The sequence below is a fragment of the Sulfitobacter sp. 1A13679 genome, from assembly GCF_043557115.1.
GTDB classification, from domain to species: Bacteria; Pseudomonadota; Alphaproteobacteria; order Rhodobacterales; family Rhodobacteraceae; genus Sulfitobacter; species Sulfitobacter faviae.
Window position 1 is genome coordinate 1 of sequence record NZ_JBIFFO010000030.1, and the last position, 42,654, is coordinate 42,654.

At 62.8% G+C, this 42,654-nt stretch carries 43 protein-coding genes; 21 read left to right on the forward strand and 22 right to left on the reverse strand.

The window, feature by feature from the left end; genetic code table 11:
* Positions 1-228: hypothetical protein (locus tag ACGYLA_RS18030; RefSeq protein ID WP_394434300.1), on the forward strand; the 228-nt coding region annotated here is incomplete at its 5' end.
* Between the two features lie 34 nt (positions 229-262).
* Here the strand turns inward: ACGYLA_RS18030 and ACGYLA_RS18035 are convergent.
* From ACGYLA_RS18035 to ACGYLA_RS18060, 6 genes are all read right to left on the reverse strand, one after another.
* Complete coding sequence (locus tag ACGYLA_RS18035) at positions 263-1,759, reverse strand: carboxypeptidase M32 (RefSeq protein ID WP_394434302.1); 1,497 nt, start codon at positions 1,757-1,759, stop codon at positions 263-265.
* A complete protein-coding gene (locus ACGYLA_RS18040) occupies positions 1,756-2,781 on the reverse strand; it encodes an ABC transporter ATP-binding protein (RefSeq protein WP_394434304.1) in 1,026 nt (341 codons plus the stop codon). Before ACGYLA_RS18040 ends, ACGYLA_RS18035 begins: the two co-directional genes overlap by 4 nt.
* Positions 2,778-3,743 (reverse strand): ABC transporter ATP-binding protein, encoded by a 966-nt coding sequence (locus ACGYLA_RS18045; protein ID WP_394434306.1) that lies wholly within the window; start codon positions 3,741-3,743, stop codon positions 2,778-2,780. The genes ACGYLA_RS18040 and ACGYLA_RS18045 overlap by 4 nt, the downstream gene beginning before the upstream one ends.
* Positions 3,740-4,672: an ABC transporter permease gene (locus ACGYLA_RS18050; protein ID WP_394434308.1), complete on the reverse strand. Its 933-nt coding sequence runs from the start codon at positions 4,670-4,672 to the stop codon at positions 3,740-3,742. The genes ACGYLA_RS18045 and ACGYLA_RS18050 overlap by 4 nt, the downstream gene beginning before the upstream one ends.
* Positions 4,672-5,646 (reverse strand): ABC transporter permease, encoded by a 975-nt coding sequence (locus ACGYLA_RS18055; protein ID WP_209219238.1) that lies wholly within the window; start codon positions 5,644-5,646, stop codon positions 4,672-4,674. Before ACGYLA_RS18055 ends, ACGYLA_RS18050 begins: the two co-directional genes overlap by 1 nt.
* A gap of 75 nt (positions 5,647-5,721) precedes the next feature.
* Complete coding sequence (locus tag ACGYLA_RS18060) at positions 5,722-7,293, reverse strand: ABC transporter substrate-binding protein (RefSeq protein WP_394434310.1); 1,572 nt, start codon at positions 7,291-7,293, stop codon at positions 5,722-5,724.
* 187 nt (positions 7,294-7,480) lie between these two features.
* Between ACGYLA_RS18060 and ACGYLA_RS18065 the strand changes: the two genes are divergently transcribed.
* The 8 genes from ACGYLA_RS18065 to ACGYLA_RS18100 all read left to right on the forward strand — a co-directional run bounded on the left by ACGYLA_RS18065 (position 7,481) and on the right by ACGYLA_RS18100 (position 14,830).
* A complete protein-coding gene (locus ACGYLA_RS18065; protein ID WP_394434312.1) occupies positions 7,481-8,449 on the forward strand; it encodes a GntR family transcriptional regulator in 969 nt (322 codons plus the stop codon).
* Positions 8,446-9,147, forward strand: a complete 702-nt coding sequence (locus ACGYLA_RS18070; RefSeq protein WP_394434314.1) for a creatininase family protein — start codon at positions 8,446-8,448, stop codon at positions 9,145-9,147. The genes ACGYLA_RS18065 and ACGYLA_RS18070 overlap by 4 nt, the downstream gene beginning before the upstream one ends.
* Positions 9,144-10,157, forward strand: coding sequence for a ketopantoate reductase family protein (locus ACGYLA_RS18075; protein ID WP_394434316.1), 1,014 nt, complete (start codon positions 9,144-9,146; stop codon positions 10,155-10,157). The genes ACGYLA_RS18070 and ACGYLA_RS18075 overlap by 4 nt, the downstream gene beginning before the upstream one ends.
* On the forward strand, positions 10,154-10,906 hold the full coding sequence (locus tag ACGYLA_RS18080) for an SDR family NAD(P)-dependent oxidoreductase (RefSeq protein ID WP_394434318.1): 753 nt from the start codon (positions 10,154-10,156) through the stop codon (positions 10,904-10,906). The genes ACGYLA_RS18075 and ACGYLA_RS18080 overlap by 4 nt, the downstream gene beginning before the upstream one ends.
* Positions 10,903-11,802, forward strand: a complete 900-nt coding sequence (locus ACGYLA_RS18085; protein WP_394434320.1) for a polysaccharide deacetylase — start codon at positions 10,903-10,905, stop codon at positions 11,800-11,802. The genes ACGYLA_RS18080 and ACGYLA_RS18085 overlap by 4 nt, the downstream gene beginning before the upstream one ends.
* Positions 11,799-12,719, forward strand: coding sequence for an isoaspartyl peptidase/L-asparaginase family protein (locus tag ACGYLA_RS18090; RefSeq protein WP_394434322.1), 921 nt, complete (start codon positions 11,799-11,801; stop codon positions 12,717-12,719). The genes ACGYLA_RS18085 and ACGYLA_RS18090 overlap by 4 nt, the downstream gene beginning before the upstream one ends.
* A gap of 141 nt (positions 12,720-12,860) precedes the next feature.
* Positions 12,861-13,439, forward strand: a complete 579-nt coding sequence (locus tag ACGYLA_RS18095; protein WP_067263666.1) for a TRAP transporter small permease subunit — start codon at positions 12,861-12,863, stop codon at positions 13,437-13,439.
* A complete protein-coding gene (locus ACGYLA_RS18100) occupies positions 13,439-14,830 on the forward strand; it encodes a TRAP transporter large permease subunit (RefSeq protein WP_394434324.1) in 1,392 nt (463 codons plus the stop codon). Before ACGYLA_RS18095 ends, ACGYLA_RS18100 begins: the two co-directional genes overlap by 1 nt.
* A gap of 285 nt (positions 14,831-15,115) precedes the next feature.
* On the opposite strand, the gene ACGYLA_RS18105 is transcribed toward ACGYLA_RS18100, so the two are convergent.
* Positions 15,116-16,210, reverse strand: coding sequence for a TRAP transporter substrate-binding protein (locus tag ACGYLA_RS18105; protein WP_271690295.1), 1,095 nt, complete (start codon positions 16,208-16,210; stop codon positions 15,116-15,118).
* Between the two features lie 242 nt (positions 16,211-16,452).
* On the opposite strand from ACGYLA_RS18105, the gene ACGYLA_RS18110 reads away from it, so the two are divergent.
* The 3 genes from ACGYLA_RS18110 to dctP are packed head-to-tail and all read left to right on the forward strand — an operon-like array spanning position 16,453 to position 19,373.
* Positions 16,453-16,953 carry a TRAP transporter small permease subunit gene (locus ACGYLA_RS18110; protein ID WP_394434361.1) on the forward strand — a complete coding sequence of 167 codons (501 nt, stop codon included), beginning with the start codon at positions 16,453-16,455 and terminating at the stop codon, positions 16,951-16,953.
* 16 nt (positions 16,954-16,969) lie between these two features.
* On the forward strand, positions 16,970-18,265 hold the full coding sequence (locus tag ACGYLA_RS18115) for a TRAP transporter large permease subunit (protein WP_067266597.1): 1,296 nt from the start codon (positions 16,970-16,972) through the stop codon (positions 18,263-18,265).
* A gap of 19 nt (positions 18,266-18,284) precedes the next feature.
* Positions 18,285-19,373 (forward strand): TRAP transporter substrate-binding protein DctP, encoded by a 1,089-nt coding sequence (gene dctP / locus ACGYLA_RS18120; protein WP_067266589.1) that lies wholly within the window; start codon positions 18,285-18,287, stop codon positions 19,371-19,373.
* A 251-nt stretch (positions 19,374-19,624) separates the two neighbouring features.
* Here dctP and ACGYLA_RS18125 read toward each other — a convergent pair whose 3' ends face one another.
* The 12 genes from ACGYLA_RS18125 to ACGYLA_RS18180 all read right to left on the reverse strand — a co-directional run bounded on the left by ACGYLA_RS18125 (position 19,625) and on the right by ACGYLA_RS18180 (position 30,584).
* Entirely contained in the window at positions 19,625-20,359 is a 735-nt protein-coding gene (locus ACGYLA_RS18125; RefSeq protein ID WP_394419364.1) for an amino acid ABC transporter ATP-binding protein, read from the reverse strand.
* Complete coding sequence (locus ACGYLA_RS18130) at positions 20,356-21,030, reverse strand: amino acid ABC transporter permease (protein WP_322329781.1); 675 nt, start codon at positions 21,028-21,030, stop codon at positions 20,356-20,358. The genes ACGYLA_RS18125 and ACGYLA_RS18130 overlap by 4 nt, the downstream gene beginning before the upstream one ends.
* A gap of 3 nt (positions 21,031-21,033) precedes the next feature.
* Positions 21,034-21,792 (reverse strand): amino acid ABC transporter substrate-binding protein, encoded by a 759-nt coding sequence (locus ACGYLA_RS18135; RefSeq protein WP_394434327.1) that lies wholly within the window; start codon positions 21,790-21,792, stop codon positions 21,034-21,036.
* A gap of 244 nt (positions 21,793-22,036) precedes the next feature.
* The gene (locus ACGYLA_RS18140; RefSeq protein ID WP_067266584.1) at positions 22,037-23,392 is read right to left on the reverse strand and encodes a sigma-54 dependent transcriptional regulator; all 1,356 of its coding nucleotides are present in this window, start codon (positions 23,390-23,392) and stop codon (positions 22,037-22,039) included.
* 17 nt (positions 23,393-23,409) lie between these two features.
* Positions 23,410-23,535 carry a hypothetical protein gene (locus ACGYLA_RS18145; protein ID WP_259950196.1) on the reverse strand — a complete coding sequence of 42 codons (126 nt, stop codon included), beginning with the start codon at positions 23,533-23,535 and terminating at the stop codon, positions 23,410-23,412.
* A 34-nt stretch (positions 23,536-23,569) separates the two neighbouring features.
* Complete coding sequence (locus ACGYLA_RS18150; protein WP_394434329.1) at positions 23,570-24,769, reverse strand: formate dehydrogenase subunit gamma; 1,200 nt, start codon at positions 24,767-24,769, stop codon at positions 23,570-23,572.
* Positions 24,770-24,837: 68 nt separating this feature from the next.
* A complete protein-coding gene (gene fdh3B, locus ACGYLA_RS18155) occupies positions 24,838-25,431 on the reverse strand; it encodes a formate dehydrogenase FDH3 subunit beta (RefSeq protein ID WP_067266580.1) in 594 nt (197 codons plus the stop codon).
* A gap of 12 nt (positions 25,432-25,443) precedes the next feature.
* Complete coding sequence (locus ACGYLA_RS18160; protein ID WP_394434331.1) at positions 25,444-28,431, reverse strand: formate dehydrogenase subunit alpha; 2,988 nt, start codon at positions 28,429-28,431, stop codon at positions 25,444-25,446.
* A gap of 101 nt (positions 28,432-28,532) precedes the next feature.
* Positions 28,533-28,745, reverse strand: coding sequence for a twin-arginine translocation signal domain-containing protein (locus ACGYLA_RS18165; RefSeq protein WP_394434333.1), 213 nt, complete (start codon positions 28,743-28,745; stop codon positions 28,533-28,535).
* 65 nt (positions 28,746-28,810) lie between these two features.
* On the reverse strand, positions 28,811-29,419 hold the full coding sequence (locus ACGYLA_RS18170) for a molecular chaperone (RefSeq protein ID WP_067266571.1): 609 nt from the start codon (positions 29,417-29,419) through the stop codon (positions 28,811-28,813).
* The gene (locus ACGYLA_RS18175) at positions 29,416-30,048 is read right to left on the reverse strand and encodes a DUF3306 domain-containing protein (protein WP_209219220.1); all 633 of its coding nucleotides are present in this window, start codon (positions 30,046-30,048) and stop codon (positions 29,416-29,418) included. Before ACGYLA_RS18175 ends, ACGYLA_RS18170 begins: the two co-directional genes overlap by 4 nt.
* Positions 30,045-30,584 (reverse strand): DUF3305 domain-containing protein, encoded by a 540-nt coding sequence (locus ACGYLA_RS18180; RefSeq protein ID WP_067266595.1) that lies wholly within the window; start codon positions 30,582-30,584, stop codon positions 30,045-30,047. Before ACGYLA_RS18180 ends, ACGYLA_RS18175 begins: the two co-directional genes overlap by 4 nt.
* A gap of 381 nt (positions 30,585-30,965) precedes the next feature.
* On the opposite strand from ACGYLA_RS18180, the gene ACGYLA_RS18185 reads away from it, so the two are divergent.
* The 5 genes from ACGYLA_RS18185 to ACGYLA_RS18205 are packed head-to-tail and all read left to right on the forward strand — an operon-like array spanning position 30,966 to position 35,431.
* A complete protein-coding gene (locus ACGYLA_RS18185) occupies positions 30,966-32,930 on the forward strand; it encodes a 4Fe-4S binding protein (RefSeq protein WP_394434336.1) in 1,965 nt (654 codons plus the stop codon).
* Positions 32,931-32,956: 26 nt separating this feature from the next.
* A complete protein-coding gene (locus ACGYLA_RS18190; RefSeq protein WP_394434338.1) occupies positions 32,957-33,160 on the forward strand; it encodes a DUF6494 family protein in 204 nt (67 codons plus the stop codon).
* A 5-nt stretch (positions 33,161-33,165) separates the two neighbouring features.
* Complete coding sequence (apbC, locus tag ACGYLA_RS18195) at positions 33,166-34,236, forward strand: iron-sulfur cluster carrier protein ApbC (RefSeq protein ID WP_394434340.1); 1,071 nt, start codon at positions 33,166-33,168, stop codon at positions 34,234-34,236.
* Positions 34,233-34,949 (forward strand): DUF4444 domain-containing protein, encoded by a 717-nt coding sequence (locus ACGYLA_RS18200; protein ID WP_394434342.1) that lies wholly within the window; start codon positions 34,233-34,235, stop codon positions 34,947-34,949. The genes apbC and ACGYLA_RS18200 overlap by 4 nt, the downstream gene beginning before the upstream one ends.
* Entirely contained in the window at positions 34,946-35,431 is a 486-nt protein-coding gene (locus ACGYLA_RS18205; RefSeq protein ID WP_394434344.1) for a DUF6505 family protein, read from the forward strand. The genes ACGYLA_RS18200 and ACGYLA_RS18205 overlap by 4 nt, the downstream gene beginning before the upstream one ends.
* 42 nt (positions 35,432-35,473) lie before the next feature.
* Here the strand turns inward: ACGYLA_RS18205 and ACGYLA_RS18210 are convergent, their stop codons facing one another.
* The 3 genes from ACGYLA_RS18210 to ACGYLA_RS18220 are packed head-to-tail and all read right to left on the reverse strand — an operon-like array spanning position 35,474 to position 37,697.
* On the reverse strand, positions 35,474-36,286 hold the full coding sequence (locus ACGYLA_RS18210) for a substrate-binding domain-containing protein (protein WP_394434347.1): 813 nt from the start codon (positions 36,284-36,286) through the stop codon (positions 35,474-35,476).
* Positions 36,283-36,996: an energy-coupling factor ABC transporter ATP-binding protein gene (locus ACGYLA_RS18215; RefSeq protein ID WP_394434349.1), complete on the reverse strand. Its 714-nt coding sequence runs from the start codon at positions 36,994-36,996 to the stop codon at positions 36,283-36,285. The genes ACGYLA_RS18210 and ACGYLA_RS18215 overlap by 4 nt, the downstream gene beginning before the upstream one ends.
* Positions 36,993-37,697 (reverse strand): ABC transporter permease, encoded by a 705-nt coding sequence (locus ACGYLA_RS18220; RefSeq protein ID WP_394434351.1) that lies wholly within the window; start codon positions 37,695-37,697, stop codon positions 36,993-36,995. Before ACGYLA_RS18220 ends, ACGYLA_RS18215 begins: the two co-directional genes overlap by 4 nt.
* A gap of 451 nt (positions 37,698-38,148) precedes the next feature.
* Here ACGYLA_RS18220 and repA point away from each other — a divergent pair, with 451 nt between their 5' ends.
* The 4 genes from repA to ACGYLA_RS18240 all read left to right on the forward strand — a co-directional run.
* Positions 38,149-39,324: a plasmid partitioning protein RepA gene (repA, locus tag ACGYLA_RS18225; protein ID WP_394434353.1), complete on the forward strand. Its 1,176-nt coding sequence runs from the start codon at positions 38,149-38,151 to the stop codon at positions 39,322-39,324.
* Positions 39,324-40,319, forward strand: coding sequence for a plasmid partitioning protein RepB (gene repB, locus ACGYLA_RS18230; RefSeq protein WP_394434355.1), 996 nt, complete (start codon positions 39,324-39,326; stop codon positions 40,317-40,319). Before repA ends, repB begins: the two co-directional genes overlap by 1 nt.
* Before the next feature lie 178 nt (positions 40,320-40,497).
* Positions 40,498-41,658 (forward strand): plasmid replication protein RepC, encoded by a 1,161-nt coding sequence (repC, locus tag ACGYLA_RS18235; RefSeq protein ID WP_394434357.1) that lies wholly within the window; start codon positions 40,498-40,500, stop codon positions 41,656-41,658.
* Between the two features lie 133 nt (positions 41,659-41,791).
* Positions 41,792-42,654, forward strand: an 863-nt coding sequence (locus ACGYLA_RS18240; RefSeq protein WP_394434359.1) for a cache domain-containing protein, incomplete at its 3' end; no start/stop codon positions are given.

A 42,654-nucleotide genomic window follows, 5' to 3' on the forward strand; every position in this document is an offset into this window, starting at 1 on the left:
CCGCGCGACTGCAAGCTGGTGACGGTGATCGACGGCCATCCGGCGACGCTGTCCTGGCTGGGCGCGGTCGTGGGCCATCAGACGGTGCCGCTCGGGGTCGAGCATTTTGGCCAGACCGGCACCATCGCCGACCTCTACCGGCATTTCGGCATCGACGCGCGCTCGATCGTGGAAAAGGTGCAGGGCCTGACCCCGGGCCGCCAGATGTTGCACCGGGTAGCGGGCTAAGGTTCGAAGGGGGGGGGGCAAACTGCCCCCCTCATCACCTGCCGAACTTGGCTTCCAGATAGGCCAGATAGGCCGTCGGGTCGTAGGCCCCGGCCCCGATCCCCGCGAGGATCTCGGCCCGGCTGCGCGACCGACCATGCTGCCAGACCAGATCGCCCAATGCCGCGTGAAGCGGCGCGTAGTCGCCCGCCGTCACGCCCGCGCGCACCTCGGGCTGCGTGGCATCCAGATGCGCCATGATCTGCGCGGCGGTCGAATTGCCCACGGTATAAGTCGGGAAGGAGCCGATGTAGCCGTGCGACCAATGCACGTCCTGCAGACAGCCCGCGCCGTTGTCCGGCACCTCAAGTCCCAGATCATCCCGCATCGCCGCGTTCCACGCCTCGGGGACGTCGGCGACCTTCAGCGAGCCGTCCATCAGCGCCATCTCGATCTTCACCCGCAGCATGACATGCAGATCGTAAGTGAGCTCGTCCGCCTCGACCCGGGTGAGGCCGGGCGAGACGCGGTTGATCGCGGCGACGAATTCCGCTTCGCTCACGTCGCCCAACTGCTCGGGGAAGGTGTCGCGCAGGCGTCCGTAATGCACCGCCCAGAAGGCGGGCGAGCGGCCGATGTGGTTTTCCAGCAGGCGCGACTGGCTTTCGTGCATCCCGAAACTGGTGCCCGCCACGGCGTAGAGCCCGATCATGTCCGTCGCATGCGCCCCACGCGTGAGCGCCGGATCGGCGCCCATCTCGTAGAGCGCATGGCCCGCCTCGTGGATCGTGCCGAAGATCGACATTGGCAGGTAGTTCGGGTTCCAGCGCGAGGTGATCCGCACGTCGTTGCGGGTCATGGAAATCTCGAAGGGATGCACCGCCGTGTCGAGCCGCCCACGGTCCATGTCATAGCCCAAGGCCTCGGCGATATAGGCACAAAAGGCCTGCTGGCCGGCGACGGGATAGTCGCGGAACAGGAACTCGCTGCGCGGCGCGGGCCGGGCGAGCGCCGCGTCGAGGATCGGGCGGATGCCGTGGCGGAGCTGGTCGAAGAACCGGGTGAGCTGCGCCGCTGTCGCGCCGGGCTCGAAAACGTCGGCCATCGGATCGTAGGGGTGGCCGTCGTGGCCGAGCGCCTCGGCCTTCTCGCGGGCCAGATCGACGATGCTTTGCAGATGCGGCTGGAACAGGGCGAAGTCGCCGGTGCGGCGGGCCTCGGTCCGGGCGGCGCCGGCGGTGATGGATTGCTCGGCCTGTCGGCGCAGCAGGGCGGCGGGGATGCGGGCGTGATGGGTGCGCGCCTCCTGCACCGATTGCGCGGCGCGGCGCTCGATCTCGGGCGCGTCGCTGTTGAGCACGGCTTCGGCGGCTTTGCCCATCTCGGGGTCGAGGATCATCTCACGCGCGATGCCCATCAAGGTGGCGATCTGGTGCCCACGCGTCTCGGCCCCGCCCTTGGGCATCATCACCCGGGCGTCCCAGTTCAGCAGGTTTACCGAGACGAGCACGTCGTTCAGCCGCCCCACGCGGTCGGTCAGGGTCAGGCTCATGCGGCGGCTCCTGTTTCGGCGCCGGTGCCCCCGTCATGCAGGTGGCAGGCGACGCTGCGGTTGTCTTTCGGGTTCACGAGGCGCGGCACCTCGGTTTTGCAGCGCGGCCCTGCAAGCGGGCAGCGCGGATGGAAAGCGCAGCCCTTGGGCGGGTTGATCGGCGAGGGGATCTCGCCCTTGATCGGGTGGAAATTGGCGCGCCCGGTGCCGAGGGTCGGCACGGAGGCAAAGAGCGCCTCGGTATAAGGATGCAGCGGCTTGGCGTAGAGTTCATCCGCCGGGGCGGTTTCCACCACGCGCCCGAGGTACATGATCGCCACCCGGTCGCAGACGTGGCGCACGACCGAGAGGTCGTGGCTGATGAACAGCGCCGTGAGGTCGAGCTCGCGCCGCAGCTTCATGAAGAGGTTCAGCACCTGCGCCTGTATGGAGACGTCGAGCGAGGCCACGGCCTCGTCCAGCACCAGAAGCTCGGGCTGCATCGCCAGCGCCCGGGCAATGGCGACGCGCTGGCGCTGCCCGCCGGAGAACTGGTGCGGCAGGCGGTTGGCATAGGCGCCCTCCAGCCCGACCTGCTCCAGCAGGCTACGTACCCGTTCCTGCACCTCGCGGGCGGGGATCAGCCCGTGGATGCGCGGGCCTTCGGCGATGATCTCGCCCACCTTCATGCGCGGATTAAGGCTCGCGAAAGGGTCCTGGTGGATCATCTGCACGCGGGTCGTGAGCTTGTCGACATTGCCGCGATGGTCGCGCGCCACCGGCTGGCCTTCGAGCGTCACCGTGCCCTCACTCGGCGCATAGATGCCCGAGACGACGCGCCCCAAGGTGGACTTGCCGCAGCCGCTCTCACCGACGATGCCCAGCACCTCGCCGCGCGGAACGCTTAAATTGACGTCGTTCACGGCATGGACGGTCTGGGTGGAGTCGCGCCCCGACAGGCGGTCCAGCCCCCGGACCACCAGCCCCGGCTTGCGGGTGAACCGTTTGGAGACGCCCTCGATTTTCAGAATGGGATCGGTCATGTGGCCTCGATCGGATGGTGGCACAGGACGGAATGTGCCTCGGTTCCAGTATTGGGTGGGAGCGTCGCGCAGACCTCGGTCGCGCGCGGGCATCGGGGCCGGAACGGGCAGCCCGAGGGCAGATTCGCCAGCTGCGGGGTCGAGCCCGGGATCTGCGGCAGGTCGCGGCCCGGCTCGTGCAGGCCCGGGACCGAGTCGATCAACCCGCGCGTATAGGGATGACGCGGGTGAGCGATGACCTCCTCCGCCGTGCCGCTTTCGACGATGCGGCCTGCGTACATCACCGCGATGTCGTCGGCGAGCGAGGAGACAACGGCGAGGTCATGAGTGACCCAAACGATGGCGGTGCCGGTGTCATCGGCCAGACGCCGCACCTCGGCAAGGATCTGGCCTTGGATCGAGACGTCGAGCGCGGTGGTCGGCTCATCTGCGAGGATCACGGCGGGGCGGTGCAAAAGCGCTGTGGCAATCGCGACACGCTGGCGCATGCCGCCCGAGAGTTGGTGTGGATAGGCTTGCAACCGCTCGGCGGGCGCCGGGATGCCAACGATCTCGAGCGCTTCGCGGGCACGCTCCCATGCGGCGGCCTTGCTCACCTTGTCATGCACCCGCACCGCCATGGCCATCTGGTCGCCCACCCGCAGCACGGGGTTGAGGGTCATCATCGGGTCTTGAAACACCATCGACACGGCGCGACCGCGCATGCGGCGCTGCTCTTCGGCGCTCAGCCCGCGCATGTCGGTGCCCTGCACCATGACCTGCCCGGCGGTGATCCGACCGGGTTCGTCAATGAGCCCCATGATCGAAAACCCGGTGACGCTCTTGCCCGAGCCGCTTTCCCCCACCAGCCCAAGGATGCGCCCGGGCTGGACCGAAAAGCTCACGTCATTGACGGCGGTGACGGCCCCCTTGCGGGTGCTGAATTGCGTGGTCAGACCCCTGACCTCCAGTGCGGCGCTCATCGGCTGTTCCTCGGGTCGAGCACCTTGCGGACCTGATCGCCCACGAGGTTGATTGCGACAACGGTCACCATCAGCGCCAATCCGGGATAGATCGACAGCCAGTAGCGGTCCGAATGGATGTATTTGAACCCGTTGGAGATCAGCGATCCCAGCGAGGGTTCCGTCAGCGGCAGGCCCACGCCGAGGAAGGACAGCGTCGCCTCCAGCGCGATGGCGCTCGCGACCTGCACCGTGGCCACAACGATCAGCGGCGGCAGCACGTTGGGCAGCAGGTGCCGGAACAGCACCCGGCGCGTCGGCAGCGGCGTGGAGCGCGCGGCCTCGATATAGTCCTTGCCACGCTCGACCTTGGCCGCGCCGTGCGTGGTGCGGGCGAAATAGGCGTATTGCGCGACCACCAGCGCAAGGATGATCTGCACGATACCTTGGCCCAGCATCGCCACCAGCACCAGCGCCAGCAGGATCGCGGGCATCGAGAGTTGCAGGTCGACGACACGCATCAACAACGCTTCGATCCGCCCCCCGAAATAGGCCGCGGTGAGACCAACCGCGATGCCGACCAACAGCGCCAGTGCCCCGGCGGACAGGCCGATCACGAAGCTGGTGCGCAGCCCGTAGAAAATGGCCGAAAGCATGTCGCGGCCCGCGTTGTCGGTGCCCAGCAAATGGACATAGCCGCCCGAGCCTTCGGTGCCGGGACGCAGAAAGGCGTCGAGCCAGTCGAGCATCGCCATGTCGTAGGGGTCCTGCGGCGAGACCAGCGGCGCCCCGAAGGAGAGGAACAGCAGCACGGCAATCACGATGAGCGCGCCCACGGCGACCCAGCTTTCGCGGAAGTCCGACCAGAAGTTGCGCAGCCGCTCGGCGCGCGTCTCCACTGGCGGGGCCGAGGGGACGGCGGCGATGTTTTCAGCGACGATCTCGGGCATCATGCGCCTCCTTTCAGGCGGACCCGCGGGTCCAGTCGGGCGTAGACCAGATCAACCACGAGGTTGATGAGGACAAAGAGGATCACGACCATGATGAGGTAGGAGACCATCACCGGCCGGTCGAGTTGCAGGATCGAGTCGATGATCAGCTTGCCGACACCGGGCCAGTTGAACACGCTCTCGGTCACCACCGCGAAGGCCAGCGTCGAGCCAAGCTCAAGCCCCAGCACCGTGACGATCGGGATCGAGATGTTGCGCAGGATGTGGCGGAAAACGATCTGCCGGTCCGGCAGACCCTGCGCGCGGGCGAACTTGACGTAATCGGTGCCCATGGCCTCGACCATGCCGGCGCGGGTCAGGCGGATCATCAGGCCCATCTTGAACAGCGACAGGTTGATCGCGGGCATGATGACATGGCTCCAGCCATCGGGGGTGAAAAGCGAGGAGGTGATGCCAAGGAAGGTCGCCTCGTCGCCGCGACCGCCCGAGGGCAGCCAGCCAAGCTCGACCGCAAAGCCCATGATCAGCAGCATGCCGATCCAGAAGGTCGGCACCGAGAAGCCCAGCACCGAAAGCGCCATGATCATCTTGGCGCCGAGGCTCTCGGGGCGGTAGCCGGCCCAGAGACCGGCGGGAATGCCCACGCCCACGGCGATCAGCACCGAGGTCAGCACCAGTTCCAGCGTGGCGGGAAAGCGTGAGAAGACGAGGTCGACGACCGGGATGTTATAGACCATCGAGGTGCCCAGATCGCCCTGGGCCACGTTCTTGAGGAAGGTCCAGTACTGCACGACCAGCGGTTGATCGAGCCCGTATTGCTCGATCAGCTTCTGGCGGATCTCGGCGGTGGCGCCCGGATCGATCATCACGTCGATCGGGTTGCCGATGGCAAAGACGCCGACAAAGACGATCACCGACATGGCAAAGACCACGACAACCGCCTGTGCCAACCGGGTTACAAAATAGCTGAGCATTCGACCTCGCCCATCAGACTTGAAAAATAGAGGCACCCGCCGGCAAGCAGCGGGCGCCCGGTGCGTTATGCCGCCTTATTCGACCGGGGTGATCGCATAGGCGCGGGTTTCCTGATCGACGCGGGGCGTCATCTCGATGGTGTCGGCATTGGCCGCCCAGACGGTCTGCAGGATCACCGTCGGGATCAGCGCGCGGTCTTCCATCGCGATGAAGGAGGCCTCTTCATAGAGCTTCTTGCGCGCTTCCGGGTCGAGGGTCTGGGCGCCTTCGCCGAAGACCTTGTCGAACTCGGGGTTGGAATAGCCCGCGCGGTTGAAGTTGCCGAAGCCCTTCTCGGGGTCCTTAGTGTGCACCAGCGCGCCGTAGGTATAGGCGGCCTCACCGGTGAGCGTGCCCCATGCGGACATGGTCATGGTGTATTCCTCACGCGCGGCGGCGGGGAAGAAGACCGTACCGTTCAGCGCCTGCGCGTTCACCTTCAGACCCAGGCGCGACCACATCTGCGCCAGCGCCTCGCAGACCACGGCATCGCCGGGCACGCGGTTGTTGGTGCAGGTGAAATCGATCTCGAAACCCTCGGGGTAGCCGGCCTCGGCCAGCAGTTCCTTGGCTTTCTCGATGTCATATTCGCGCTTGCCCAGTTCCGGGCTGTAGCCGAAGAAGCCTTCGGGCATCAGCTGGTTGGCGGGCGTACCCAGACCTTCGAGCACCACATTGACCAGCACGTCGCGGTTGATCGCCAGGTCCAGCGCCTTGCGCACACGCAGATCCTGCAGCGGGTTGCCCTCGACCTCTTCGCCGTTGACCTTGATCGGCTGCGGCTCTTCGTCCTTCACCGACGGCGCGATGTTGAGGATATAGACCGAGTCAGACACGAATGTTTCGATGTCGCCATCGTTCTTCATCGCGAGGTAGTCGGAGGCAGGCACGTAGTTGATCAGGTCAACCTCCCCCGAACGCAGGGCCGCGACGCGCGAGGTGTCCTCGGGGATCTCGCGGCGGGTGACGGTTTCCCAAGCGGCCTGACCGCCCCAGTAGTCGTCGAAACGCTCGAGCACCAGATCGCCTTTGGGCTGCCAAGAGACGAAGGTATAGGGACCGGTGCCGATCGCCTTCTCGCCGGAGTTGAACTGCTCGTTGCCCGCTTCCATGCCGGTCTCAGAAGGCACGACGAAGAGACGGGTGAAGTCGTTCGGCAGCGAAGGTGCCATGCCTTTCGTCTTCACGCGCAGGGTGTAGTCGTCCACCACTTCGACGCTGTCGACATATTTGGTGTAGAGGGTCATCGGCATTGGGCCGGTCACTTCCGGGATACGCTCGATCGAGAATTTCGCGTCCTCGGCGGTGAAGTCGGTGCCATCATGGAATTTCACGCCTTCGCGCATCTTGAATTCCCATGTGGTGTCGTCGATCGGCTCCCAACTGACGGCAAGGCCGGGCTTCAACTGCAGCTTCTCGTCGACGTCGACCAACGTGTCGAAGACATGGCGCAGGGCTTCGGCCTGCGAGCCCAATGTCGACCAATGCGGGTCAATCGAATCCGGGCCGGCACGCAGGCCGATCACCAGATCGGCGGCCATCGCTGCTGGCGCGGCAGCGATCAGCGCCAATGCGGCGACGGCGGATTTCAGGGTAAGCTTCTTCATTGGTCAAAACCTCCATGTGTTATATCTTGCAGTTACACTAGACAGCTATAATTGTGACGGTCAACACAAATATGTAACATTGCAACCTTCGACCGCCGTATAAGCCCAATATATAAGCTTGTCGCGCTACGGCTTTTGAGGCAGTGTTACAGACATGAGTGACAAACAGGCAAAATTTGAACGGGCAATGAATCGAATCGTACAGGCGATGGATCGCAGCTCGTCCGTATCTCTTTCCGTTCAGCTCCGCGGAGCGCTGGAATTCGGGATTGCGTCGGGCGAATTGCCCTCCGACGCGCGCCTGCCCTCGGTCCGCGCTTTGGCCGCGCGGATGAAGATTTCCCCGGTCACGGTCAGCAATGTCTACGCCGCGCTGCAATCCTCGGGGTTGGTCGAGGGGCGCGTCGGCTCGGGTACATTCGTCAGCGGCGGTGGTAGCCGCGCCCACGACGGGCGCTTTCGACAGCTTGATCAACAGATCGCTGAACTGTTGAGTCTTGCGAAATCCTGTGGTGTCAGCGCGTCGGAACTGGCTGTGCGCATTTCCATGGCCAGCAGCGCCAGCCCGCGCCCGCTGCGCATTCTGATGGTCGGCAATTTCATCGACGCGACCCGCGCTTATGCCGATGAACTGCGCCAGCATCTGCCCGAGGGCGATGAGATCGACGCCGCCGTTCTGGATGAGATCGCACCCAATCCGCCCAAGGACATCGACCTGATTATCGCGCCCAAAACCCTGCTGTCCAAAACGCGAGAAATTTTGCCGAATGTCGAAGTGCTGGGCCTGACACTCATCCCCAACGAGGCGACCCGCGTGGCGCTGGCCTCGATCCCGCCTGACGCCAAGACGCTCGCTTACTCCTATTTTCCCGGCTTCGTTACGATCATGAAAGCGGGCATCCTGCGGTTTGCCCCGCATGTCACGCAGTTGACCATGAAGGTTCGTGACGAGAATGGCCTGTCATCGGCCATGCGCGAGGCAGATGTGGTCATCTATGCCACCGGTGCCGACTACCTTCGTGGCGCGTTGCGCCCCGAGCAGACCGCTTTTGAATACCGTCACACCCCAGACGTGCACGCCATCCGTTCAGAAATCCTGCCCGCCATTGAGACATGCCGGGCCTCTCTCAAATCCACAAAGGCCGCCGAAGAATGAAGATATCCGAAAGCAATTGGTTCGAGATCGAAGAATACCTCAAGACCGACGACCGCTGTGTCCTGCCCCTCGGCAGCACCGAGCAGCACGCCTACCTCAGCCTCTCGGTCGATTCGATCCTGTCGGAAAAGGTCGCCGCCGATGCCGCCGAACCTCTGGGCGTGCCGGTGTTTCCGGCCGTGGCCTATGGTCTGACGCCCTATTTCATGGGCTTCCCCGGCTCGGTCTCGCTGAAGCTTTCGACCTATGCGGCGCTTCTGCGTGACATCCTCGACAGTCTCTATGCCACCGGCTTCCGCCGCGTGCTGATCGTCAACGGCCATGGCGGCAACAGCCCGGTGCAGCCCGTCACGATGGAGTGGATGGAGGCCAACGAAGGCGCCCGCTGCCGCTTCCATGACTGGTGGCGTGCGCCCGAGACCTGGAACTGCGTGCAAGAGATCGACCCCGTCGCCTCTCACGCGTCCTGGATGGAGAACTTCCCCTGGACCCGCCTTCCCGGCCGCGAGCTGCCGGCCGAGCAGAAACCCTTCGTCGATTTCGATCGCCTGCGCGACCGCAACGCCGCCGGCGTGCGCGCGCTCATCGGAGACGGCAACTACGGCGGCGTCTACCAGAAGCCCGACGCCGACACCGACCGCCTGTGGGAGATCGCCGTGCGCGAGACCCGCGCGCAGCTCGAGGGGGACTGGGCATGAGCGAGACGCCGATCCTGATCTGGGGCGCCGGTGCCATCGGCGGCATCCTCGGCGCCTATTTCGCCCGCGCAGGTCATGCCGTGCATATGGTCGATGTCGTGGAAGAGCATGTAGAAGCCATGCGCAGCAGCGGGTTGCGCATTGAAGGCCCCGTCGAAGCATTTACCCAAATCCTCCCGGCCAGCACGCCGGATGAACTCACTGGCCAATACGACCGCATTTTCCTCTGCGTGAAGGCGCACCACACCGCCGCCGCTTTGGAGATGCTTGCCCCCCATCTCGCGCCGGGCGGCTATGTCGTCTCGGCCCAGAACGGGCTCAACGAAAAGGTCATCGCCGCGCGCATCGGGGCCGAGAACACTGTAGGCTGTTTCGTCAACTACGGCGCCGACTGGTTGAAGCCGGGCCGCATCCTCTTCGGCAACCGCGCCGCCGTAGCTGTGGGGGAACTCGACGGGCGCATGAGCGACCGCGTGGCCGAGGTGCATGGCCTTTTGCAACTGGTCGAACCCGAAGCCGTCGCCACCGACAACATCTGGGGCTACCTCTGGGGCAAGATGGGCTACGGCGCGTTGCTGTTCTGCACCGCCCTCACCCCCGACAGCATGTCCGACGCCATGGCCCGCGACGAACACCGCGCCGCCTACCGCGCGCTTGGCCACGAGGTGATGACACTGGCCGCGCATGAGGGCGTCTCCCCTCTCGGCTTCAACGGGTTCGACCCGGAAGCCTTCCGCACCAATGACACCGCCGCCATCGACGCCGCGATGCAGAAAATGATCGTCCACAACCGCAAAACCGCCAAGACCCACTCCGGCATCTGGCGCGACCTCGCGGTGCGCAAGCGTAAGACCGAAGTCGACGCACAGATCGGTGTCATGGTCGAGTTGGGCCGGGAGGCAGGCATCTCGGTGCCGACACTGGCGCGCATGGTCGAACTTATTCACGACATCGAGGACGGCAAGCGCGAACAATCCGCCGACCTCGTCAACCTGTTGGTGGCGGCATGAAGATCGATCTGACCGGCAAGGTCTTTGCCGTGACCGGCGCGGCGCAGGGCATCGGCGCCGCGATACTGTCCGAGCTCCGCGCCGCCGGGGCCACCGTGGCCGCGATGGACATCGACGCCGCGGGCCTCGCCCCGCTGAAGGCCGAGGGCGTGACGCTGCATAGCGGCGATCTGGGCAACCGCGAAACGACCCTCGCGCTCTGCGCCGAGATCCTCGAACGTCACGGACGGATCGACGGGCTGGTGACTTCCGCCGGCGGCGTGCGCGGTCAGGTCGGCCGCCCGCTGGAGGAGATCAGCGAAGCCGACTGGCAGGCGATCTTTCAGGCCAATGTCGATGCCGCCATGTGGTGCGCGCAAGGTTTCGCGCCCGCGATGAAGAGCGCGGGATCGGGCCGGATCGTCACCATCTCCTCCGGCGCGGGGCTGAAGCCCAGCCTCACCGGCATCCAAGCCTATGCGGCGGCGAAACACGCGCTGGTCGGCCTGACCAAGCAGCTCGCGCTGGAGCTTGGGCCGCAGGGCATCACCGTGAATTCCGTGGCCCCCGGCTTTGTCCTGTCGAACCCCTCGACAGAAAAGCAATGGGACGCCTTCGGCCCCGAGCGGCAGAAGCAGATCATCGGCGGCATCCACATGCGCCGCTTGGGCCGCGCGCAGGACATCGCGGATGCGGTCACCTTCCTCTGCTCCGACCGCGCCGGTTGGATCACGGGGCAAATACTTTCCGTCGACGGAGGCCACGCATGAGCGAGCCGCATGAATGGGACGAGCCGCATTGGCGCGGGCTGGTCGAACAGGTCCGCGCAGGGAAGAACCTGTTGCCGAAGTCCTGGCCCGGCGGCGCGCGCTGTGCCGTGGCGCTGAGCTTCGACAGCGATCACGAAACCAACGAGCTACGCGACGGCGGCACAAGCATTGCGCGCCTCGGCTGGGGCGAATACGGCGCACGGCGTGGCATCCCCCGCATCCGCCGCGTCCTTGACCGGCATGGGGTGAAGGCGAGCTTCTTCGTGCCCGCCGTCTCTGCCCTGCTGCATCCCGAGGAGCAGCGCAGCCTTGCCGAGGAGGGCCACGAGATCGGCCTTCACGGCTGGATCCACGAGCGCAATACGCAGGTCCCGCCGGAGGCTGAACGCGATCTGATGCTGCGCGCCTCGGACACGCTGGAGAAGATCACCGGCACCCGCCCCGTCGGCATGCGCACGCCGTCTTGGGACTACAGCGCCCACACGCTCTCGATCGCCCGCGAGATGGGGCTTCTCTACGACAGCTCTCTGTTCTCGGACGACGACCCCTACGAAATCGTGGAGAAGGGCGAAGCGACCGGGATTGTGGAACTGCCGGTGGAGTGGATCCGCGACGACGCCGTCTATTTCATGATGAACCGTTTCGGCGCGCAGCGGCCCTATACGCCGCCTGCGGATGTGCTCGACATTTTCCGGCGCGAGTTCGACGGGGCCTATGACGAGGGCGGGCTCTTCCTCTTGACCATGCACCCGCATGTGACAGGCTACCGCTCGCGCATCTTCATCCTCGACGAGCTTATCGACCACATCAAATCCCGCGGCGATTGTTGGATCGCCACCCATGCCGAGATCGCCGCCTATTGCGCCGAGCAGGCCGGATTGAAAGGACCGAAATGACCTATTCCCTTGCCATCCACGGTGGTGCCGGAACCATCCTCAAGGAAAACATGACGCCCGAGAAGGAGGCCGCCTATCACGACGGTCTCGCCCGTGCGCTGGAGGCGGGCGAAGCGGTACTGCGCGACGGTGGCAGCGCGATGGACGCGGTGGTGGCCGCTGTCTGCGCGCTGGAGGACGAGCCGCTGTTCAACGCAGGGCGCGGTGCGGTCTATACCTCCGAGGGCGTGCAGGAGATGGACGCCGCCGTGATGGATGGCGCCGACCGGCGCGCGGGCTCGGTCGCCGGGGTCTTCGGGCCGAAGAACCCGGTGAAACTGGCGCGCGCCGTCATGGAACGGACCGAGCATGTCACCCTCATCGGCCCCAACGCGCTGGAGATCGCCCGGCAGGCGGGGCTCGAGTTCGCCGACCGTGACTACTTCTTCACCCAGTCCCGCTGGGACGCTTTGCAGGAGACGCTCGAGATGCGCGCCCGCGGCGAGGTCTCCGACGATCCAGCGCGGCGGCATGGCACCGTGGGGGCCGTGGCGCGCGACGCGGCGGGCAACATTGCCGCCGCCACCTCAACGGGGGGCATGACCGCCAAGGCCCCGGGCCGGGTTGGCGACACGCCGATGATCGGCGCGGGCACCTTCGCGGACAACGAGACCTGCGCCGTCTCCGCCACCGGGCATGGCGAGATTTTCATCCGCTGGAACGCCGCCGGGGAGATCGCCGCGCGGATGCGCCACGCGGGCGAGGATCTGGCCACAGCCGCCGAACATGTGGTGATGCAGGATCTGGCGCCCAACGACGGCTCAGGCGGGATCATCGCCGTGGATGCGGCGGGCAATATCGCCATGCCGTTTAACTCGCAGGGCATGTACCGCGGCATGGTGCGTAAAGGCAGCGCGCCCGAGACCAGTATCTATTGAGCGGCGCGGCCCTTCGGTTGCCTTCCTGCCACGGGAAGGCGACAAATGCCGCTGGGAAGAGCCGCCCGCCATCTAAATCTTGACATTTTGTCCCCTCCCTTTGATTGACGGTCAAACGAACTTGACGGGAGAGGGGACAAGGTGCGTTTTTTAGCAGCAATTGCCAGGGTGATCTGCGCGGTGAACTTGGTCATCGGCAATCTCTTCTCATGGCTCGCACTCGGCATCGTGTTGGTCTGTTTCACCGTGGTCGTGCAGCGCTATGTCTTCGCGATCAGCTTCGTTTGGATGCAAGACCTTTATATCTGGCTCAACGGCGCGATGTTCACGGCCGTGGCCGGTTTTGCGCTGCTGCGCGATGACCATGTGCGCGTCGACATCTTCTACCGCCCCGCCACCATGGCCCGCCGCGCGCTGATTGACCTGATCGGTGTCATCGTCTTTCTGCTGCCCTTTTGCTGGATCGTCTACACCTATTCGATCCCCTTCGTGATCCGCGCTTGGGGCTATCAGGAAGGGTCGGCCAATGTGGGCGGCATGCCGGGGCTTTATATTCTCAAAGCCTTCATCATCGGCTTCGCGTTTCTACTCGCAATTCAAGGGATTGCATGGATCATCCGCTCCATCCTCGTGCTCAGCGGCAATGCTGAGCTGGTGCCCAAATCCATGCAATACAGCCGGGACCAAATCCCCGCAGACCATCCGCAGGGAGCCGTTTGATGGATCCGATTTTCATTGGCGAGATGCTCGCCGCGCTCATGTTCTTTGGCGTGATCGGCTTTTTGCTGCTCGGCTTTCCGGTGGCCTTCACCCTTGCCGGCGTGTCGCTGCTGTTTGGCGCCGTGGGCATGGGCTTCGGCGTGTTCGATCCCTCGAACTTCGGCTCGCTGCCGAACCGCTATATCGGCTTCATGACCAACGAAGTCTTGGTCGCCGTGCCGCTCTTTATCTTCATGGGGGTGATGCTGGAACGCAGCCAAATCGCCGAGCAGCTTTTGCTCACCATGGGCAAGCTTTTCGGCAATATGCGCGGCGGTCTGGGGATTTCGGTGGTGCTTGTGGGGGCAATGCTCGCGGCATCCACCGGCGTCGTGGGGGCCACGGTTGTCACCATGGGCCTGATCTCGCTGCCCGCGATGTTGCGGGCGGGCTATGACCCCAAGCTTGCCACCGGGGTGATCTGCGCCAGCGGCACCTTGGGGCAGATCATTCCGCCCTCCACCGTGTTGATCTTCATGGGCGATATGCTTTCGGGCATTAACTCTCAGGTGCAGATGGCCAAGGGCAACTTTGCCCCCACGCCCGTCTCTGTGGGGGATCTCTTCGCCGGGGCGCTGTTACCGGGGGTTTTGCTGGTTTCGCTTTATCTCAGCTACGTTCTCTTCAAAGCCGCGACCGCGCCAGCCTCCTGCCCCGCGACGCCGGTTCCGGCGGATGAGAAAAGCCAACTGGTGCGGGATTTCTTTGTCGCCCTGATGCCGCCGCTCTTGCTGATCCTCGCCGTGCTGGGGTCGATCCTCGGCGGCATCGCGACCCCGACCGAGGCGGCCTCTGTCGGTGCTGTGGGGGCGATGGTGCTTGCGGCCATGCGCTGGCGTCTGTCCTTCCGCATCCTGCGGGAGACGATGATTGCCACGGCCACGATCACCAGCATGGTCTTTGTCATTCTGCTGGGGGCTTCGGTCTTTTCCATCGTGTTCCGCATGATGGGCGGCGACAATCTGGTGCATGAGTTCCTCAGCAATCTACCCGGCGGCCCCTTGGCGGCGGTGGCGGTGGTGATGATCATCATGTTCTTCTTGGGTTTCATCCTCGATACCTTTGAGATCATCTTTATCGTGATCCCGATCACGGCACCGGTGCTGTTGATGCTGGACATCGATCCGATCTGGCTGGGCGTCTTGGTCGGGGTGAACTTGCAGACATCCTTCCTGACGCCGCCCTTCGGCTTTGCGCTGTTCTATCTGCGCGGGGTGGCCCCGGCGGATCTGCCGACGAGCGCGATTTACAAAGGGATCCTGCCCTTCGTGATGTTGCAGGTGGTGGCGATTGCGATCCTCTTTGCCTTCCCGCAGATCGTGACTTGGTTGCCTAAGGTGATCGCGGGGTGAGATAGCCCCCCTCGACGTTCAAAGGCTCGGCAGCAACGCCGGGCCTTTTTTGGTTGAGCGGTAAGGGCATCGCCCTCCCTGGTGGGCGATCGAACCCGTGAAAGGGGCTGCGCCGGAGCCCATCTCGCGAACCGATCCGGCGCGGGCTACGTCGCAAAATCGCCCTCCGGGGGGAGGGAGGGCGATGCCCGGTGTGCCACCGGGCGAGGCAGATTTCTTGGGGTTCGCCCAAGAAAAAGGCCCGGCGTTTCCACCGGGCCTTTCCAATTACATTCAGCGCGAAGCTCAGTACTTCAGGAACTTCTGACGCGCCTGCACATAGGGGCTGTCGATGTTCTCGGTCCGGGTACGGACGAGGTTCAGCGCTTCGACAAAGCTCTCGGCGGTCTTCTTGACCAACGGGTCGTCGCTGTTGCGCAATTCTTCGACCACTTCGACCGAGGCCTTGGCACCGGCTTCCATGATATCGTCGGGGAAGTTGCGCACGGTTACGCCATGCTCTTCCTGCAGGGTCTTCAGTGCACGGGGATCGTTGGCGTAGAAGTCCGCAGCGACTTGGTCGTACTCCGCTTGGCTGACGTCACGGATGATCGCCTGCAGGTTCTCAGGCAGTTCCTGATACTTCTTCTTATCGACGACAAGCTCGGTCGCCAGACCCGATTCCACGAAGGACGGCATGTAGTAGTTCTTGGCCACCTGATGGAAGCCGAGCGCCAGATCGTTGTAGGGGCCGACGAATTCCGCAGCGTCGAGCGTGCCCGACTGAAGCGCTTGGAAGATCTCGCCCGCGGCCATGTTGGTCACGGTCGCGCCCAGTTTCTCCCACACGCGGCCACCAAGGCCCGGCGTCCGGAAGCGTACGCCTTTGACGTCGTCGAGGCTCTTCAGCTCATCGCGGAACCAGCCGCCGGTCTGCGTGCCGGTGTTGCCCGACAGGAAGCCCTGAACGCCGAACTGGTCATAGATCTCGTCCCAGATCTCCTGACCGCCCATGTAGCGCATCCATGCCGTCAGTTCCGGCGTGGTCATGCCGTAGGGAACGCCAGTGAAGAAGGACAGCGCGGGCGATTTGTTCTGCCAGTAGTAGGCGGCGCCATGGCTCATCTCAGCGGTGCCGTCGATCACGGCGTCCAGCGACTGCAACGGCGGCACCATCTCGCCGGCCGAGAAGACCTGAATGGTCAGCTCGCCACCCGAGGCAGCGGTGATCCGGTCGGCCAGACGCTGCGCGCCGACACCCAGACCGGGGAAGTTCTTGGGCCATGTGGTGACCATGCGCCATGTGATGTTGCCCTGCGCAATTGCGGGCGCTGCAAGTGTCGTGGCGGCGGCACCTGCCCCCATCACACCGGCTTTGCGGATAAATGAACGACGATCCATGTTTTTCCTCCCAAACGGATATTTGCTTAGCTTCCCCCGACGTCGACGCGGAGGGCCATGCGCAGCAGATAATCGTCGCTTTTCGAAAATGTCCATGGCTTAGGCAAATTGAAATTCCACCTTCTGGACAATCCCGCCCCAAGCCGCATACGTAGTGCTACTTAAAGCAGCATTATTAATGGTCTTTTGCCTTGTTTTCGGCAGAAAGGCCAATAATGTGCGAGCTGCCAGGGAGGGCTCAGATCTTGATAAAATTCATCGACCAGATGAACGAATTCGTCGGGCGCATCGTGTCGGTCGTCGCCGTCATTTTCGCCGCAATCATCATCTATGACGTCTTCATGCGCTATGCGCTGAATGACCCGACCCGCTGGGCCTTTGACGTCACGAAACAACTCTATGGCTTCTATTTCGTGATGCTGGGCGGCTATGCGCTGCGCCATCAGGCCCATGTGCGGGTCGATCTGATCACCGAAACCCTTGGCCCCAACCTGCGCCGTTGGGTCGAAGCGGCGGGCTATGTGATCTTTTTCTTCCCCTTCGCGTGGATCTTCACCACCCGCTCTTATGAATTCGCCATGCGCTCCTATGCCCAAGGTGAGACGACATATGGCTCGGTCCAGCTGCCGGTCTATCCGCTGAAAATGGCCATGGCCCTCGCTGCCGGTCTTTTGCTGCTGCAAGGTGTGTCGGAATTTTTGAAACTCGTACTTAACCGTCAGGAACTGCCCCGTGACGCCTGAACTCATTGCTCTCACCATGTTCGGCCTGCTTTTGCTGGGCCTTTTCATGGGCCACCCGCTGGCCTTCGTTCTGGGCGGCACCGCCGTTTTGGGGGCTGTCATCGCCGGCAAACCGATGGTGCTGGGCATCGTCATTAACCGGATTTTCGGCGATGTGCTGGACAACTTCACGCTGATCGCGATTCCGCTCTTTATCTTGATGGCAAGGTTCCTCTCCGATTCGGGCGTGACGGATAAGATGTTCGAATCACTGCGACTTTTGATGTCGAACATTCGCGGCGGTCTGGCGCTCGCGGTGGTTTTCATCTCGATCCTGCTCGCCGCGACCACGGGTATCATCGGCGCCTCGATCACAGTGATGGGCGTGATGGCGCTGCGCCCCATGCTGCAATATGGTTATAGCCCGACGCTGACCACCGGCGTCATCGCGGCATCCGGCTGTCTGGGCATTCTGATCCCGCCGTCGATCATGTTGATCCTCATGGCCTCTTATTCCCCCCTCTCGGTGGGAGAGCTTTTCGCGGGCGCCATGGTGCCGGGCGTGGTGCTGGGGCTGCTCTATGCGGTCTGGGTTTTCGTCGTTGCCGTGGTCCGGCCCGACATGGCCCCCGCCGTCGAGCCTGATGAGAAAATCTCGAAACCCGCCCTTGTGCGCATGTTGCTGATCGAAGCCGTGCCGCCACTGGTGCTGATCCTCGGCATTCTGGGCTCTCTGCTCGCGGGCATCGCCACGGCGACCGAAGCTTCCGCCATCGGCGCGGCGCTGGCACTGGTGATCGTCATCATGCGCGGCAAGTTCAGCTGGGCATCCTTCTACGGCGCGATGCTGGAAACCGGGCGCACCTCGGCGATGATCCTGTTTATCGTCGTGGGCGCCACGGCCTTTACCGGCGTGTTCAACATCACCGGGGGTCTGCGCGCGACGCAGGAGATCATCCGCAACCTCGACATGGCGCCTTGGCTCTTGATCGCGATGATGATGTTCATCGTCTTCATCCTCGGCGCCTTCCTTGACTGGACCGGCATCGTGCTGCTGTCCTTCCCGATCTTCCTGCCGATCGTGCAGGAGATGGACGTGAGCCTTTTGTGGTTCGTCGTCCTGATGTCGGTGGTTCTGCAGACGTCCTTTTTGACCCCGCCCTTTGGATATGCGCTCTTCTACCTGCGCGCCATTGCCCCGCGTGAGGTCAAGACGTCGCATATCATCGTCGGCGTGCTGCCTTTCATCGGTCTGATCCTGATGATGTGCGTGGCCATCGCCCTGTTCCCGCAGCTTGTCACCTGGCTGCCGGAAACGCTCTATACAAAATAATCAACGGAGGAGAGAGATTATGAAATTGAAATCAACCCTTGCCGGACTGGCACTCTGCGCGGGCGTTGCCACGCAGGCCGCGGCCCAAGACAGCTGGACCATGACCACCACATGGCCGACCTCGCTGGAACTGATCGAGATCGACAAGCATTTCGTCGATCTGGCCAACAAGCTGACCGGCGACGACCTGACCATCGAATTCTTCGAAGGTGGCTCCCTCGTGCCCGCGGGCGAAGTGTTCGGCGCGGTTGAATCCAACACCGTGCAAGCTGGTGCCGACTGGCCCGGTTACTGGGCAGGCCGCAACTCTGCCTTCTCGCCGCTGGCGACCACGGCGAGCCTGTTCAACGCGGTCGACTACGTCAACTGGATCGAGCAATGGGGCGGCAAAGAGCTTTATAACGAGATCTACGGCAAGTTCGGCATGGTCTATCTGCCCTACGGCGTGACCAACAACGAATCCGGCTTCCGCACCAACGAGCAAATCGTCACGCTGGAAGACCTTAAGGGCAAGCGTCTGCGTCTGTCGGGTCTGGAGCAGGGCCGTCTGTTGGAAAAACTGGGCGGGTCGCAGGTCTCGATGGCTGGCGGCGAAATCTATCAGTCGCTTGAGCGCGGCGTGATCGATGGCGCGGAATTCTCGACCCCGAACGTCGACTTCTCGGGCGGTTTCCAGCAGGTCACCAAATACTGGGCGACACCGGGCTGGCACCAGTCCGCCTCGATCTTCGGTGTGATGATCAACAAAGGCGCATGGGACGCCCTGTCGGATGAGACCCGCGAAGCGCTTGAGATTGCGGCGCAGGCCAACCTCGTTTGGTCGCTGTCCTTCACCGAGAAGCGCGCGACCGAAGCCTACCAGCAGTTCCTCGACGCGGGCATCGAAATCAACCGCTACGATGACGAGACGCTGACCAAGGTTCAGGAGATGGCCAACGAGACCATCGAAGAGACCGCCTGCGAGAACCCCGATTCCGCTAAGGTTTACCTGAGCCAGCTGGAGTATCTGAACGACTACGCCAAATGGCGTGACGCGTCGGCTCCGTTCAACCTGGGCCGCACGCCGAATGGACCGGACATCGAGAAGATCCGCGCCTGCGCGGAGTGATTTGAGCCGTCAGGTTTAAACGGAAAGGCCCGCCATCGGCGGGCCTTTTTGCGTTTGGAGAAGAAGATCGAGGGCCATCGCCTGCCCGCGGGTCGGCGATCAAACGCTAGATGCTGCCACTTTATCCCTCAGCCATGATGTGCTTTCGCGAGGTTGCACCCAGCCTCACCAAATCGCCTACCCGTCCGGGCGGGCAGGCGATGGCCCGGCGCCTGCGGCTTGATTCCGGGCCCCGCTGGCAAAATCGGCCCCTACCCCTCGACCCGTTTCAAGAACTTCTGCAAACGCGCATCCTTCGGCGCGCCAAAAATCTCCGACGGGGCACCGCTCTCTACAATCTTCCCGCCGTCCATAAAGATCACCCGATCTGCGATCTCCCGCGCGAACTGCATTTCATGGGTCACGATCAGCATGGTCTGCTTCCGCTCGGCCACCGCGCGCATCAGGTCGAGCACCTCCCCCACCCATTCCGGGTCGAGCGCCGAGGTCGGCTCGTCGAACAACATCAGTTCCGCCCCGAGCGCCATGGCACGACCGATGCCAACGCGCTGTTGCTGCCCGCCAGACAACGCCGCCGGAAAACTGTCGGCCTTATCGGCCAAGCCGGTCTCAGCCAGAACCGAGAGCGCGCGTTCTTCGGCCTCGGCCTTGGGCCGTTTCTGCACCGTCACGAGCGCTTCCATGATGTTCTCTTTCGCCGTCTTATTGGCGAAAAGCGCGTAGTTCTGGAACACCATCGCCGTCCGGCGGCGCAGCGCTAGAATATCGGCTTTGCGCGCCTTGGCGGCATCGACAGTCACATCGCCAATGCGAATGACCCCCTCTTGCGGCACGTCGAGAAAATTGAGGCAGCGCAACAGGGTCGACTTGCCGGTGCCCGAGGGGCCAATCACGACCACGCGCTCGCCCTCGGCAATCTGCAAATCAATGCCGTTCAGAACCGGCGCGCCGCCGAAATCTTTGGTCAGGCCAGTGATATCAATCATCGCACGAACGCCTTATTCAGATAGGTTTCAAGCCGCTTTTGCACTTGGCTTAGCGCTTCGACGATGACCCAATAGATCATGGCGACCACGAGATAGGCCTCGAAATAGAGGAAGCTCCCGGCGGCTTCTTTCTGCGCGGCGCCCATCATCTCGGTCACGCCGAGGGTAAAGGCGAGCGAGGTGCCTTTGATCATGTCGATGAAATAATTCACCAACGTCGGCGCGGCGATCCGGGCGGCCTGTGGCAGGATGATCCGCCACATCATCTGACCTTGGGTCATGCCGATGGACTGGGCGGCCTCCCATTGGCTGCGGTCCACCCCCATGATCGCGGCGCGGATGCTTTCGGCCATATAGGCGGCAAAATGCAGGGTCAGCCCCATGATGGCGGCAGTCACACCGCTGATATTGGTCAGGAACGACAGCACCTGCGGCAGACCGAAGTAGAAGAGAAACAGTTGCACCAGCAGCGGCGTGCCGCGGAAGAAGCTGATGAAAACGATCACGAACCAGTCGAGCACGGGCACTTTCACAACCCGTTCGACCGCCAAAAGCGAGGCAAGGATGAGTGCGAACACCATCCCCGCCACCGCCATGAACAAGGTCAGCGGTACGTAGCCCAATATGACGGGCACCAGCCCCAGCATGTAGTCAAGGTCTAGCGCCCGCATGGGTTACTCCGCTTTGGTGATGTCTGTGCCGAACCACTTGTCCGAGATTTCGGCCAGTGTACCGTCTTCGCGCAGGGATTCCAGCGCAGTGTCGACACGGTCACGCAGCGCGCGGCCTTCGTTATTGTCTTGGAACGGCAGGGCGTTGCGGATCTCGGAGAAAGGCTTGCCCGCCAGTTGCAGCGGCAGGGGGCTTTCCTGAATGAGCTGCGCCGAAGAAACCCGGTCCATCACAAAGGCATCGACCCGGCCAAGCGCGGTATCTTGGGCAATGTTGGACTCATAGGTCTTGATCTCGATCTCATCGGCGAAGGCAAGTTCGTTCAAAAGCTGCTCGAAGTTCGACCCAAGGTTCACCGCAACGGTTTTGCCGCGCAGGTCTTCGACGCCGCCGATCTCTTCGTTGCCCTCTTTGGTCACGACCTGCGCACCGTCAAAGACATACGGCGCGGTAAAGGCGAACTTCTCCTGACGCTCGGGCGTGATGGTGATCTGGTTGGCGATCGTATCAATGCGGCCCGCGTCCAACGCGCCGATCAGGCCGGAGAATGCCATGGTCTCGAACTCGACCTCGAAACCCGCCTCTTCGCCAACGGCGTTCATGACATCGACTTCAAAACCCTGAAGCACGTCCTGCTTCACAAAGGTGAAGGGGAAATAGCCGCCCGACATGCCGACGCGGAGCGTGTCATTGTCTTGGGCAAAGGCTGCGGTGCCGGTGACCGCGGCGAGCGCGGTGGCGGTAACGATCTGTTTCAGCATTGAATTTACTCCTCTAACGCTTGCGCTTCAGATGTCACCGGGCGCCGCCCGCTTCAACACCGTCGCTGAAACAGGAACGTTTGACGGGCAGGATCGGTTCAGATGGAATAACGGGTCTAGGTGAGCGACCCCGGCAGGGACATCCTCCCTACCACAGCGCAGGTGACAGAATGGTATTCTGCGAATCCGAAGCAGATTCCCCACATGCGGAACGAATATGCTCGTTTCGCATAGCTTTAACCCGTCAAAGCGTCTCGATATCCAACCCTTCGGCGGCCCAAGCGGCGAGCTTGCGGTCTACGGTTTTGCGCGACACGCCCAAGCGGCGCGCGGCTTCGGCCCGGTTGCCGTTCGACAGATCAAGGATGTGCAGCATATGGCGCTGCGTGACCAGTTCCAGGTCTTCGATCGCCCGCGGCCCATCGACCGCGCCATGGCCCGCAAAGGCTTCGGGCAGGCTGCCAAGGATCACCGACCGTTCGATGAGGTTTCGCAATTCGCGCACATTCCCCGGCCAGTCGTAACGGCGCAATTTCAGCAAAGTCTCCGCATCCAAGCGCAGCGCGGGCATGCCGAGCGCGGTCGAAAACTGCTGCATGAACATCGCTGCCAGTTCGACGATATCCTCAGACCGGTCCTTGAGCGGCGGCATCGCGACTTCAACCACGTTCATGCGGTGATAGAGGTCGGCGCGGAAACGCCCTTCTTCCACCGCCTTGGGCAGGTCGGCGTTGGTGGCGAACAGGAACCGCAGGTTCAGCGGAATCTCCCGCTCTGCCCCGTCGGGCCGGATGCGCTGGTCTTCCAACACCCGCAAAAGCGCCGCCTGTAGCTGTTCCGGCATCTGCGCCACTTCGTCGAGAAACAACGTGCCGCCGTCGGCCAAGAGGAACAGCCCCGGTTGCAGGGTCTCGTTCCCCTCCACCGCGCCAAAGAGTTCGGGCACGATCCGGTCCGGCGTGATGGCGGCGCAGTTCACCGCGACGAAGGGGTTATCGGCACGGTCGGACATCTGGTGCAACTGCCGCGCGGCCAACTCCTTGCCCGTGCCGCTGGGACCGGTGAACAGCACCGGCGTCGGCACCGGGGCAAGACGGTTGAGCATGCCGCGCACCTTCGACAGCGCCTCGGATTTGCCGAGCATTTGCACCGCCGTGCCACCCTGCAACTCCCGCCTGAGCAGGGTGTTGTCGCGGCGCAGGTTCTTGCGGTCCAATGTGCGCGACACCGCGCCGAGGATCTGGTTCGCCCGGAAAGGTTTCAGCACGAAATCACTGACGCCTGCCCGCAGCGCGGCAATGGCGGTTTCAAGATCAGCATAGGCGGTGATCAGGACCGTGTCGGCGTAGAACCCCTTGCGGCGCTGCTCGACGACCCATTCCAGACCGGTTTTGCCGGGCATCACATTGTCCAACACGACCACATCGAAATGCGCTTCGTCCAACAGCTTGGTGGCCTCCGCCGGGGAAGCCGCTTGGGCCACGCGTTTGACGCGCGGCTCCAAGATTTTGGTGAGGAAATGGCGCATCCCCGGTTCGTCGTCGATCACAAGGATCGACGCGCCTTCGAGCGTGCCGCCGTATTCATCGCCTGCCGCCATGATATGCCTCTTTGGTGTCAGTCCAGCCGGACGTTTTCACCTGAATAGACCTCGGCGGAGGAAAAGCCTATCTCATGCAGCCCGAAATAGGCCACGACGCCGATCACCGCGACGCCCAGGAACCCTGCCAACATGGCTTTCATCGCGCGACTCCTTTGATTTGAACGCCGCCGCCCGTCATTCTGCGGGGGTCCGTTTGTCTTGTTTGACCTCATCGAGCCAGAGCGAATGGTGCTGTTCGGCCCAACGCTCATCGACCTCGCCATCGCCCATGGCGTCAAAGGCGCCTTCCATGCCGAGCGTCCCGATGTAGATATGGCCCAAGATCACCGCCATCATCAGAAAGCCGATGATCGCGTGCCACAGCTGGGCATATTGCATTTCGGCATGCGGCGTCAGATCGCCCTGAAGCGGACCAAAGCCTGCGGCCTCGGCCATGCCGATGTCATTGATGATGTTGAACGTATGCCCGAAAAGCTGGATCTCGAAGGGAAAGAGCAGCGACAGCCCTGAGAGCGAGACCGAGAAGCCCAGCAGGATCACGGCCCAGAAGACGATCTTTTGGCCGAAGTTGAACTTCTTGGCGGGCGGGTGTTTGTCACCGATGAAACCGCCGCCCTGTTTGATCCAGACCCAATCGGTCTTGTTCGGGATATTGTGCCAAATCCACATGACGAAGACCATGACGAGCGCAATCATGAAGGCCCATGAGACGTTGTTGTGGATGAACTTCGACCCGGTCAACAGGGTCGAGTTGAACTCATGCCCCAGCAAAGGGATGACGACCTTGCGGCCAAAGAGCGTGGCCAAGCCCGTCAGCGCGAGCAGGATGAACGAGCCCGCCAGCATCCAATGCGCGAAACGCTCAATGGCTTTAAAGCGGGTGACGGTGCGCCCGACCTTGCCGCCTTCGATCCGGATCCGGCCTCGCAGAAGGTAAAAGAGCAGCAGAACGGCCAGCGTCCCGGCGAGCAGCCAAGCGCCATAGGTCGCCAGTGGGCCTTCGCGGAATTGCTGCCACCACATCCCGTTGTCTTGAACAAGGACGCGGCCCGTCTTGTTCATCGTACTCACGCGCACGGGCAATTCGTTATAGCGGATGCCACGCCACAGGTCAGGGTCAGAGCGTCCGCCGAGCGGGCCAAGGCTTGGCACCGTGGCCGCATCGCCGCCCAGATTGTTGCGCCTGAACCCATCGTCGATCTCTGCGCCGTTCTGACGCCGTTCGATATCGGCCAAGTTCTGCGCGCCGCCGGTGCTGGCGCGGTCGATGGCCGAGGGGGTCGCGTTCTCAGGCAGGCGCACGTCCTGCGCCGTGACGCTGACCGGCAGCGCGGCCAAGGCGAGAATGAAAAGAGCCATCAGGTGGCGCAGCATGGGAAATCCCCCGGCTAGACAGATATGGAGAAAAGGGACGGCCCGATCAGGCCGCCCCCCGAAAGCCGTTACTGGCCCTTTTGCTCGTAAGCCGTGCCCCAGCCCCAAGCGCCGGAGCCGAAGCCGCGTGCGACCACGCGCTCGCGGTAGATGTCCGAGACCATGTCCCCGTCACCCGCCAGCAGCGCCTTGGTCGAGCACATCTCGGCGCAGATCGGCAGTTTGCCTTCGGCGATCCGGTTGCGGCCATACTTCTGGAACTCGGCTTGGCTGTGGTTTTCCTCGGGGCCGCCAGCGCAGAAGGTGCATTTGTCCATCTTGCCGCGGCTGCCGAAGTTGCCGGCCTGCGGGTACTGCGGCGCGCCGAAGGGGCAGGCGTAGAAGCAGTAGCCGCAGCCGATGCAGAGGTCTTTGGAGTGCAGCACGATGCCGTCGTCGGTCTGGTAGAAACAATCCACCGGGCAGACCGCCATGCAGGGCGCGTCCGAACAGTGCATGCAGGCGACCGAAATCGAGCGTTCGCCCGGCTGGCCGTCCTGAATGGTCACCACGCGGCGGCGGTTGATGCCCCAAGGCACCTCGTGTTCGTTCTTACAAGCCGTGACACATGCGTTGCATTCAATGCAGCGCTCGGCATCGCAGAGAAACTTTGCTCTTGCCATTCTCTTGTCTCCTTACGCTGGCATGATCTTGCAGAGAGTCGCTTTGGTCTCCTGCATTTGTGTGACTGAATCGTAGCCGTAGGTCTGCACGGTGTTGGTGCTTTCGCCCAGCACGATCGGGTCGGCCCCGTCGGGGTATTTGTCCCGCAGGCTGACGCCGCCCATGTGCCCGCCGAAGTGGAAGGGCATGAAGGCCACGCCCTCCCCCACCCGTTCGGTGACCAAGGCCATCACCTTGATCTTGCCGCCCTCCGGGCCTTCGACCCAGACATCCGCCCCGTCGCGGACGCCGAGGTTGTTGGCGTCACGGGTGTTGATCTCGATGAACATGTTCTGTTGCAGCTCGGCCAGCCATGGGTTCGACCGGGTCTCATCCCCGCCGCCCTCATATTCGACCAGACGGCCAGATGTGAGGATGATCGGGAATTCCTGCGAGAAGTCGTTCTTTTGGATCGACGCATAGAGCGTCGGCACCCGCCAGAAGGTCTTGTCGTCATAGGTCGGATAATCCGCCACCAGATCACGCCGGTTGGAATAAAGCGGCTCGCGGTGTTTCGGCACCGGATCGGGGAAGGTCCAGACCACGCAGCGGGCCTTGGCGTTGCCGAAGGGGGCGCAGCCATGCGCGATCGCCACCCGCTGGATGCCGCCCGACAGGTCGGTCTTCCAGTTGATGCCGCCGACTTGGGCCACATAATCGGAATCGATCTCACCCTGCTGCGAGGTTTCGCCGACTTCTGCTTGCCCGTCATCCGCGTTTTGTGGCGCTTCGTAGCCGGCGACCGCTTCGATGATGCGGCGCTCATCCGCTGTCAGGTCACCGTCCCAACCCAGATCCATCAGCATCTGCATGGTGAATTCGGGATAGCCATCCTTGATCTCGGACCCTTTGGAATAAACGCCCTCGGCCAGCAGGTTTTCACCATCACGCTCCACGCCGAAACGCGCGCGGAAGGTCAGGCCACCATCGGCCACCGGCAGCGACATGTCGTAGAGGTTCGCGGTGCCGGGGTGCTTCATCTCGGGCGTGCCCCAGCAGGGCCACGGCATACCGTAGTAATCGCCATCCGCCGGGCCGCCGACGGCACGCAGCGTGGTTTTGTCGAAAGTATGCTGGTTCTGCATGTGCATCTTCATCCGCTCGGGCGACTGCCCGGTGTAGCCGATGGTCCACATGCCCTTGTTGAACTCGCGTGTCAGATCCTCGATGAGCGGCTCTTCACCATTCACCTCGATGTTGCGGAACATGCGATCTTCAAAGCCGAACTTCTTGGCGAACTTATAGAGGATCGTGTGGTCGGGCAGGCTCTCAAACAGCGGCTCCACGACCTTTTCGCGCCACTGGAGCGAGCGGTTCGATGCGGTGACCGAGCCGGAGGTTTCAAACTGCGTACAGGCCGGCAGAAGATAGGTGTCTTCGGTCCGGTCATGCAGAACGGCGGAAACGGTGGGGTATGGGTCGACCACAACCAAGAGGTCGAGTTTCTCCATCGCCGTTTTCATCTCGCCCTGACGGGTTTGCGAGTTCGGCGCGTGGCCCCAGAGCACCATCGCTTTGGTGTTGTCGGGCTGTTCGAGGTTCTCACGATCTTCAAGCACGCCGTCGATCCAACGCGATACCGGGATGCCGGTGAGGTTGATCATGCGCTGCTCTTCGCCTGCGCCATCGGTCCAAGCGGCGAAACGGCTCTGGATCCACTCCAGATCCTCACCCCAAACGCGCGCCCAATGCGCCCAAGAGCCATCGGACAGACCGTAGTAACCCGGCAGCGTGTCGGCCAGAACGCCAAGGTCAGTGGCACCCTGCACGTTGTCGTGGCCGCGGAAGATGTTGGTGCCGCCGCCCGCGGTGCCCATGTTGCCAAGGGCCAGCTGCAGGATGCAGTAGGCACGGGTGTTGTTGTTGCCGTTGGTGTGCTGTGTGCCACCCATGCACCAGATCACGGTGCCGGGACGGTGGTTGGCCAGCGTGCGCGCGACACGCTCAAGCTGGGAGCCGGGCACGCCGGTGACGCGCTCGACCTCGTCCGGCGTCCAGTTGGCGACTTCCTTGCGGATCTCATCCATGCCCCAGACGCGGGTGCGGATGAATTCCTCATCCTCCCAGCCGTTCTCGAAGATGTGGTAGAGAAGGCCCCAAACCAGTGCCACGTCCGAACCGGGGCGCATGCGCACATACTCATCCGCGTGGGCAGCGGTGCGGGTGAAGCGCGGGTCGCAAACGATGAGCGACGCGTTGTTTTCCTCTTTCGCCTTCAGCACGTGCTGGAGCGAGACGGGGTGCGCCTCGGCGGGGTTGCCGCCGATTATGAAGATCGCCTTGGACTTGTGGATGTCATTGTAGCTGTTGGTCATGGCGCCGTAGCCCCATGTGTTCGCCACGCCCGCCACGGTGGTGGAGTGACAAATCCGCGCTTGGTGGTCGACGTTGTTGGTACCCCAGTAAGCCGCGAACTTGCGGAACAGGTAGGCCTGTTCGTTGGAGTGTTTCGCCGAACCGAGCCAGTAGACAGAATCCGGACCAGAGGTGTCACGGATCGACAGCATCTTGTCGCCGATCTCGTTGATCGCCTGCTCCCAAGAGATGCGCTGCCATTCACCGCCGACTTTCTTCATCGGGTACTTCAGGCGACGCTCACCATGGGCGTGCTCACGGACCGAAGCGCCCTTGGCGCAATGCGCGCCGAGGTTGAAGGGGCTGTCCCAGCCGGGCTCCTGACCCAGCCAAACACCGTCCGACACTTCGGCGATGACGGTACAACCGACCGAGCAATGGGTGCAGACGGATTTCTTGACTTCCATCTTGCCGCTGACAGCGGCGGTGGCGGCGCTGGCCTGTTGCACGCTGCCCGCGGAGCCCGCGATTGCGGCAAGTCCACCGATGGCAAGTCCCGAGCCGCGCAGGAACGCGCGCCGGTCAATACCGCTGCGCGCCACATCGGACATGATGCCTGTCCGCTGCGCAGACCGCGCGACCCCATTGGTCTTTTTCCTCAACATATCTTCACTCCCTATGCGCGGGCTGGCCCCGCCTGAGGTGGCTATTGAACGGCGGGCGTTGTCGCCCTGCCAATTTTCGGGGCCGCGCCCCGGTTATCTGGTCAGAACCGCGCAGCGGCGTAATAGGCCCGCGTGTGTTCGGTGTCTTGAATACGGTCCGACGACAGGTCGGGCGCCTTGGCCGCTTCGGCCTCGGTCCCGGTGGTGGCCACGGCGACGGCGGCCAAAGGCCCGGCGCTGCCCGCGAATTTCAGGAAGTCGCGCCGATCCTTGCGAACGGCTGTGTCGGTGGTTCCCTCTGGCTTGCGTGTCATCTTCTCTCTCCTGTTACGTCTCTTGTTCAGGGGCGCGCGGCCCCGCCTGTCTCATCCCGCTTGGTCTAGTCGTCTTTGCTCAGCCGGAAAGCTTCGGCCTCGATCTGCATGAAGGCGCGGCCAATCTTGCCCACCGGGGCGTAAAAGACCGAGTTTTTCGCGCCTTCTAGGTCGGCAAAGAAATGCCCGGCCCAAGGGGCGATATGCCGGTTAAAGAATGTCTTTTGCTGCGCCACCGTGGCGGGGGCCGAGAAACGGCCTGCGATCATCGCGCCCATCATCTCCATCAATGAGGCGATGTTGTCTTCGGGCTCGAACACATTCGCCGCCCGCTCCAACCCGCGGGCGACCATGTCTTGGCGCAGCGCTGCCAGCGGCTTTTCGTTGAGAAAGCCGGTGAGGTAGAAGCTGGCATAGGGCAACAGTTCGCCCCGGCCCAAACCGATAAAGAGCCGGTTGAACTCGCTCTCGGCGCCTGCGGGTTTGGTCTTGGCGGCCAGTTTGGAGAGCGCTTTGAACCCCTGCCCCAATTCGCTGTCGTCGCCCGACAGGGCGGCACATTGATCCAGCAGGATCTGATCCGGCGGGCCGGAAAGGATAAGCCCCATGAAGTTGTAGAGGTCCGCGCGCAGGCGGTCTTCTTCGGGCAGGGGCGTCGCGGCCAATTGGGTCATGCGCTGCTACCTTCCATGTCCTGTGCCAGATCGCTGGCGAAGTGAAACCGCATGCGGCGGTGGGTCGGCGCAGGCTGCGCCTCGGCGTCTTCTTCGGGGGTCACCGTCTGCGCCTCGTAAGGCGCGTCTTGAGCCAGAGCCGTTTCGGTGCGCCGCGGGCCCGGCACGACGACATCATGGGTCGGCGCCAGCGCGGGCGCTTCTGCCTCAACAGCCTCTTCCGGCGCGTCAGCTTCGGCGGTCAGCACCTCTTCGACCTTAGCGACCATGCCCCGGCCCACTTTGTAGATCGTGTTGACCGGCTTTCCAGCGGTGGCCGCCGCGGTGTAATCGTCGTCATAGTCGTTCAACCCGTCGAGGCAGGCGAGCACCGGATTGGTTTTCCAAAAACTGCGCAGCGCACGGGTCTTGAGCCGTTGCGGCAGTTGCGCCTTGAGAAAGGCACGCAGCTGTTCGCCGCTTACCAGATCCTCGGGCGCGGGCAGGTCGAACTCGGCCAGCAGATCATCATCGCTGCGCTCGGCCAGTGCGGCCTCTTCGGCGGCGGCGGCGCGGGCTTCGTGAAGCCGCGCTTCGGCCTCCGCCTCGGCGGCGACGGCAGCGCGGCGCTTTTGCCAGAAACCGCTCATGCCAGACGCTTTCGTTTCAACGCGGGCGAGGCGTAGATGTCGGCGGGCTTTTCAATGCGCGGGTCGCCGATACCGTCTTGCTTGCGATCGGTGCGCAGACGATCCCGGCGGCGTTTGACGAAGGCTTCCTCTTGATGGAACTCTTCGACGAATTCCTGCACCCATGCGATCAGCCCCGGCGTCATCGCGACCTTTTCCACGACCTCTTCGGCGCTGTCGCAATAGTCCTGCGCCTCATAGGGCGAGGCCGTGACGAGGGCGAGTTTGAAGGGTCGGTCTGTCGCACCGGGAATGGGGCGCATCACGACATAGACACATGGCACATCCGCGCCCAGCCCGTGCACATAGGCCTCGGTCTCGGCGCCGTGGAGCTCCAGCTTAAGGGTCGCGGCGTGGTATTCGACGGTCTCACCCTCGCGGCGCAGCTCACGCCAATCCGCCTTTTCCGCACCGGGCAGCACGGCGGTCGCTTTCCAGCTCCACTTGGCCCAACGGGTCACACCCGGCGCGCGCCGCAGTACAATGCCCAAGGGCATCGTCCGATACATTGTCGGGTTGTGAATCAAGTCGCTCCTCCGTTTCGAAGACTTTCGCCGGAAAGCCCGGTCCGGGGGAAGCGCTAATCCGCGCCGAGGCCCGAAAAACCCGGCTTTCGAGACAAGATGGCCCGCCGGTTCTGCCCGTCAATGGCGCCTCGGCCTATTTGTCTAACTTGAGTATTTTGATCGGAAAACCGACAAATCGCCGATATCGAATCACCCGGGCGGCAAGGAGCCGCGCCGCCCCGCCGATCGCCCCTGTCGCGACGCGGTCGCGGGGCGAATTTCGGTTGTAGGGGGTGGCAAATCCCGTCTAGCTTGGGGCCTCAGCCGCCGCCGGAGAGGCCGCGGATTGACGGGCGAGATAAGGGAAAATTCATGGCCAAGACATTGATAACATGCGATTGCGCAGGGTCGCAGCGTATCGATTCCGATGCATTGGCCGAGCGTAGCGGTTTGGCGGTCTCCCCCCCCTGTTCGGCCCTTTGCACCACCCAGATCGACCGCGCGGCCAAGGCGCTCACCGCGGGCGATGCGATTTTATGCTGCACCCAAGAAGAGCGGGTCTTTACCGAATTGGCCGAGGAATTGGGCCTGCCCCCTGCCCCCCTGTTGGACCTGCGCGACCGGGCCGGATGGTCCGATGACCCCCGGGACAAACTACCCAAAATGTCCGCCCTCGCGACGGAAGCGCTGTTGGACGTTCCAGCTGAGAAAACCATCGATGTTGCCTCCGAAGGGCTCTGCCTGATCATAGGGCGCGGCCCGGCAGCGCTGGAGGCGGCGGCGCAGCTCAAGGACCACCTCAGCGTCACGCTTCTGATGGACGATGCGGTGACTGAGGCCGAAGACAATCTGCCCGAGGTCCGCGACTTCGACCTCATCTCAGGCAAACTGCGCCGCGCCAAGGGAGCGCTCGGCCAGTTCGAGCTGGTGATCGACGCGCTGCGGCAGGTCGATCCGCGCGGCCGTGGTCCGCTGAACTGGACCGAGCCGCGCAACGGCGCCCGCAGCCAATGCGACATCATCCTCGATCTGCGCGGCGAGACCCCGCTTTTCCCGGCGCACGAAAAACGCGAAGGCTACCTGCGCGCCGATCCCGGCCATCCGCCCGCTGTCGCCGCTGCTATCCTGGCGGCCTCGCATCTGACCGGCACCTTCGAGCAGCCGCTCTATGTCCGCACCGAGCCGCTGCTCTGCGCCCATTCCCGCGCCGGGCAAACAGGCTGCACTGCCTGCCTCGACCTCTGCCCCACCGGCGCGATCACGCCCGACGGCGATCACGTCACCGTCGATCCGATGATCTGTGCGGGCTGCGGCGCCTGTTCCTCTGCCTGCCCCTCAGGCGCGATCAGCTATGATGCGCCGCCGGTGGATTTCACCATGCGCCGGGTCCAGACGCTGGCGCGCGCCTATCTCGAAGCGGGCGGCGAAGCACCGCGCCTGCTAGTCCACGATGCCCACGGCGCCGAGATGATCCGCCTCGCCGCGCGCCACGGCCGCGGCCTGCCGGCGGACGTGGTGCCGATAGAGCTCGACGCGCTCGCCGCCTTCGGCCATGCCGAAGCGCTTGCCGCCCTCGCCGCCGGTTTCGCCCAAGTCTCGCTGCTCCTCGGCCCCAAGGCCGACCGGGATGCCATCGAGACCCAGACCGCGCTGGCCCGCGCCATCGCGGGCGAGGCGCGGATGTCCCTCATCGACACGCCCGACCCCGAGGCGCTGACCGACATCCTCTACGATGGCGCGGCCTCTGCCCCCGTCGCCCAGCCGGTGCGCCCCATGGGCAGCCGCCGCCAGATTGCCCGCCAATCCGCGCGCGCGCTGAACCCCGAAGCCGAGGTGCTGGACCTGCCCGCCGGCGCCCCCTACGGTGCCGTGCTCGTGGACAAGGACGCCTGCACGCTCTGCCTTTCCTGCGTCTCGCTCTGCCCCTCGGGGGCGCTTGGCGATAACCCGGACCTGCCGCAGCTGCGCTTTCAGGAGGACGCCTGCCTGCAATGCGGCCTCTGCGCCAATGTCTGCCCCGAGGATGCCATCACCCTCGCGCCGCGCCTCGACCTGACCGAGGCGGCGCTGAGCCAGCGTGTGCTTAACGAGGAAGAACCCTTTGCCTGCGTGGAATGCGGCAGCCTCTTCGGCGTGAAATCCACCGTCGAGCGGATCACCGACAAGCTGCGCAGCCATTCCATGTTTGCCGACGAGGCCAAGCTGCGGATGATCCAGATGTGCGATGACTGCCGCATCAATGCGCAGTATCACAGCACCAATAACCCGATGACAGGCGGCGATCGCCCCCGTCCCCGCACCACCGACGATTACCTCTCCAAACGGCGCGACCACTAGGCCGCCCTCAAGCACAGGAGCCCCCCATGAGCGAAGACTTCAACATGTCGATGCGCAAGTTTCTCAAGCAGGTCGGCGTGACCTCGCAACAGGCCATCGAAAAGGCCATGCGCGAGCATGACACGAGCGGCAAAACCTTCCCGGTAAAGGCCGTGATCTCGATCCCCGAACTGGGTCTGGAACATACCATCGACGGCACCATCGCCGGCGCGGACAAGGACGAGGCATAAGCGACGTGACTGCCAGCAGAGACGCGGTCCTGACCGCCTTGAAGACCGTGACCGATCCGGCCACGGGCACCGATATCGTGGCCAGCGGCGTGATGCGCGCGCTCAACGTGGACGCCGCGGGCGCGGTGCGTTTCGTGATGGAAATTCCGCCCGCGCAGGCCAAGGCCTACGAGGAGGCCAAGGCGCAGGCTGAAGCCGCGCTGGCACAGGTCGAGGGGGTCTCGAAGGTCTCCATCGTGCTGACCGGCCACAGCGAGAAGGCTCCGCCCCCGGACCTCAAGCCGCAGCGCAAAGCGGAGCCTTCGGGCCCGCAGAAGATCCCCGGTGTGGAGCGGATCATCGCCGTGGCCTCGGGCAAGGGCGGCGTGGGCAAATCCACGGTTTCGGCGAACCTCGCCTGTGCGCTTGCCGCGCAAGGCCGGCGGGTTGGCCTGCTCGATGCCGATGTCTACGGCCCCAGCCAGCCGCGGATGCTCGGCGTTTCGGGCCGTCCGGCCTCGCCCGATGGCAAGACCATCCTGCCGATGCGCAACCACGGCGTCACCATGATGTCGATCGGGCTCATGACGAACGAGGATCAGGCCGTGGTCTGGCGCGGGCCGATGCTGATGGGCGCGCTGCAGCAGATGATGACGCAGGTGCAATGGGGCGCGCTCGACGTGCTGATCGTGGACCTGCCGCCGGGCACCGGCGACGTGCAGATGACGCTGGCGCAAAAGGCGCAGGTCGACGGCGCGGTGATCGTCTCTACCCCGCAGGATGTGGCCCTGATCGACGCCCGTAAGGGCATCGACATGTTCAACCAACTCAAGGTGCCGATCCTCGGCATGATCGAGAACATGTCGACCCATGTCTGCTCGAACTGCGGTCACGAGGAACATGTCTTCGGTCACGGCGGTGTCGCCTCCGAAGCCGAGAAATGGGGCGTGCCGCTGCTCGCCGAGGTGCCGCTCGACCTGCAGATCCGTCTTGCCTCCGACGGCGGCGCGCCGATCACCGTGAGCCAGCCCGACAGCAAGCAGGCCGCGGCTTTCCACGTCATCGCCAAGACATTGGTCGACAGCGGCGCGGCATGAGCGAAGACCTGTCCTTTCCCCCGTTGATGTCGGGCGAGGCGGTGACGGGCGATGCCCTCGCCGCCGCCTGCGCCCGCGCGGCCGAGGGCTGCGACGCGGGGCTGATTTGCTACCGGTTGGGCGAGACGGAGATCGAGGCCGCGCTGGTCTTCGCCCCCGAGGTGCCGCTGGCGCGCGCCGTGGCGATGCTGCCGCTCTGCGGGGTGGGCTTCCAAAATGCACTCGGCGCGCTGTCGCCGCCTGAGGTGGCGGTGCAGCTCGACTGGGACGGCGGCATCCGCCTTAACTGCGCTTCCTGTGGCCGCTTTCGCATGGTGGCGTCCACGAGTGACGCTGAGACGGTGCCCGACTGGCTCGTCGTGGGCTTCACCCTGCCGCTCTACCCCGCCGACGATCCCAAGATGACTCAAACTGGTCTTACCCCCGATCAAACCGCGCTTTATGCCGAAGGCTGCGCCGAGGTCCAGCCCCCTGCCCTCGTGGAATCCTGGGCGCGGCACAGCATGCATTGGATCAACCGCTGGGAAGACCTCGGCCCGAAAGCGCTGCATAATGAATGGCGCGGGCTGGTCTTCAACCTCGACACGCAGGTGACCGTGCAGGGCCAAAGCGGTACATTCATCGGTGTCGACGAGGATTTCGGCATGTTACTGCGCGACGGAGAGACCACCCGTCTCATCCCGCTCACCACCCTATTGGAGCCCGCCCCATGACCCTGAAACTCGCCCGCGCGATCCATTTCGACGAAAGCGACCGCAACGTCTTCGCCTCCCCCGCCCGCACCGGCGAATGGTGCATCTCGGGCGGTTTCGAGTTCTCCGACTGGACCGAAGGCGATCTGACCGGCAAGGCGCGCCAAGCCTTCGCCAACGGCTGGCTTGGGCTAGAGACCTTCGGCCGCGTCACCTTCGTCGCCGTCACGCAGATCGAAGAGGCCGAGGTCGAGACCCTCGCCGCACTGCTGGCGCAGCATTTCGTGACATACTACGGCGCGCCCTCGGTCGATGCCGCGCGCCCCGTGGCGAAAGAGGAACTTGCGCAGATGGCCGATCTCTGCGCCGACCACGCGCCCAATTGCCTGCTCACCGTGGCGCGCGAGTTGACCGAGGCGGGCGTGCGCGAAAGCTTCCGCATGATCCAGCCGCAGGACGCGGGGCTCGAGCAATTCGCCATCCACGGCGATCTGCCCGAATGAACCACCCGCGCCCCGGCAGGCGCGGATGGTCTCTAACAAAGGCTATTCAGCGTCTGCCGCGTTGAAGACAAAGAGCGTCTCACCGTTGATCTTGTAGTCATTAATCAAGGTTTTCGCGCGGTCTGATGTCAGCCAATCCTCCAACTTCAAGGCCAGTTCGTTTTTCACATGCCCATGCATTTCGGGATTCACCGGCAGATAGGCATATTGGTTAAACAGAACCGGATCGCCCGCGTAGAGCAGCGCCAGATCGCCTTTGTTTCCGAAGTTCAGCCAGCTCGCGCGGTCTGACATGACATAGGCGGGCATCCCCGACGCGGTGTTTAGCGCGGCGCCCATGCCCGCGCCGACAGCGTTGTACCAATCCCCAAACGTCGCCGGGTCAAGGCCCGCTTCGGCCCAGAGCGACAGTTCCTTCTTATGGGTGCCGCTGTCGTCCCCCCGGCTCACGAAGGCAGTCTCCGCCTCGGCGATTGCGCCCAAGGCAGCCGTGGCCGCCTCAGACCCTTCAATGCTCGCCGGATCGTCTTTCGGCCCGATGAAGACGAAATCGTTATACATGATCTCGGTCCGGTGGCTGCCAAAGCCGCCCTCGACAAAGGCTTCCTCCGCCTTGCGCGAATGGACGAGGATCGCATCCACGTCGCCCGCCTCGCCCAGTTTGATCGCTTGGCCGGTGCCGACGACCAACAGTTGAACGTCCAGATCGAGGTCCGCCGCGATCTCGGGCAGGAGCACGTCCGCAAGGCCCGAGTTGTTGAACGAGGTGGTCACCGCCATCTTCATCACATCCGCGGCCTGCGCGGCACTGCTCATCGCCAGCGCGGAAATTGCGCCGATCATCCAATGTTTCATTCTACGATATCTCCTCTTAGAAATGCCTGAGCCTCTGCGGTCTCAGGTCGGTTGAAAAACACATTTGCGGGACCGGCCTCATGCAGACGGCCCCCCAGCAAAAACAACACGTCATCGGCCAAGCGACGGGCCTGGCCAAGGTCATGTGTCGATAGGATCAGCCGCGTGCCGGTCGATTTCGCCGATTGCAAAATCGCCTCGATCTCTCGCGTCGCGCGCCCGTCCAATGCGGCACAGGGCTCATCCAGAAACAGCAATTTGGGTTTGCAGATCAGTGCACGGGCAAGGGCCAGCTTTTGCTGCTCACCGCCCGAGAGCACCGGGGCCGCGCGGCCCAAAAGCGGCTCTAACCCGACGCGGTTGGCCCATTCCTCGGCTTCTTTTCGAGCGTGGGCCTTTGACACGCCGCGCAGGAGCAAGGGGTAGATGAGGTTCTCAAGCACCGTCCGCCGCAGCATGACCGGGCGCTGAAAGACAAATGCTTGGTGATGCCGCGCCTCCTCGGTCGAGCAAGCCCACTCGATCTCTCCGGCCGAGAGCCGGGCGGTGCCGTGCAGCAGCTGTAGCAGCGTGGTCTTCCCTGCGCCGTTCGGCCCCATCACAACCGTAGCGCCCTGCCCGTCCAGCGTCAGATCGATCGGCCCGACCAGCCGCTGCCCCCGCCTGCGGCTTTCGATCGCTTTGGTTTGCATCGGGAAAAGTTGCGTCACCACCGGCCCTCCCGCTCCGTCCGGCCCAGCCAATGGATGGCGAGGTTCACCGCCACCGCAAGCCCGATCAGCACAAACCCAAGGGCGAGCGCGAGGGCGAACTCCCCCTTCCCGGTTTCAAGCGCGATGGCCGTGGTCAACACACGCGTCGCATGGTCGATATTGCCGCCGACGATCATGATCGCTCCGACCTCACCAATCGCGCGGCCAAACCCCGCAAGTGCCGCAGTCAGCAACGCGCGGCGCGAGTCCCAGAGCAGTGTCCGTATTTTCTGGCCCTGCGTGACATTCATCGAAATCAGAAGGTCATGATATTCCTGCCAAAGCTCACGGATCGACTGATGCGCGATGGAAGCGATCAGCGGCACGATAATGATCACCTGCGCGATGATCATCGCCGGGGGGGTGAAGAGCAGTCCGAACACCCCAAGCGGCCCGGAACGGGAGAGAACCACATAGACGATCAGCCCCACCACGACCGGCGGCAGCCCCATGAGCGCGTTCAATATGGCAATGACCAACCGCCTTGCGCGGAACCGTTTGACGGCGACCAAAGCGGCGAGGGGCAGTGCGATCAGGCAGGCGACAGCCAAAGCAAAGAGGGTGACACGAAGAGACCGGCCGGCGATCTCCACCAGCTCGGCATCGAAGGTAAAGACAAGCCAAAAGGCCTGCGTCATACCGCTCCAAATATCGACCATCTCGCGGAGGCCTCCCCCGAATAGGAGCCCGCGGCCCCATCGCCCGCGCAGAGTGTCAGGACTATCCTTCGGGCGCCAGAGTCTATGGGCGTGAAATTACCTAGGAAGACAGGCTGGCTTTGATTTTACCTCGCTCAGAAGGACAGAAGGTCAAGTTGACCCACCTGTGATTCCCGCGAAAGGAAGGATGTGGCTCTAACAAGGGGGAGCGGACGTGCGCGTGGGGTTAACTCGTGGTTGGCGAGGGCCTTTTGCCGCAAGAATAGTTTTATTGTTTATCTACAGTCACTTCTGTCGAGTGGGACATTCTATCTTTGCGTTTGGCCAGATAATTAATGCCGCCTTACCCTCTCCTTCCGCAAGAATCTATTGCAAGCTTCGCTCCAATCGCATTAAGTAACGGAAACAAAAGCGCTACCGAATAATAGCGTTACTGAGAGCGAGGGCAGATGTGACGGACACGGTACACATCAATACACGGATCCGCCGTAATGCGGAAACGCTTTCCGAGGCGTTGGAAAGTCACATGCTGAAGGTCTTTGCGCCCGACGCGCGCAAGGAGTTGCGCCGGTTCTCCGCCGGGGAAGCGGCTGAATTGCTTGGCATTTCCACGAGCTTCCTTCGCAAACTCCATTTCGACAATAAGATCGTCGATGTCCAGACCAGCCCGGGCGGGCGGCGGCACTATAGGGCGGACGATCTACTGTCGATCCGACGGACATTGGAATCCACCGCTAAAACCCGCGGCGCCTATCAACGCGGCCGTCGTGAAGGGGACAAACTGCAAGTTTTGTCCTTTTTGAACTTCAAGGGCGGTAGCGGCAAAACCACGAGCGCGATCCACGCGGCACAGCGGCTGGCCCTTAAAGGCTATCGCGTGCTCTGTGTCGATATCGACCCTCAAGCGTCTCTAACAACGCTGTTTGGCTATCGGCCTGAGTATGATTTCCTGAACTCCGGCACCATCTACGATGCGATCCGCTATGATGATCCCGTGCCCTTGGCCAATGTGATCCAAAACACCTTCTTTACGGGCATTGATTTGGCCCCGGGCGGCTTGATGCTGCAGGAGTTCGAGCACGAAACGCCTCAGGCACTGCTTAACAATACGCAACCACCGTTTTTCGCGCGTTTGGCGACATCCTTGCAGGACGTAGAGCAGAATTACGACGTGGTGATCTTCGATTGTCCGCCGCAATTGGGCTATCTGACCATGTCGGCGCTCTGCGCCTCGACGGGTGTGTTGATCACAGTGGTTCCGAATATGCTCGACGTCGCATCGATGTCGCAATTCCTTCAGATGAGCGCCGATCTGCTCGATGTCGTCTCTAACGCGGGGGCAAGCATGGAGTTCGACTTCCTGCGCTTCCTCATCAATCGTTACGAGCCGAATGACGGGCCGCAGCAGCAGGTTCTATCCTTTTTGCGGCAACTCTTTGACGAGGAAGTCATGGTGGCCCCGATGCTGAAATCCACCGCGATTTCTGACGCGGGACTAACCCATCAGACAATCTATGAGGTTGACCGGTCGCAGTTTCATCGGACGACCTATGACCGCGCGGTGGATTCACTCAATCTTGTGAATGATGAGATCGAAAGCATGATCCAAAAAGCATGGGGGCGGTAATGGCACGTAAAGGTATTCTATCATCTGCTCCGGCGAAATCTCCAAAGACGGAGCCGCCGAAAACACCCGTGTTAGAGCCGAATAAGAGCCGGAACAAGCCTAGCCTTATGCCCCGCGGGGCTGTTGGGGCGCTTCAGTCCTCACTGAACCGGATGCAAGAGAATGCAGTTCAAGAATTGGACGGCAGCCTGATTGATATGGCCGGCATCGAAGACCGCTTAGGGACTGATACGCAGTCACAAAAACAGCTTCATGACAGTCTAAAGACCTATGGCCAGCAGGTCCCGGTTCTGGTTCGGCCGCATCCGGAAACCCCGGGACGGTTCGAGATTGTCTACGGGCGGCGGCGACTTCAGGCTCTGAAAGCGCTTGGGATGCCGGTTAAAGCGATGGTGCGTCAATTGGATGACCACGCTTTGGTAATGGCGCAGGGCCAAGAGAACACGGCCCGTCAGGATCTCTCTTTCATCGAGAAAGCGAGTTTTGCGGCTCAGCTCGATGCGGGGGGGCATGACCGGCAGACAATTGCGGATGCGCTTTCGATCGACCTGCCAATGGTCAGCCGGATGCTTAAGGTCGGCCATGCGTTCGCTTTGCCCTTTCTGCGGCAGATCGGGTCGGCGCCATCCATCGGGCGTGATCGCTGGATGGCGCTGGTCAAGTTGTTTGAACAACCGAGCGCGAAAGAACGGGCAGTAAAACGAATGGCGCGGCCCGATTGGGAAAGGTTCACCTCGGATGAACGGTTTGAGGCGATTTTCGCCGAGGCCTCAGCGATCCCAGAAAAGTCAGCCGCCTCCCCTGCCCCATCAGCAAAGCCCCGAACGCTGCGGAGCCGAGATGGCAAAGCACTGGCGGACATTCGCAGCGGCAAACGCGGTGTCACGGTCACCGTGCCCGCCCGCGCAGCGGAGGGTTTTGATAAATGGCTCGATGCCCATGCAGAAGAGCTTTTGCAGGAGATTCACGACCGCTGGCAGAAGACCCGCGCGTGAGACATTGAGGAAGTAGCAACAGGAGGCACATCCAAGACCACAAAAGAAAAGCCCCCCAGGATAAATCCCGGAAGGCCCTTCTCAAACTTTGCACCTTCGAGATAGCCCCAAAGATTTATCGATGTCAACTCTACCCGCTGGGATAGGGCCGGTATTTTGTTGTCTTTCGTGATTTTAAATGAAAAACACGTTCCGAACTGCGTTCGGGCGGCCTAAATCGGCTACCCAAGTGGAATGCAAGGGGCCGGACAAATGGGCTTTGCTCGACCGGCTGACAACCGCGGCAGAGGCCTTTGAGCTGTCGCACCGCACTCTTACCGTATTGAAGGCTTTGCTGAGTTTCCTACCAAGCCGGCATATTCCAGATGGCGCGGCAGGCATTGTATTCGCTTCGAACGCCCGACTTTCTGAACGGCTGCATGGCATGCCCGAGAGCACTCTAAGGCGGCATCTGGCGCAGTTGGTCCGTGTGGGGCTGATTGCGCGGCATGATAGCCCGAACCGAAAGCGTTTTGCGCGAAACCAAGGTGGCGCGATTGCGCTGGCCTTTGGCTTTGACCTCGCCCCTCTTGTGGTTCAGGCAACGATGATTGAGACGGCAGCTCAAGCAGCCGAGGCAGAGCAGGAGCGCTTGCAGGCGCTGAGGGACCGCGTGCTGGTCCTCCGCCATGCGCTGATCCGTGAGGGTTGCGGCGAGGGATTGGCTGATGAGGCGGGCCGGGTTCTGCGGCGCAAACCGGATGAAATGGCGTTGTCTCAGCTTGAGAAGGCGCTGCGCGGGAGCCTTGAAAATGCCCGTGGAAAAGAACCTGTAGGCGAAACAGCACCCGTCCCCCCTGCCCCGCTTACGGATCAAATGAGCGCCAACGACGGCGAAAATGAGCGGCACATACAGGATTCAGATAAATCCTATTTTGACTCTGAAGAGCTCGGCAACGGTGATATGGCCTCTCGTACGGCTGACAAAGCCGAACCTGATTATTCTGAGAAAGAAGAAGGCGTATCATTCGCGGATGTCGTGGACGCCTGCACAGAGGCTCGCAGTTTTTTCCCGGATGCGATGGGAAACTGGGGAGACCTTGTGCGGGTCGGAGACCGGATTGCACCGATGCTGGGGATTGACCCGCCTGTGTTAAATGAGGCAAAACGAGACATGGGCGCGGAGAGCGCTGCGGTAACGGTGCTCTGCTTGCTTGAGAAAGCCGCGACAATCCGTAGCCCCGGAGCTTATCTGAGGCGTTTGACGCAGATGGCCCGAAATGGTGCCTTTTCCCTTGGTCCGATGGTCTCAGCCTTGGCAAACCGACGAAATTGTCAGCTGACAATTCGAAAAGCATAGGTTTTACAGTAGCTTAGGTTAAATGGCGCCTGGCAATTTGAGAAATTGAGCCTTATAGCGGGCAAAATCCCTCCATATGCTTCACCCTCTTAGGCGCAACGGCTAACTTAGGTGAAGCTCTCCGGGAAAACCCATGACCTCTGTTCGCCTCCGCCTGCTTATCCTCGCGCTCACACCGCTCATTGTGCTGATGCCGCTTCTGTTGGTTCTGGGCATGTCCCGCTGGACGGCAGATTATGACGAAGTCCTCATCGCGAATGTTGAAAGCGAGCTGAGGATCGCCAACCAGTATCTCGCGCGGTTGTTGGCGCAGACGGGGAATGAGTTGGACGCCGTCGCGGGGTCCGTTGAATTCGCCCGGCAGCTTGATAGCCCGACGGCAGAACAAGCGGCTTTCTTTGCTGTAACACAGGACCGGCTGGGATTGGATTTTCTGCAATTCCTCCCCATCGACGTCGCCGTCGAAGACGGAGAGGATTGGCCGGTGATCGCCCGCGCCGCGCGTGGTCAAAGCGGAGCGGAGATCGATGTATTCAGCAACGCACGGCTGACAAGGTTGAACGACGCCCTCGTGCTTCGCGCGCAGGTCCCGGTGATTGATACGCCCGCCGCCGTGCCCACGGACCGAAAGATTGAAGATCGCGGCATGGTGGTTCACGCCGCGAGCCCGGTTAACTTGGACGGCAGGCAGGGGGTCTTGGTCGGCGGGATGCTGTTGAACCGCAACCTCGACTTTATCGATACGATCAATGACCTCGTGTATCTCAATGCGGTGACCGGTGGGGACAGGCAGGGCACGGCGACGCTTTTCCTAGATGACCTGCGCGTCTCGACCAATGTGCGCCTTTTCGAAGATGTGCGCGCCCTCGGCACCCGGGTCTCGGCAGAGGTGCGGGAGGCCGTGTTGATTGAGGGGCGCACTTGGCTCGACCGGGCCTTCGTGGTGAACGATTGGTACATCTCTGGCTACCAGCCGATCACGGATAGTTTCGGCGA

Excerpts from the sequence above, each read along its gene's own strand:
- repC (WP_394434357.1), top strand. The coding sequence starts at position 40,498 with ATGAAAAACACGTTCCGAACTGCGTTCGGGCGGCCTAAATCGGCTACC.
- ACGYLA_RS18085 (WP_394434320.1), top strand. The coding sequence starts at position 10,903 with ATGAGCGAGCCGCATGAATGGGACGAGCCGCATTGGCGCGGGCTGGTC.
- ACGYLA_RS18040 (WP_394434304.1), bottom strand. The coding sequence starts at position 2,781 with ATGACCGATCCCATTCTGAAAATCGAGGGCGTCTCCAAACGGTTCACC.
- ACGYLA_RS18180 (WP_067266595.1), bottom strand. The coding sequence starts at position 30,584 with ATGCCCTTGGGCATTGTACTGCGGCGCGCGCCGGGTGTGACCCGTTGG.
- ACGYLA_RS18150 (WP_394434329.1), bottom strand. The coding sequence starts at position 24,769 with ATGCTGCGCCACCTGATGGCTCTTTTCATTCTCGCCTTGGCCGCGCTG.
- ACGYLA_RS18035 (WP_394434302.1), bottom strand. The coding sequence starts at position 1,759 with ATGAGCCTGACCCTGACCGACCGCGTGGGGCGGCTGAACGACGTGCTC.
- ACGYLA_RS18220 (WP_394434351.1), bottom strand. The coding sequence starts at position 37,697 with ATGGTCGATATTTGGAGCGGTATGACGCAGGCCTTTTGGCTTGTCTTT.
- ACGYLA_RS18080 (WP_394434318.1), top strand. The coding sequence starts at position 10,154 with ATGAAGATCGATCTGACCGGCAAGGTCTTTGCCGTGACCGGCGCGGCG.
- dctP (WP_067266589.1), top strand. The coding sequence starts at position 18,285 with ATGAAATTGAAATCAACCCTTGCCGGACTGGCACTCTGCGCGGGCGTT.
- ACGYLA_RS18050 (WP_394434308.1), bottom strand. The coding sequence starts at position 4,672 with ATGCCCGAGATCGTCGCTGAAAACATCGCCGCCGTCCCCTCGGCCCCG.
- ACGYLA_RS18205 (WP_394434344.1), top strand. The coding sequence starts at position 34,946 with ATGACCCTGAAACTCGCCCGCGCGATCCATTTCGACGAAAGCGACCGC.
- ACGYLA_RS18065 (WP_394434312.1), top strand. The coding sequence starts at position 7,481 with ATGAATCGAATCGTACAGGCGATGGATCGCAGCTCGTCCGTATCTCTT.
- ACGYLA_RS18130 (WP_322329781.1), bottom strand. The coding sequence starts at position 21,030 with ATGCGGGCGCTAGACCTTGACTACATGCTGGGGCTGGTGCCCGTCATA.
- ACGYLA_RS18105 (WP_271690295.1), bottom strand. The coding sequence starts at position 16,210 with ATGGATCGTCGTTCATTTATCCGCAAAGCCGGTGTGATGGGGGCAGGT.
- ACGYLA_RS18145 (WP_259950196.1), bottom strand. The coding sequence starts at position 23,535 with ATGAAAGCCATGTTGGCAGGGTTCCTGGGCGTCGCGGTGATCGGCGTC.
- ACGYLA_RS18070 (WP_394434314.1), top strand. The coding sequence starts at position 8,446 with ATGAAGATATCCGAAAGCAATTGGTTCGAGATCGAAGAATACCTCAAG.
- ACGYLA_RS18210 (WP_394434347.1), bottom strand. The coding sequence starts at position 36,286 with ATGAAACATTGGATGATCGGCGCAATTTCCGCGCTGGCGATGAGCAGT.
- ACGYLA_RS18175 (WP_209219220.1), bottom strand. The coding sequence starts at position 30,048 with ATGAGCGGTTTCTGGCAAAAGCGCCGCGCTGCCGTCGCCGCCGAGGCG.
- ACGYLA_RS18115 (WP_067266597.1), top strand. The coding sequence starts at position 16,970 with ATGTTCGGCCTGCTTTTGCTGGGCCTTTTCATGGGCCACCCGCTGGCC.
- ACGYLA_RS18060 (WP_394434310.1), bottom strand. The coding sequence starts at position 7,293 with ATGAAGAAGCTTACCCTGAAATCCGCCGTCGCCGCATTGGCGCTGATC.
- ACGYLA_RS18200 (WP_394434342.1), top strand. The coding sequence starts at position 34,233 with ATGAGCGAAGACCTGTCCTTTCCCCCGTTGATGTCGGGCGAGGCGGTG.
- repB (WP_394434355.1), top strand. The coding sequence starts at position 39,324 with ATGGCACGTAAAGGTATTCTATCATCTGCTCCGGCGAAATCTCCAAAG.
- ACGYLA_RS18135 (WP_394434327.1), bottom strand. The coding sequence starts at position 21,792 with ATGCTGAAACAGATCGTTACCGCCACCGCGCTCGCCGCGGTCACCGGC.
- ACGYLA_RS18190 (WP_394434338.1), top strand. The coding sequence starts at position 32,957 with ATGAGCGAAGACTTCAACATGTCGATGCGCAAGTTTCTCAAGCAGGTC.
- ACGYLA_RS18045 (WP_394434306.1), bottom strand. The coding sequence starts at position 3,743 with ATGAGCGCCGCACTGGAGGTCAGGGGTCTGACCACGCAATTCAGCACC.
- ACGYLA_RS18185 (WP_394434336.1), top strand. The coding sequence starts at position 30,966 with ATGGCCAAGACATTGATAACATGCGATTGCGCAGGGTCGCAGCGTATC.
- ACGYLA_RS18090 (WP_394434322.1), top strand. The coding sequence starts at position 11,799 with ATGACCTATTCCCTTGCCATCCACGGTGGTGCCGGAACCATCCTCAAG.
- ACGYLA_RS18170 (WP_067266571.1), bottom strand. The coding sequence starts at position 29,419 with ATGACCCAATTGGCCGCGACGCCCCTGCCCGAAGAAGACCGCCTGCGC.
- ACGYLA_RS18140 (WP_067266584.1), bottom strand. The coding sequence starts at position 23,392 with ATGGCGGCAGGCGATGAATACGGCGGCACGCTCGAAGGCGCGTCGATC.
- fdh3B (WP_067266580.1), bottom strand. The coding sequence starts at position 25,431 with ATGGCAAGAGCAAAGTTTCTCTGCGATGCCGAGCGCTGCATTGAATGC.
- ACGYLA_RS18125 (WP_394419364.1), bottom strand. The coding sequence starts at position 20,359 with ATGATTGATATCACTGGCCTGACCAAAGATTTCGGCGGCGCGCCGGTT.
- ACGYLA_RS18165 (WP_394434333.1), bottom strand. The coding sequence starts at position 28,745 with ATGACACGCAAGCCAGAGGGAACCACCGACACAGCCGTTCGCAAGGAT.
- ACGYLA_RS18075 (WP_394434316.1), top strand. The coding sequence starts at position 9,144 with ATGAGCGAGACGCCGATCCTGATCTGGGGCGCCGGTGCCATCGGCGGC.
- ACGYLA_RS18100 (WP_394434324.1), top strand. The coding sequence starts at position 13,439 with ATGGATCCGATTTTCATTGGCGAGATGCTCGCCGCGCTCATGTTCTTT.
- ACGYLA_RS18055 (WP_209219238.1), bottom strand. The coding sequence starts at position 5,646 with ATGCTCAGCTATTTTGTAACCCGGTTGGCACAGGCGGTTGTCGTGGTC.
- ACGYLA_RS18160 (WP_394434331.1), bottom strand. The coding sequence starts at position 28,431 with ATGTTGAGGAAAAAGACCAATGGGGTCGCGCGGTCTGCGCAGCGGACA.